We start from the raw sequence: 57,671 nt of genomic DNA on the forward strand, positions 1-57,671 counted from the left end.
ATGTCTATTTAATATCTATTGTTTATACTTTCATTGGTTTAGTGTATGTTTTGTGTGCGGGTAAATAGTTTTATCTATGTGAAATAGATGTGAATTACCTATCTGTTGATGCTAGGGAATTAAAAAAGATAACGATAAATTGAGGTTCAGATGGTAGAGATAAGAAAAGAGGCGCCGTTTAAATTAGGCCTGTGTGAGGTCAACCCTAGCGACAATAGCCTTAACTTTTCTGATGCAACGTCCAATACCGAACCTGCTAACAAAGTCTCCATTCAACCTAAATTTATTGAAGTATTAAGTTACCTTGCGCGGCAATACCCAAAGGTTGTGACTCGAGAGGAGTTAATCGACACTATTTGGGAGGGTAATCGCTATGTGGGAAGTAAGGCGTTAACGAACGCTATCTGGCACCTGCGTAAGCACCTTAATCAAGGCTCGGATGGAGAGCAAGTTATCGAAACCGTGCGTAAGATGGGTTACCGTTTACTGCTTGAGCCTGAGTTTAATGACGCAGATCTGGTCGATGAGCCAGATCTATTTCAGCAAGCACAGCAAAAAATCAAACAGCTAACTCGACTTAATCGGACGCTCATCTTAGCTGGTGGATTATTTACCTGTGTGAGTACTGCAGCTTTAGGCTATCACCTCTACCAAGACAGTATTCGTTATGTTCCCACCACCAAACAGAACTTGACCACCGCCGCGGGTTCAGAGCTTTACCCTGCGGTGTCTCCCGATGGTCGCTGGTTAGTTTATGGCAGTCGTGGCAGTAACAGGTATGCCAGCCTTTATCTTAAAGATCTGCAAAACCCCGCAGAAACCCCTAAGCGACTCACCTCGACAAAGACTGCTGAGATCAGAGCCGTATGGAGCCCAGACGGTAGCGCACTGTATTACGGCTCCGAACATAGGAGTGAGAATAAGTGTTACCTGACTAAACTCAATTTAGACAGTAATGAAGCACTTAAATTGGGTGAGTGTTACACCTATAGCTCGGCTATCGATATCGCTCCCGATGCAAGTCGTTTAGTTTATATTTGGGATGCTAGCGAAGGTTTCGGCTCAGGGTTGTATGAGCTGTCTCTGGGCAACGAAGGGGAAGGGCCTAAACGCTTATCTTGTACTGAAAACTGTAGCTATCGTGACCGTGATATAGCCTTCAGTCCCGATGGAAACTGGCTCGCGGTTGCTCGGCGTTTCGGTAACATCTCTGAAGATATCTTTATATTGCATACTCAAACAGGTCAGGAGCAACGTTTAACCTTTGGTTTAGAGGATATTCGCGGACTTAGCTGGCATCAAGACAGTGAAAGGCTGATCTTTAGTACCGAAAATTCAGGGGTTAGAAACGGCTATATTGTGGGTATTGACGACAAGCAGATCTTGCCGTTAGAGGTGGAAGGCATGAGTTACCCTCGTTCAATCCCTAACAGCGATGAGCTGGTGTATTCCAACTATATGCGTGACTATCAGGTGGCATCGTTTGCGCTGGAGCAGTCAATCCCCACTGCGACTTTTCCACTGTTACAGGTTGAGTACAGTTATCGAAATCCCGATTACTCTTCGGTTACCCAGCGTATCGTCTATGTGTCCAATGAAACGGGGTTCAATGAGATCTGGTCCAGTGATGCCGATGGTAATCAAAGACGCCAACATACAGATCTTAAGCGTCGAGTAGCATACCCGAGCTGGTCCCATGATGGTACTAAGGTCGCTTTCTTAGCGCCGGATGATAAAAATGAGGGTAATAAGATCCATGTGCTGGATATGAGAACCTCTAATATCAGCATTCTTGCTACCCCCTATCTCGATCACAACCGCCCAAGTTGGGGCTGGAATGATGAGATGGTGCTGGCCAGCAGTAAAGACGGTATCACAGAGTTCTATCTCGATAATCGCTTACCTAAGGTCATTAGCCCTATCGATATGCGCTTGGGTAAGATGATAGCCGAAGATAAGTTAGTCTTTACTCAGCTCGGCAAGCGAGGGTTGTGGATGTTGTCGCTATCGAATCCAGCCCAGCCCAGTGAGCTGATTAGTGCTAACCATTTTGGTGAAGGCTACAACTGGGTTGCGGCCGATAAAGGGATCTACTTTAGAACGAGTCGTAGTGGATTTCAGTTGATTAACTTTTGGCGTTTTAACACCGGGCTTATCACGCCTATCTTAAAGTTACCATCGGGAAGTATTCCTCGCTCAGGAGCCATGAGCTATGTAGCGAGTCGCAATAGTCTGCTGATGACTCTTTCGCAGAACTACAAACGTGATGTGATTAAGCTGCAGCATAAGCTATTGTATTAGCTTATGCTGCTTAGAAGCCCTTACTCGTAGGGTTAAGCCGCTGGGAAGAAGGCGCCAAGCACAGCTTCTCTAGAAGCACCTGTGACAGCGGGCAAGTTACCCGGCAGGCCTTGATGGTATCGCATCGCTAACCAAGCAAAGGCGATACCCTCGACCCATTGGGGATCTATGCCAAGCTCTGAAGTGGTGACTACCTTATAGTTTGGCAGGAGTTTACGTAATCGGTGCATCAATTCGCAGTTATAGGCGCCGCCACCACAGACATAAAGCTCGCCATTTTCAGATAAGTTAAGCGCATCGTTGGCGATGCTGTAGCAGGTTAAGTCCAGTAAAGTCGATTGAATATCAGCTTCACTTAAATGGCTGAATTCAGATAGCTGCTGCTCAGCCCAAGCTTGGTTAAATAGCTCGCGGCCGGTGCTCTTCGGGGCGGCAAGAGCAAAGTAGGGGTGAGACAGTAGGTGTTGCAACATCTTTTGATCTGTGGTGCCCGACTTAGCCCAGGCACCATCTTTATCAAACGGCTGCCCAAGTTGATGCTGGATCCATGCATCGCTCAATCCATTACCCGGTCCGGTATCAAAGCCGGTGACATCTTGGGTGTTTCCCGGCAGGTAAGTGACATTGGCGATACCACCAATATTGAGAATGATGCGCTTGTGGTTTGGGCTGGCAAATACATGCTGATGGAAGGCGGGTACCAGTGGTGCCCCTTGCCCACCTAGAGCGACATCTTTGCGTCTAAAATCGGCAACGACATCGATACCCGTTTCGATGGCGATGGTATTGGGATCGCCAATTTGCAGGGTAAAGCCCATCTCAAGGTTGGGCATATGGCGCACGGTTTGACCGTGGCTGCCGATGGCGATGACTTGTGATTTATCGATCCGAGCTTTTTCCAGCAGGGCATTGACTGCTTTAGCGAAAAGCTTACCCATGGCGCGGTCTAAGTGACCGAGACGGTTTATCTCATCGTTTCCTGGCAGACAAAGCTTTTGTAGACTGCTCAAAAGCGCCTTTGGCAGCGCCTCGGTATGAGAGGCTATAAGGCTTGGCTTATCGCCTTCAAAATTAACCAATACCGCATCGATACCGTCCATGCTAGTGCCGGACATCAAGCCTACGTAATAACTGTTATTCATGGCATTAAACCTATCAATCGCACCGAGTAAAGTCAGAAGCTTTTGCAGCATTACTGCGCTGCAAGTTGCACCTGTTTGTTATGTTCAAGCTCTGCCATCATGGTTTTACTAAGCGTAGCAAACTGGGCCTTTTCTTTTTTCGCGATAGGCTCAGACTTTGGCAGCTTGATGGTGCGAGGGTTGCGGTGTACGCCGTTAACGATGAACTCATAGTGTAGGTGTGGTCCCGTTACTCGGCCTGTTGAACCTAAGGTACCGATGATCTGCCCTTGCTTAACCGATTGTCCGGTCTTTACCTTACGCTTAGTCAGATGAAGATACTTGGTGGTATAGGTGTCGTTGTGTTTAATAAACACATAGTTACCATTGTATTTATTGTAACTCGACTTGATGACTCGGCCATTACCTGCAGCCTTGATCGGCGTGCCTACCGCCGCAACATAGTCTACGCCGCGATGGGCCTTAACTTGGCCGGTAACAGGGTGAAGTCTGCGTGGGTTAAAGCTTGAGCTAACATATTTAAAGTCGACTGGAGAGCGCAGGAAGGCTTTACGCATGCTGCGTCCCTCTTCAGAATAGTAGTTACCATCCTTGTATCTTACCGCCGTGTAGCGGTCACCTTGGTTGGTAAACTCAGCGGCGAGAATGTTACCATTCTTTAGGAACTCACCATCGGCATACTCCTCTTCAAATATCATCGCAAATTGATCGCCTTTACGTAGATCTAAGGCAAAGTCGATATCCCAGCCAAAAATAGTGGCAAGTTGCATAATTTGGTTTGGTGTCAGTCCTGCATTGACACCGGCGTTCCAGAAGTTGTTTTGAATCGTGGCGCTAGCAAACTTGGTACGCGCCTCTACTTTCTTAGTGACGATCTGCTCGTGATAACCGCTGTCTGTATGAGTAACGATTAAGGTGGTGATCTTGTCGAGGTGATAGGTAAGCTTAGCCAGGTTGCCATCTTCAGTCTTAGCGATGACTAAATCATCGCCAGGCATGATTTTCAGTAGGTTCTTCTTGGCCTTAGGCAGCTGAGTCACATCGTAAACATCTTTAGCCGTTAACCCTGCGCGCTCAAATAACGCGGCTAAGGTGTCACCACTTTTTACTTGGAAGTGTTTCTCTTTTAATTTTGGCGCTGCCGCTTCTTGTATTTCAGGCTTGTCAGTCGCCTGAGTCAGGGCTTGTTGTTTGCTTGGCTCGCGGCTTTGGCTCAGGGGCTCACGGTGAGTTCGTTGCGATGGGCTTGACTCGCTTAATGATGCTGCAGGTGGAGTAGGGCTTCTAAATGCGAGTGGAACCTCATAACGGGTATTAACGTCATATTCACCGCTGGCTGATGGCGTTTGTTTGGATGCCTGCGCATCATCTGACGGCATTAAGATAATAATTAACGTGACAAAAACTAAACCGCACAAGAGCATTTGATGTAATTTTGGCAGTAATTTAAATAAAGTTATAACCTTTCCCATTGACCTTGATACCAAATTAGCCCTTTCTTAGTGATCCCTTTAGTGTACACACTTTCATTTGTGCTTGCTAACAAGTAACATGAGTGCCCATATTTTTTTGATTAGGCTCCCAGGAGTAACCGCCGATATGGCTGATTTAGAGCAAGCATTAGCAGAAATAAGACGTGGCACCGACGAGATATTACTCGAAGCGGATCTGCTGGAGAAGTTGAAAGAAGGTCGCCCATTAAAAATTAAATTAGGCGCTGACCCAACCGCGCCTGATATTCATCTTGGCCACACGGTTATTTTAAACAAGATGCGTACCTTCCAAGAGTTAGGTCATGAAGTGATCTTCTTGATTGGTGACTTCACTGGTATGGTCGGTGACCCAAGTGGTAAGAACAGCACTCGCCCGCCATTGACCCGTGAGCAGGTACTTGCCAATGCTGAAACTTATAAGCAGCAAGTTTATAAGATCTTAGATCCAGCTAAGACACGTATCGAGTTTAATTCTACCTGGTTGGAGCCATTAGGCGCAGCGGGCATGATCCGTCTTGCTTCACAGCAAACAGTGGCGCGTATGATGGAGCGAGACGACTTTAAGAAGCGTTACGCTTCGGGTCAGTCAATTGCTATTCATGAATTCATGTATCCATTGCTACAAGGTTACGACTCGGTTGCACTGGAGTCTGACGTTGAGCTAGGTGGTACCGATCAGAAGTTCAACCTGCTTATGGGTCGTGAACTGCAAAAATCTGCAGGTCAGAAGCCACAGACAGTAATCATGATGCCACTGCTTGAAGGCCTAGACGGTGTTAAGAAGATGTCTAAGTCTGCTCATAACTACATTGGTGTGAGTGAGCCTGCTGGTGAGATGTTCGGTAAGATCATGTCAATTTCAGATGATTTGATGTGGCGTTACTTCGAACTACTCTCTTTCCGTCCTCTGACAGAGATTGAGCAGTTTAAGGCCGATGTAGAAGCGGGGGCGAATCCACGTGATGTGAAGATTGCGCTTGCGAAAGAGATCATCGCACGTTTCCACGATGAAGCGGCGGCAGAGGCAGCACACCAAGAGTTTATCAATCGTTTCCAAAAAGGCGCGATCCCTAGCGATATTGAAGAGATAGAGATTGCTGCAGGTGAAGGTATTGCGATTGCTAACCTACTAAAAGAAGCGGGTCTGGTAAACTCTACCTCTGATGCGATGCGTATGATTAAGCAGGGCGCGGCTAAGATTGATGGCGATAAGATTGAAGATACTCGCCTACAGTTGACTGCTGGTACCTCTGCGGTATTCCAAGTGGGCAAGCGCAAGTTTGCTAAGATCACGCTAGTCTAAGCCGATTAAATCTTGGCTTAACTCGTCGAATTTAAGCGCTAATCACTAGAGCGAAAATTGGCTAGTGATTATTCGAACAACGGTCTGTACCAAAGTGCAGGCCGTTTTTACATTGCCAAGTTAATCGTGCCGCATCTAACTTCCAGCGATTTTTCTGCTTCTCCATTGAAAGAATCAATAGCATCTTAGGGTGTTCAGCACTCGCGCCACTGACATTATAGGTCACCACTTTTCCTTGGTACTGTTTAACTTTAGCCAGTTGAAAATTGCTGCCTGCATAGTGGGCTGAGATAGATTCTGGCTGTTTGCTCCAACTGCGCTTTTGTTGCTGGGCGAGTTCGAGTTTTTGATTGAACTTAAGGATGGGTTGATCGGCAAAAGAGACCACGATCGGTTGCTCAATGGCCGTAGCGGCACCACAAATGAGCATTGATAAGATAATCAGTGAGCGAATCGCGTTTGTAAAACCCATAACAACCTACCACAGATAAGGTACTTAATAGTTTGACACGCAAGCGGCAAAAAGTTTCCTGTAGTCGCAGGATTTTGTGATCTGAGTCGGTGGGAAAAGTGAATGCTTATTAGGACTACTGGTTGCAGGGAAACGTAGTAGTCCACCAAATTGAATGGTTATAGAGTAGGATTTACTGCACGGCGAGTTGGTCGGCCATGGTTTGGTAATCCATCAGATCTTGATGCTCTTTAACCCTCTGATGGGTCATGTCTAAGCGTAGTGTCGTCACACCAGGAATCGCGATGTCAATGATGCGCCCTGGTTTACCAAATAACTCGCCAGGTCCTTTATAACGGTAGTTACCGATAAGCACGACTAAGGAGCCAGAGTTAAACATATGCTCGATATTAAAGTTGTACTCGAGTACGCCGCGATGAGCACGCTTTAAAAATTGTAAAATATGCCGTCTGCCAGTGTATTTTCGTCCTGCTGTTCTGTCGTTAAACACGCTGTCACGATTATAAAAAGCACTTAGGCTAGTGTAGTCTTGATGAGTTAGCGCTTGAATATATTTAATCGCCAGCTGCTGCTCTTTGGGCATATCACCGATATTGGCGAACGCCGGAAAGCTAAAGAATACAAATACAAAACTAAATAAAGCTAATCTCATTATTGTGGTGTCTTTAAATCAAAAGCAGGTAATGACAGGTGCCAACGAATAGCGGCTAATCTAATCACGAGTGCGGTACCCATTGCAAATAATAAGGCAAACATCTCGGCCGCTCCCCAATGTAGGCTTATGGTGTAACTGATCCCACCCACTATCGATGCCGTCGCGTAGATCTCAGTGCGCAGCACCATAGGTACCTGCTGACAGAGTAAGTCTCGAATAATACCACCGCCCACACCAGTGATTAAGCCCATTACAACGGCGGTCATGCCACTGAGTTCTAAATTTAACGCTTTTTCTACCCCAATAACAGTAAAGAGTGCTAAACCTAAGGCATCGGCAACAGGCAAGATGTAGCGTGGTACTCGCTTAGGTTTACGGACAAAAATAAAGGTCAGTATAACGGTAACTAAAATTACCGTGATGTAATTGGGGTCTTGAATCCAAAATACCGGCGTCGTGCCGAGTAATGCATCTCGAATACTGCCGCCACCAATGGCGGTTACCGAAGCCAGCACCAATACCCCAAACGGATCCATCCTATGTCTGCCCGCCGCTAACGCGCCTGAAAGTGCAAAGACTGCAGTGCCGCACAGATCGAAGAAATAGATCCAATCGATCATCTATCCATCTCTTTAAGGTGAATGTTGAGGGCATCCACCGAAATACGAATTTCGATAACAGAAAGCAGTAGTGAATAAAGCAGTAAGAATAGGCTGCAGCCAAAGATAAAAGCGCCCACCTTATTAAAGCCGATGTAGATAAAAATCATGCATAACACGCACAAAGCAAAGCTTAAAGCGCCTGACTCCTGCATACGTCTAATGATGGTTATTCTTCGGCGGAGGTTTTTCAATTGACTATTGTTGATTGGCTTTCCAGCATTACTCAAATTACGAATAAGTGCCGCTAAGGCAAAGAAGCGATTGGTATAAGCCAACAACAGCAAAGAGATTGCAGGAAAGAGTAGTGCAGGCGTTGTTAGTGAGACATGAATATTTTCGAACAATGGAATCAGCCCTAAACGAGTCAATATACGAATTTAGGAATCATACCAATGCCAATAATTTATACAAGATGATTACAATCTACTGGGTAAATAAGTAGCGCATAAAGGAGGTTATCAAACAAAACTCAAGGTATTAGCAGCACTTGGCTGCGCTAACCTTGCATTACTCGCAGCAGCCCCCAAATACTCGGCAAGATAACGATAGCAAGCGCCCATAAGCTGAAGGCTACAGAGTTAAGTTTAACCGCTCTCAATAAATCGTTCTCATCGGGGAGTTGGCCATAAGAGACCTTAGGCATATCGACTCTTTCCTCTTTGAACTTCACCGGGCCACCAAGCTCGATCGCTAACGCACAGGCGACAACCTCGCAGGTTTGATACTCATTCAGTGGTGTTGCGTTAACCTTAGGCACAAACAGTCTTATAAGGCTCTTTGGCCCCCCTTGAATGGCGAGACTAAAACTCCAGAGTTTTGCTGGAATATAGTGCATTAAGGTAGAGAGTAAATACACTGGCATACCAAAATAGCGGTAATGCGGATTATATACTGGCCAGCAAGATTCAAGTTGTTTGCTCATCCTAGCGATGATTAGTAAGGGGACGCCGCCAATAATAAAAAAAACAATGGCAGACACGGTGCCGTAAATTGAGGTAGTCGATAGTCTTTCAATGGCGGCCTTACACAAGCCCACGTTTGAAAGCGATACCGTACTGCGAGTTAACCAAGACGCCAACAAACTGCGAGCCCTGAGTTTATTATCCCGTTTGATGGCGATGACGACTTCATTGGCGATAGACCTGAAATGATCGTCTTGCAAGCAAAGGTAGATAACGATGGTTTCGAAGAACCAAGGGAATTCGGCCAGTTCAATCAAGAGGCTTATCACCGCCCCAAAGGGGATGATTAGCAGTAACATGGCAAGGGTACCAGCGATTAGCTGCTGTGAGGGCGCACGGTTAGCACGATTCACTTTTGCACTTAGGTTTTTAGCCACTTGAGATAACCACTCAAGCGGCTGTAGGCTACGCGGCAGTGGGGCGATCCGTGCCAATAGAATGGACACCAATAACACTAAGGCTCCAGTGTAAAGCTGACTATCTTGGGAAAAGATTTTAGTAAACTCTGGAACCATATTGCCGCGCTATCCTTGTGTTGCTTTAATTAAAAGCAGCTTAACTTAACACTCTTTCGCTTAAAGCTGCTTAAGCAGAGCGATAACCATCAATGCAGAGTGGTGGCCTGCTTTTACAATGTACTCGTCAAAGTCTACCGGTGAGTCGTTGTTAGCATTGTCAGACAATGAACGGATAACCACAAACGGTACACCAAATTGGTGACAAACCTGAGCGATTGCCGCGCCTTCCATCTCACAAGCAGCCATGGTTGGGAAGTTTTCTAGCATGGTTTTGGTACGAACTGGATCGCAAATAAAGCTATCGCCAGTACAGATTAGGCCTTCAATCGCTTTCACTTCGCCTAGGCTTGCAACCGCTTTTTGCGCAGCGTTCACAAGCTTGGCATCTGGGATAAATGCCGCTGGTTGCTGCGCCATCTGACCAATCTCATAACCGAAAGCTGTCACGTCTACATCGTGGTGACGTACTTCAGATGAAATTACGATATCGCCAATGGCTAGCTCATCGGCAAAACCGCCAGCAGAGCCTGTGTTGATAATCGCATCAGGCGCATACTTTTCGATAAGTAGCGTAGTTGCAATACTAGCAGTCACTTTACCAATACCAGAGCGAGTGACAATAACCTCTTTACCCGCAAGTTGACCTGCAACAAACTCGATACCGGCGATGGTTGTAGAGCTTGGGTTTTCCATCGACTCAACTAAATGCGCAACTTCTGGCTCCATAGCGCCAATAATACCGATTTTCATTTAATGACCTTTTTAACTACCTGAATGAATATGGGCGCTAATATACCACGGTGCTTAGCGTTAGTGAAAAAGCCATAGAGTTAAGATGAGAGATAGCGTCTAGATTGTTTCACTTTGATCACAGTGGTAGGTTAATAAGGTTCATCGTAGTTAATCATTTCCATCTTGCTTGGAAAAAGGAATTTAGCGAAATATGTCAGCATTTCCCCAATTAGAGACCGAAAGGCTAGTGTTAAACCAGCAAGTGCTAGCTGATTCAAAACTGCTTTTCGAGATGTTTTCAGACCCCGAAGTGATCCAGTTTTATGATTTAGATTTTAGTCATGAAGCACAAGCGATCGAGTTAATCAATAATGATGCTAAGCGCTATGAGCAATGTGAGGGGATTCGATGGGCGATTCGCGATAAAATCACCCATAAGCTTCTGGGGGGATGTGGAATTAATCGCTTTGAATGCAGTAACCACGTTGCCGTTATTGGATATGAGTTCTTTAAAGCGTATTGGGGCAAGGGCTATGCAACCGAGGCGATCGCTAAACTTATCGAATTTTCATTTTCTGAGCAGTGCCCTAAACATGTCAATAAGATCGAAGCTTATACCATGATGGGTAACCATGGTTCGGAAACTGTATTGAAAAAGCTAGGTTTTAAGTGTGACGGTATTTTAAGAGAGCATGGTTATTGGAAAGGTGCTTACCACGACTTAAAAGTATTCTCTTTGCTAAGATCTGATGTTGTTAACACCTGAATCATCTTTTTGAGTAAAAAAAATCAAAAGACTAAAATGATTTTTCAATTCGATTACAAGGAGGTTGCGTGAATCTAAATCAAGTGACTTTGCCCGTATGCGATATGCCCCAAGCGGTACAGTTCTATTTAACCTTAGGCTTTATACTGATAGTCGATACGCCGCACTATGCGCGCTTCGAATGCCCCGTTGGAGATGCCACTTTTTCGCTCTCTCTAGAGGATGAGGCTGGCAAGACTGTTGGAAAAGGTTGCGGCGCCATCATCTATTTTGAACATGAGAAGCTCGATGAGTGGGTGAGTTCGCTGAAACAAGCGGGCATTGAGTTTGACCAAGAACCGACGGATCATGCCTACCTTTGGCGTGAGGCGATACTGCACGACCCATCGGGCAACAAGATTAAGCTCTATTGGGCGGGCGAGAACCGATTGAATCCTCCATGGCGAGTATGAAAGTTAGATTGAGATCGAGAGAAAAATGCAAATCAAACTAGGCTTAATCCGTGACGACAAGGTGCTGGCGCTATTAAAAGAACACCATGAAGATATGTGCAGCCATTCGCCGCTAGAGAGTGTGCATGCGCTCGATGTGTCTGGGCTGGAGGCTGACCATGTTACCTTCTGGAGCCTATGGAGCGAAGATGAACTTGCTGGCTGCGGTGCGCTAAAGCAGTTAGATAGTACCCACGGTGAAATTAAGTCGATGCGCACATCCACTGACTTTTTACGTCAAGGCGTTGCCCAACAACTATTAGCCCACATCATTGCTGAGGCAAGATCACGGGGTTATCAGAGGCTTAGCCTTGAGACTGGCTCTATGAAAGCCTTTATTCCAGCCCGTAAACTCTATGAGCAGTTTGGCTTTAAAGAGAGTGAACCATTTGCTGATTACCAGCAGGATCCCTACAGCAGCTTTATGAGTAAGCAACTTTAAAGATACAACACTTAATCGGCTTGAATTTGTCCTACCAAGAGTACTGGCGCGGCATCGAGCTCTTCGGCGTCCATCATGGCAGCGATGCGCTCAACTGACGATAACAGTTGGCTCTGCTCCCACTGTTCAAGATTTTGATAGCGGGTGATAAAGTGTTCTTGCAGTGGCTTAGGAGAATCACTGAGCAGGGCTTGGCCATTTTCACTCAATGATAGGTGTACCTTACGCTTATCGGTTTCGCTGCGGGTTCTTATGACTAACTCGCGACTCTCTAGCCTGTCGATAATGGTAGTAACAGTGGCGGGGCTTAAGGCAACTTCTTTGGCGACCTCTTTTGCCAGCGGTGACTCAAGTTGCTCGATACTGTGCATTACCATCAACTGCGGTCCAGTAAGGCCTGACTGCTTGTTGAGCTGGCGAGAATGGATGTCGATAGCTCGGATCACTCGGCGCAGTGAAATCAATAGCTGTTCATATTTTTCCATCTGTTGTCCTTAGCCAAAAGGCTTTTGCCGATGCTCTTGAGCTGTGAGCTAATATCTGTGTGGTGATGGCCTGCGCTTACAAAAGTGCGGTACAACGCTTGAGCGTTATACCGCACAATTTATATAAGGCGCAAGCTTGCACTTGCGACTTGGCGGCGCTAGGTACTAGAGGTATAAGAAGTACTTTAGAAGTTAAAGGTTCTTGCTACCGATAGTACAGCGCGAGTGTCAGCGGTATCTATGTCCATGCTGGTATCTTCAACGGCTAGGTTAAAGTCAAAGCCTTTCCAGCTTGTCATGTATTCTGCGCGATAATGGTTATAGGCTTTGTCGCCATCCCAAGACCATTTGTTCTCATCGGTAGAAGTCGAACGGTCAAAGCTGATACGGATTTCATGCCCCTCGGTGATGGTAAATGTGTGCGCTGCCATTAAGATGTAATGACCCGCATCTACACCGAAGTAATCCCAGGTGTACCAGAAGTTGAGCTCTGTTTGGCCAACAGGTGAACCGTAACCAAATTTAGTGTACACCTCTGGGTACTGATATTCGTCTGAGAACGAATCACCATGATAAGTGTAGTAAGCGATACCGGCATCTACTGACACGCTTTCGCTTAGCTGGTAGAAGATACCGCCGTAAAAATCCAGCTCTAACCAAGTGTCATCACCTGAGCCGTAATCCACGTTTGATGCCCAAGTACCCACATACCAACCAGCATCGGCGGCGTAATCTAGGCTTGCCTGCAGCGCAGGACCGTTATCTGTTTGGCTCACACCGTTAAAGGTATAATCAGAGGTTGCAGTCACGGTTGAGCTCACGTTAGCCATTGTCGTTGTTGGCAATGCGATTAGACTCAGTAGCGCAAGATTTTTAATTGTTGTTTTCATCATTTCCCTTTTTCTTTTTAGTTAGCTAATTCAATTTTGCTAAAGTCGATTTTGTTTTCTGTTGGTGAGCGCTCAATCGCCGCCACCTTCTTGTATTTCGTCGCTAAAATGTAGCCAAAGCAGCCTAAGATTAGGCCAATAGCCAGTGCGCCAACCCACTGGATCTCCAAGAAGTTAAGTTGGAATAACAGGGTGAGGCCGCTCATCAAGGCGAGATTGCCTATGATGTATTTAGTCTTACCGAAGCGCTCAACAGTCAGGTTTAGATTGTCGGTGTACAGGCGAATTAACGAGTCGAGCGAGTTGACTACGAAGGTGATCCCCACAAACACCATGGCAAGATTGTAGAAGCCAGTCGTGGCGATCTCATTGGCGCTGTAGTAGTAAAGCACGGTGAACCAGACGGCGATTGGCAGTGATGGGAACACCATCATGGCAATCAGTACTTGATAGGTTTTCATGCCGCCGACAAAACGAGAGGTGAACTGACCAATCATGATGCTCCAAGCAAACCACCAGAAGAGGTAGAATTCGTGGTAATCGTTCATTGGTAGGACGAAGTGGTGAATATTGCCAAAGTAGTCGCCAATCAAGGCGAAGGTGTTAACAAACTCGCCCACAGCCGACTCTTTTGACATAAATGCACCAGCCCACATCAACACGATAAGACCTAAGAATAACCAAGTGCTGGCTAAGCTAAGAATACGCACATAACGTATGCTAGTACTGGAGTAGACTGCAGCCGCGATAATCACGAATACCATCAGATAGAAGCTGCTTACTACTGACTCGCCATCACCCATCTCTGGCAGGTACCAAGGTAAGTTGGTCAATAGCAGGTAAGCGGTAAAGGCACAGGTACCGATAATCACTAAGTTATTAATAAACTTGATCACTGGGATCTCGAAGAACTTCACTCTTGGCTCGATGACACAAAAATAGAAGCAAGTTAAGAAGTAAAATGCCCAGATTAAAAATGCCCAGAAGCCAAACTCAATTGCCAACGGATTGGTAAAGCCATACTCAGGGCTTGCGCTTAAGTCTGCGTAGCCTCCGAACTCCGTTAGCGGGAACATGATTAAGCCAACATCCAGACCCGAGGTAAACAGGATGGCGATAAAGGTAAAGGTGCGCACCGGCGTGACACCGATACACTTGACGTTACCCCAGCGATAGATCACGAAGGCAATGGCGGCGAAAGTAAATAATATCCCTATAGTTAGCCAGGTAGTCATTATTGAACTCCTGACTTATCATTATTAAACATGGTTTAGTCCTTGTTTTTATTATCGTTATGCCCGCTTTTAGCCAAATTTTGGCCGCAAAAATCCCTCAAGCCTTAATTGCCGTTTTCACATCAGCTAAGGTTTGATAAATTAAACGTGGCGATTAATGCCATTTAGCCGTAATGGCTTAGGCTGGCAGAGCCTATACGTAAACAGTTTGAAGAGGCGGCAGAAGGATTGCCGAACATCTTCATCTCGTTTGTGGTGGGCTAGGCTTAGTCCATGCTCTTAGTTTCAGTCTCAGTGTCAGCGCTGCGCGAGAACATGAGCTAAGCCGAAGCGATTATCTTGCTGGTGGTCGTTGCCTTTGTTGCTGTTGCCAATCCTGACTCACAACCACTTCGGCTGCACTTGGCGCGAGTGGCGTATGGCCTAAAATTAAGTCGGCTGCACGCTCGGCCAACATGATGGTTGGCGAGTTAAGGTTACCGTTTGGAATGGTCGGGAAAATAGAGGAGTCGACCACCCTAAGTCCCTGTATCCCATGTACTCGCGTTTCTGAGTCCACTACGGCCATCCCATCTTCTCCCATCTTGCAGGTGCAAGAGGGGTGGTAAGCACTCTCAACCGCGCTTCTTACGAAACTATCAATCTGGTCATCGGTCTGTACTGCTATGCCGGGCTGGATCTCTTCGCCGCGGAATTCATCTAGCGCGGGCTGATTGATTATCTCTCGTGTTAAGCGAACACAGGCACGGAAACCTTCGATATCGTCCTGATGAGACAGGTAGTTAAATAGAATGCTAGGTGCCTGCTTAGGATCATTAGAGACCACTTTGACACTGCCGCGACTCTTAGGCTTGTTATGGCCGATATGTACCTGGAAACCATGGCCTGCAAAGGCCTCTTTGCCGTCATAACGCATTGCTGCTGGTAAGAAGTGGTATTGCAGATCAGGCCATTCTAGCCCAGCCTTTGAGCGAATAAAGCCGCAAGATTCGAAGTGATTGGTCGCGCCTAGGCCTGATTTGTTTAAGATCCAGCGAGTACCTATGAATAGTTTATTCAGCGGGTCTAGTTTGCCGTTAAGAGAAATAGGCTTGAGACACTTAAACTGGAAGTAAAACTCGAGGTGATCTTGTAGGTTCTCCCCCACGCCAGGCAGTTCATGTATTTGCTCGATGCCAGCCTTGGCCAGGGTATCCGCTGCGCCAACACCGGAGAGCTGCAGAATATGCGGCGAGCCAATCGAGCCTGCCGATAACACCACCTCTTTGTTGGCATTAACCTCTAATATCTTACCTTTACGCTCAAAGTGCACACCTACGGCTTTGTTAGCTTCACCTTGCTTGGTTGAAAACAACACCTTGTGCACTTGAGCGTGAGTGATAACGGTTAAGTTGTCACGTTTCATGGCTGGTCTTAGGTAGGCGTTAGCCGTAGACCAGCGCACGCCATTCTTAACCGTCATGTGCATCGGGCCAAACCCCTCTTGCTGGGCACCGTTATAGTCGTCAGTGGCTAAGTAGCCAGCATCGACGCCAGCGGCAACAAATGCCTTATACAGCGGGTTTTTCATCTGGTTGCCGTTGTTGACGCCAAGCGGGCCGTCAACTGAGCGATAATCATCTTCGCCAAATGCCCAGTCTTCGGCTTTCTTGAAGTAGGGCAGACAGTGGGCGTAATCCCAGTTCTTTGCTCCGTGCTCTTGCCACTCATCGAAATCACGAGCATGGCCACGTACATACACCATGCCGTTAATCGATGATGAGCCGCCTAACACCTTGCCTCGTGGGCAGTGCATACGGCGGTTATCGAGGTAAGGCTCGGCTTCGGTTTCAAATTGCCAAGCGTACTTCTTAGTATTCATGGGGATCGAGAGTGCAGTGGGCATCTGAATAAAGATGCTTCTGTCGCTGCCACCTGTTTCAAGCAGTAACACCCGATTATTCGAGTCGGCCGATAAACGGTTAGCTAGCACGCAGCCTGCGCTACCAGCACCAACGATAATATAGTCGTATTGAGGATGAGTTGTGGTCATGTCAGCTCCTTAAAATGGACTTTCAAGCGGCTGCATACCTACGTATACGGCTTTGATTTGGGTATAAGCTTTTAGGGTCTCAGAGCCGTTTTCTCGGCCAATGCCAGACATCTTGTAGCCACCAACCGGCATTTCTGCAGGTGAGGCGCCATAGGCGTTGATCCAGCAAATACCGGCCTGCATCTGATGAATAACTCGGTGCGCGCGGCTGATGTCTTGGGTAAATACGCCAGCTGCTAGACCTAAGCGAGTATCGTTGGCGCGGCGAATGACTTCCTCTTCATCACTAAAGGGCAATACCGACATCACAGGGCCAAAGATCTCCTCTTTGCTCAGTGTCATCTCGTCAACGCAGTTGCCAAAGACGGTTGGCGCGACGAAGTAACCATTTGGGCTATTTTCGGGCTTTAGGGCATGACCACCAATGAGTAGTTCGGCGCCTTCTTTCTTACCTATCTCGATATAGCTCAGCACCTTGTCTTGGTGAGCCTTAGAGATCAGCGCGCCAAAATTTGTTTCAGGATCCATAGGGTCGCCGCAGACGATATTGTTTTGAGTGCGGCTCACTAGTTTTTCGATAAATTGCGGATAGATAGCTTGTTGCACAAATACCCGAGTACCGTTAGTGCAGATCTCACCCTGGGTGTAGAAGTTGCCCAACATAGCCGCCGAGATCGCGTTATCGATATCGGCGTCATCGAAGATGATTAACGGAGATTTGCCGCCTAGCTCCATGGTGACCTCTTTGAGCGAACCTGCCGCCGCGGCCATCACTTTCTTGCCTGTACCGACTTCGCCGGTGAACGAGACTTTAGCAATCTCATCATTATTGGTTAGCCAAGCGCCGACTCGACCATCTCCTTGAACGACGTTAAACACACCGTCTGGCAGACCCGCTTCGGTAAAGATCTCAGCCAGCTTTACTGCGCCTAAGGGCGTCTCTTCCGATGGCTTGAAGATCATCACATTACCGCAAGCCAGAGCCGGAGCTGATTTCCAGCAAGCGATCTGTAACGGATAGTTCCAGGCGCCAATGCCGGCGCAGATCCCCAAAGGTTCACGGCGGGTATAGTAAAAGTCATCGCCCACGGTTTGTTGGTTGCCTTCGATACTTGGCGCAAGGCCTGCGAAAAACTCGATTGAGTCTGCGCCTGTGACAACATCGACCACTGAGGCTTCCTGCCAAGGCTTACCCGTGTCTTGTACTTCGATGGCTGCCAGCTCATCGTTGCGCTCACGCAGCAGAGCCACGGCTTTAAGTAGAATGCGGCTTCGCTCCATCGCGGTCATCTTCGACCAAGTTGCAAAACCGGCTTTAGCACTCTCGATGGCGGCTTGTTGAATTTTTTCATCGGCGACTTCGACTAAATAGCTCACTTCTCCATTGGCTGGATTGATAACTTCGAAGGTTTCACCTGTGGTATTTCTGAGGGCTTTGCCGTGGATATAATTGGGGTAAACGACTAGTGACATCGGGTTTCTCCGTACTGCATGATCACTGCCTCGATAAAGGCTTTAGATAGAATTTGAGCCTGCTGGAACTCTTTCTCTGGTGCAGGGCTTAAGGCACTGCGCAGCCAGAAACCATCGATCATCGCTGCGGTCTGCTTGGCTGCGATAATGGCTTGAGAATGCGGAAGTAGTTTTTTGAAAGAGAACAGAAGGTTGCTATATAAACGTTGGCTATTGATGTGCTGGAGTCTGGCAAGGCCTTGCTCATGCATGGCTTGTGACCAAAAGCTTAACCAGGTTTTTGTTGCGGGCCTCGAGCGTTGTAGCTCAGTAAAGTTGGCTTCTACAATGGCATGTAGCCTTTCTAACGGAAGCATCGTCTTACCTGAGGTGCGGCTGAGTAATGCTTGTTTAAGTTGTTCTAATAGGTATTTTTGCGTTGCTTCAATGAGGCCTTGTTTGCCACCGAAGTAATGACTGATGAGCCCTGATGATAAACCGGCTAAACCGCTAATGGTATTGATGGTGGTGTTGTGTAAACCGTGGCGCTCAACAGAAACAAGAGTGGCTTCGATGAGTTGTTGCTGTCGAACGGTTTTCATTGGCGGGCGCGGCATAAAGAGCAAATTCCTGAGTACAGAGATTGAATGTTATTTTTGGTGTTATTTTTATTATTATTTTGTTTTATTTATTGTTGATTGAGCGTTCAATTAATAACAACTCTAATGGTTAGAGCTATAACGATCAACCTTTATCTAAAAGTGTGATGCGTGTCGTGGTTTTGATTTTGCAAATCGTGGCAGGTGTGGGCTGCTTGCAAGTTGTTGTTTATTTAAGGGTAAAAGCTCTGCTTTAATTTTGTTCAGGGCGGTTAAGTGAGCCGTAAAAAAATTTGGGGTGAAAATTAGTTTTAGCTGTAATCTTTATCAAAATGACTTAGTTTAAGTTCCTGAGAGTGCAGGACGGCGGTTAACGATATTAGCTGCTATTCGCCTTTTAAAGGGCTGATATTAAGCTTTGGTTGTGGCGGGGAGTCGGTGGTTGGGGAGTGGAATTGGTATAAAAGGAGAAGAACCAACAATATCACTGCCAAAAAAAGCGCTCCATTGGGAGCGCACAATCACAAGCAAACTTTCTATAAATCTCTTTTAAAAACGTCTTTAAAAACAGCTGTTAAAGCGTTCTTAAAATATTAGTCTTCGAAGTAATTCAAAATGCCCATGGCCGCAACACGGCCTTCTGCAATGGCAGTAACCACAAGGTCTGAACCGCGCACCATATCGCCGCCAGCAAACACCTTAGGGTTACTGGTTTGAAAGGGATTGTCGGCCAGCTTTGGCGCTTTCACTAAGCCCCATTCATTGAGCTCTATATTGTGATCTGCTAACCAATTTGCAGGACTGGGTTGGAAACCAAAGGCGATGATAAGCGCATCGGTGTCAAGTACTTGTTCGCTACCCGCTATCGGCTCAGGGCGACGGCGGCCGCTTTCGTCGGCTTCACCTAATTGAGTCTCGATACACTCGATGCCCACTACCTTACCACCGATAGTTTTGATTGCCGTTGGTTGGCGGTTAAACAGAAACTCGACTCCCTCTTCACGGGCATTTTGCACCTCTCGGCGTGAGCCCGGCATATTCTCCTCATCGCGGCGATAGGCGCAGGTCACTTGAGTCGCGCCTTGACGCACCGCGGTACGCACGCAGTCCATGGCGGTATCCCCCCCGCCGAGGACCACAACACGCTTTCCTTTAAGGCTGAGGTAAGGGTTATCAAGGCACTCGGTGCCCATTACGTTATGGGTGTTACCTATAAGGTAGGGCAGTGCCTGATGAACTCCCTGCGCATCTTCGCCGGGAAGGTTAGCCTTCATCGCGGTATAGGTGCCCATGCCGAGGAATACGGCATCATACTGCTCGATTAACTCTTTAAAATCGATATCCTTGCCAACGGTAACCCCAAGCTTAAACTCAATCCCCATGCCTTCTAGCACGGTACGGCGAACTTGCATCACCTCTTTATCGAGTTTAAATGAGGGAATACCGTAGGTGAGCAGGCCACCTATCTGTGGGTTTTTGTCATAGACTACGGCTTTGACGCCGTTGCGGGCTAAGATATCGGCGCAGCCGAGCCCCGCAGGCCCTGCGCCAACAATAGCGACGCGCTCTTTACGGGAAGTTACTTTAGACATATCTGGACGCCAGCCCTGTGAGATGGCGGTATCGGTAATGTATTTTTCGACATTACCTATGGTTACCGCACCAAACTCATCGTTGAGGGTACAGGCACCTTCACACAATCTGTCTTGTGGGCAAACGCGACCACAGATCTCTGGCAGGGTATTGGTTTCATGCACTAAATCTGCCGCTTCCATTATACGGCCCTGTTTGGCCAGTTTAAGCCAATTAGGGATGTAGTTATGCAGTGGACACTTCCATTCACAATAGGGATTACCACAGTCCAAACAGCGATCGGCCTGCTCACTCACCTGAGGTTGTGCAAAAGGCTGATAGATCTCAATAAACTGCGTCGCTCGTTGCTTGGCGGCGTGTTTAGTCGGGTCTTTACGGCCAACTTCAAGAAACTGAAAATCATTGCTCATTTTGTGTTACCCCGCTTTAACTGCTATTGCAGGTTCTGATTGCTCTAACTTCAACAGATCGCTTAGCTCAACATTTTTAGGTTTTACTAAGATGAAGCAATCTAGCCAGTTCTCGAAATCGCTTAAGATCATCTTGGCATGTTCACTGTTAGTCTCTTTGACATGTTGTTCAATCAAATCGCGAAGATGTCGTTGCTGAATGGGCGATTGGACTTTATGGGTGTCGACCATCTCAGTATTGACACGGCGATTGAAGCGGCCAAATTGGTCAAATACATAGGCGAAGCCGCCAGTCATACCTGCACCGAAGTTAACTCCAGTCTTACCGAGTACTACAACGATACCGCCTGTCATATATTCACAGCCGTTATCACCTAAGCCCTCAACAACGGCGATGGCACCTGAGTTACGCACGGCGAAGCGCTCACCGGCTTTCCCCGATGCGAATAGCTTACCGCCGGATGCACCGTATAAACAGGTGTTACCTAAAATAGACGAGCGCTCGCTCCTAAAGGGGCTTCCAAGCGGTGGGTAGACACAGATCTTACCGCCAGACATACCTTTACCCACATAGTCATTGGCATCACCGCAGAGCATCAGCTCGAGGCCGGGAGCATTCCATACGCCAAAGCTTTGGCCAGCGCTGCCGTTAAACTTCAAGGTGATAGGCGCCTTGGCACCATCGCGGCCAACGTGGGTGGCAATATAACCGGAAAGGCTAGCACCCACAGAGCGGTCGGTATTGTTGATATTAAACATCTCGCAAATCGACTCACCCGCTTTAATTGCTTCTTTGCAGTCCTCAACGAGACGCTGGTTTAACAGCCCCTTATCTGATGGCTGGTTAATTTCACGCCAGGTGACTGCAGAGCTTTCTGGTACTTCTGGGCGATATAGGATTGGCGCTAAGTCGAGGCTTTGCTGCTTAGCCGTTTCACCTTCAATGCTTGTTAACCAGTCGCTACGACCTATTAGCTGTTCAAACTCCGTGACGCCAAGGGCTGCCATCTGCTCTCGGATCTCTCGAGCGACAAACTCAAAGTAGGTCATCACCCGCTCTGGTAGGCCGTGATAATGTTCATTACGTAGGGTTTGGTTTTGGGTGGCGACCCCAGTGGCACAGTTATTTAGATGGCAAATACGTAGGTACTTACAACCTAGTGCAATCATAGGCACGGTTCCGAAACCAAAGCTCTCGGCGCCCAGTAGCGCCGCTTTGATAACGTCTTTACCGGTTTTTAGGCCGCCATCGACTTGTAACCTGATCTTATGGCGCAGACCATTAGCAACTAAAGCTTGATGTACCTCGGCAAGTCCAAGTTCCCAAGGGCTACCAGCATATTTTACTGAAGTGATTGGGCTTGCTCCCGTGCCCCCGTCATAGCCGGATATGGTGATCATATCGGCGTAAGCTTTGGCAACACCTGTGGCGATAGTACCGACTCCTGGTTCAGAGACCAGTTTGACAGACACAAGTGCCTTGGGGTTGATCTGCTTTAAGTCAAAAATTAGCTGAGCTAAATCTTCGATGGAGTAGATATCATGATGGGGTGGTGGTGAAATTAGAGTGACCCCCGGCCTTGCATTACGCAGTGCGGCAATTTCTACACTGACCTTATCGCCGGGAAGCTGACCGCCTTCACCGGGTTTTGCGCCTTGAGCGACCTTAATCTGTAGTACTTCAGCGTTAACTAGATAGTGTGCGGTGACGCCGAAACGCCCCGATGCGATCTGCTTGATAGCTGAGTTACCTTCGGTACCAAAACGGCGTGGGTCTTCACCACCTTCACCTGAGTTGGAGCGGCCGCCAAGGCGGTTCATGGCAACGGCGAGCGCCTCGTGAGCCTCGGGGCTCAGGGCGCCGATACTCATTGCCGCACTATCGAAACGAGGGTAGAGGGTTTTCGCCGCCTCGACCCGTTCGAGTTCAACTGGGGCTAGCTCGCCTTTGACTTGGATTAAATCACGTAAAGTAGCAATCGGACGGTCATCCACAAGCTCGGCGAAACGCTTGTATGTCTCGTAGTTTTGCTCCTTGAGGCTTGATTGTAAGGTGTTGACCACATCGGGATTAAAGCAGTGATATTCACCGCCCTCTACGTATTTGAGTAGGCCGCCTTGGGGCAGTTGCTGATGAGCTCTAAAGGCACTCTTGTGTAACAGTTGCTGGTCTTTCTCAATCAATTCAAAGCTCGCACCTTGAATACGGCTAATCACACCGTTAAAGCAAAGCTTAACCACTTCATCTGCAAGGCCTACGACTTCAAACTGCTGGCTACAGCGATAAGATGCGACAGTACTAATGCCCATCTTAGACATGATCTTACGTAGCCCTTTGTCGATACCGTAGCGGAAGTTCAACATCAGATCGCGGGTATTTTCGACACCATTTCGCTGGGCGAGATCTGAGATGCACTCATAGACAAGGTATGGGTAGATTGCGGTGGCGCCGAACCCGAGCAGCACGGCGAAATGATGCGGGTCTCTTGCCGATGCGGTTTCTACTATGATGTTGGTATCACAGCGCAGGCTATTATCAACTAATACCTGCTGCACTGCGCCCACGGCCATTGCCGCTGGGATCACTTGCTTTGACTTCGCCGTTGCGCGATCTGATAGCACCAGCAGTGTAGTACCAGAGCGAGCCAATCGCTCGGCTTCATCGCAAATGCGTTTTATGGCGGCCTCTAAGCCTTCACTGAGATCATAATTCAAATCGACCGTGTTGGCGCGATAGTAGGTGCTATCGAGTGCCATCAGCTGATTGAAATCACTAAATAGCAACACAGGTGAGTTAAACATTACGCGATAAGCATGACCCGTGGTTTCGTTAAATAGATTCTGCTCGCGGCCCGCACAGGTGGTTAGTGACATTACGTGTTTTTCACGGAGCGGATCGATAGGTGGATTGGTGACCTGAGCAAACTTTTGACGGAAGTAGTCATAGATGGTGCGAGACTTTTTCGACAATACAGCCATAGGGGTGTCATCACCCATGGAGCCAGTGGCCTCTTCACCCTTTTGAGCTAGAACCCAGATAACCTGCTCAAGCTCTTCTCGTGAGTAGCCAAAATGCTTTTGGTATTGCAGTAGTTGTGCTTCATCAAACTCGCGTTTGCCTTGTTCATTTGGACCAAACTCTTCAGCAGGCTTAAGCACCTTACTGTTTTTAGCCATCCACTCCTTGTATGGGTGACGACGCTTAAGGTCATTATCAATTTCAAACGAGGAGTAAAGTTGACCATTTAAGGTGTCTAGAACCAATAATTCACCAGGGCCGACACGGCCTTTTTCAATGACCTCATCGGGGCCATAGTCCCAAATACCCACCTCTGAACCTAAGGTTAATATCCGGTCTTTGGTGATCACGTAGCGTGAAGGACGTAGACCATTACGGTCAACGGCGCAGGCGGCATGGCGACCATTGGTCATCACGATACCTGCTGGGCCATCCCACGGTTCCATGTGCATGGAGTTAAAGTCATAGAAAGCTTTTAACTCTTCATCCATCTCTGGATTACTCTGCCATGCTGGTGGAATAAGTAGACGCATGGCTCGGTAAAGATCCATTCCGCCAGCGAGTAACATATCCAGCATATTATCGAGGGATGAAGAGTCTGAACCCGTCTCATTTACGAAAGGAGCGGCTTGCTGTAAGTCTGCTAATAATGGCGCGGTGAACTTGTAGGCACGAGCTCTTGCCCACTGACGGTTACAGGTGATGGTGTTGATCTCACCATTATGGGCCAGATATCTCAATGGCTGGGCTAGTGGCCACTTAGGTGACGTATTGGTTGAGAAGCGCTGGTGGAATAAGCAGATTGAACTCTGTAAGCGGATGTCTGCTAAATCGCTATAGAAAGCGGGGAGATCCGCAGGCATCATCAGCCCTTTATAAACGATGACTTGCCCTGAAAGACTGGCAACGTAGAAGTCTTTATCGTGAGTGAGTTGCTGTTCGACCCGTCGTCTTGCCATATATAGGCGGCGCTCTAAGTCTTTTTCTCGCCAGCCTATAGGCGCATTAATCAATACTTGTACTATCTGTGGTTGGCTGGCCTTACCTATAGGTCCGAGTACATCTGCGTTTACTGGCACATCTCGCCAGCCCGCAACACTTAAGGTCTCTTTTTGCAGTTCTTGTTCTATTAGCAGCTTGGCTTGCGACGCTAAAATGGCATCTTGACTGAGGAACAGCATACCCACAGCGAAGCGGCGGCTAAGGTGCCAGTCATTTTCTTCGGCAATCGCTTTAAAGAAGTTTATTGGCAATTGCATTAATAGACCACAGCCATCGCCAGTTCGGCCATCTGCAGCAATACCACCACGATGCTTCATTCGGTCTAGGCCGTGGATCGCGGTACGTACAATTCGGTGACTCGGTTCACCGTCCATCTGGGCGATTAATCCAAACCCACAATTGTCCCGCTCAAAACTTGGATGATATAAGCTCATTACTACACTCCCTAACCTCGACTGATACTACTCGGGAAATAAAGCAAAAAATCTATAGATATGCACCCGAATCAATCAAATTAACCCCAAGAGTATTAAAGGTCAAACCAAATTATTGCATAAAAAGTAACTGGCTTGTGTTGTTTTATACGCAGGTGTTAACAGCTTTACCTTAACGTAAACTGTAAAACTGCTTGTATAACCTTATGAATAAAAAGTATTTTAAATTTCGCGATTTTGTTTGTTCACTTTGTTGTAACAAGTCGGTGGATTATAACTGTTTTCAGTAAAGTGATTTTTATTGCAGATACAGTGAAATGATAATCACTTTTGCTTGTGGGTATTTATGCACTAGTAACCGTAAGAGTTGGCTGCTCAATCTCGACTTATCTATCTGTGCGGTATTACGGTTATTTGAGCTAGCGCTAATTAATGTTTTTTAGAACTGGTTAAAATAGCGCAAATTTTTTGGCTTGGATGATAGTGCAGTTGGGACTGGATAGTTACGTTAATACCTTTGGTGGTGTGTGCAAACAAAAATATGGTGAGCGGATCCGTAAGCTGACAATTGATGCAAAGTTTACTTGTCCGAATCGTGATGGCACGCTGGGCAAGGGGGGGTGTACCTATTGTAACGTGGCATCATTTAGCCATGAGCATAAGACCGAGTTGTCTATCCAAGAGCAGCTAGCTCAAGGCCGAGAGCGCCTGTCATCAAAGTCTTCGAAGTACATCGCTTATTTTCAGGCTTATACCAGTACTTATGATGAGTACTTGGTCCTTAAGCAAAAATATGATGAGGCGATCCAAGATAGCGATATTGTTGGCCTATGTGTAGGTACTCGCCCTGATTGTGTTCCCGATGAGGTGCTTGAGCTGCTAGTGGGTTATCAAAATGACAGGGTAGATGTCTGGTTGGAATTAGGTTTGCAGTCGGCAAATGATGCAACGCTAAAGAAGATCAATCGCGGTCATGATTTCGCAGCTTATGAAGATACGGTTATCCGTGCCCGCAAGTTAGGCATAAAAGTCTGTACTCACTTAATCTTGGGGCTACCAGGTGAATCCCATGAGGATTACCTGCAAACGCTCGACAAGGTATTGAGCGTCGGCGTTGATGGCTTGAAGCTGCATCCGCTACATATCGTTGAAGGCAGCACCATGGCCAGAGCATGGCGCAATAATAAGATGAGTCTACTTGAGCTTGAAACTTATGCCTTTAGTGTAGGGGAGTTGATCCGCCGTACGCCTAAAGAGGTGATATTCCACCGAGTGACGGCTTACGCGAAAAAACCTATGTTGTTAGCGCCTGATTGGTGCGCATATCGCTGGAATGGATTAGTCGCGATTGTTGACGATCTTAAAGCAAAAGGCGGGCAGGGAGCTTACCTTTAAGCGTAAAATGCAACAGTGGAACCAATAGTTGAGTAAAAAACATTCACGACTAGCTAGTGAATCGTGAGGCTTATAGTGAGTTTGTGTAACTCACTGTTATTAAAAAGTTAAATTAACGGTAATTTTACTATCATCTATTACTAGCTATTGCGCCCGTGATTATAGCGGGTATTATGTGGTAAAATTGATTTTTTGTATAAACGACAATATTTTGAGAGGTGCCTAAATGGCAGCAGCTGAGCTAGATTCAATCCTAGATCTTAATACACTGGAGCAATACTGCAGTGCAATTGGTGCAGGTACGCTACTTAAAAGCGTCGTTTTGTTTGAACAACTTATGCCTGAATACGTAGGCAATTTAGTCAGTGCGCAGCAAGCGAGTGATAAAGATACACTTTGCAGTGAAGCGCATAAATTTAAGGGCGCAGCGGGTTCTGTGGGCCTTAAACGTATTCAACAGTTTGCTCAGTTATTGCAGCACGGCGAAGAAGCGAGCTGGGAACAAGAGCATCAAACATGGCTAAATGAGATTGTTGAATATGCATCGAAAGATCTGCAGCAATTAAAAGAATATTTGGAGTCTAAGGTTTAATTAAACCGACTCCTGTATTCAATAGCGCAGCTTGGGCCTCCCACTGCGCTATTTTTTTATCTTGAATAGCGCTTCGGCAGCAGATTATCTTGTACATTTTTGATTCAGTTCACAAACCAACCAAGTTACTTCAAGGCTCACCTAGTTATTTATGGTAGAGTTAGATTGAGCTATTAGATAAATAATGTCACTGGTAATCTATTTTATGAAACATCTCCCCAGTTTAAAGAATCTGTTCTATTTAGTGAACTTGCACCAAGAGCAGAACTTCAATAGAGCCGCCAAAATCTGCCATGTTAGTCAGTCGACCTTGTCTAGCGGTATTCAAAATCTTGAAGAGCAGTTGGGGCATCAGTTAATTGAGCGTGATCACAAATCATTTATCTTCACTGCTATAGGTGAGGAGGTGGTAATGCGTTCACGCAAGTTATTGACCGATGTCGATGATCTTGTTGAGCTGGTAAAGCATCAGGGAGAGCCGATGACAGGGGAGATCCGTTTAGGTTGTATTCCAACGATAGCGCCATTCCTACTGAGTAATGTCGTTCAGCACTGTAAGCAGGTTTATCCAGAACTGACGCTATTTTTAAAGGAAGATACTACTGATAGGTTGATCGATGCACTGGGTAAAGGTGAGCTTGATCTACTGTTACTTGCACTGCCTGTGGATACCAGTGGCTTCCACAGCATGAAGGTGGGTATAGACCCATTTAAAATGGTGGTGCATAAAGACTTGACCGATGAGATCCATGAACCAATCGATTATCAAGATCTGCCTGATGAAAGTATTTTCCTACTACAAGCCGAGCACTGTATTACCGGTCATGCGATTACGGCATGTCAGTTAGGCGAAAGCGTTAAGATTAATCCGTTTGCTGCAACCAGCTTACATACCTTAGTACAGATGGTGAACTGTAAGCTAGGTACCACCTTCTTGCCTCAGATGGCGATTGATGCGGGCATTTTGAATAATACAGAGCTAACCACTATGGCTCCGCCGGGGGAAACCCCTTATCGCGATATAGGCTTAGTTTGGCGTCAAACGTCCAGTAGAATTCTCACCTTTAGGACACTGGGATTAGAGATCCAAACCTTATTAGATCAAGCTGACGATCTTTAGCGTTACAAGATAAAAAAAGCCGATATGATTATCGGCTTTTTTTTTTATCTGTACTTGGTCTTTAACTATTAACCATTTTTTGGGGTAACACCAAAAACTTCGATAGAGTGCTGTTTCCCCTTAAGCTTAATAGGACCTAAGCTGTTGAGGTTATACTGGGAGTCACTGTAGTCGAGCCTTGACTGTAAAGAGCCAGAGATCAGCATTCGCTGACCCAGTGGGTTACACTGATCTTGTAATCTCGCTAGTGTATTCAATACGTCGCTGAAGAAGCTAATCTCTTGCTTTTGCACGCCAACCACTGCCGCAACGACTTGTCCGCAATGGGCCGCAGCTTTGAATTTAGGGACAAAACCGTATTGCTCTTCGAAGTACTGTCTTTGCCAGCTAAGTTGTTGGCTAAACTCATGATAGATATTGAAGCAGCGATCTTCCTTAATACCATCTTTAAGTGGCCAATAGATTAAAACAGCATCGCCCATATAACGATAAATCTCAGCTTCGTTATTGGTGACAGTGTCAGAGAGTAGGCTAAAGCTGTCTTGAATAAGACGACTAAAACGATAATCACCAAGAGATTCGGCATGCGTGGTAGATGCTACCATATCGAGGTAAAGGAATAAGCGTTGCTCATACCTTGGTTTATGGTACTTACCTAACCCGATATTAAATAGCACTCTTGGGCCAACGAGTAGCGCCATCTGCTCGATAAAAGCAAGGCCAACACGCACCACAACCAAATAGACAATCAAAGCTTGGAATGATGGGCTATAGAGAATGTGCGCAGTTAGCATTTGGCGCAAGGTCGTCATGTGGTTCTCAATGGCCCACATGTTGAGGTATTGGGTGATATAAGCCAGAGTTGTGGCACCGAGCAATAAAAACAGCCCTTTGAATATCACTGAAAAAACATAAGGTAAGCGGTTAATTGCACTAAAGTCTGCAATTAGGTTCGACATCCAATGAAGGCTGCCAAAAATAAGACCCATGTAAATAGAAAGCGTGGCTAAATCAGCGGAACCAATGGCCCACTGTGGCAATTCAGGCGTTTGTGCGTATCTAAAAAATACGAAAGCCGCCATGGCTGCAGTCCATGCGAATATAGCAAAGGTTAATTTCTTCGCTTGTATACGTGCTTTCACTATTTAAGGGGATCCAAATGCTACATAAATTTAGGAGGCGCTAGTTTATAGAATAACCCCCTACTTTTACCAGCAGTATTTGTGATCTAAGTCAAATGAGTGTGAGTTTTGGCCAAAAAACGACTCAAAGTAACTGTGAAAGTATTCTCTGAGTAAATTGCGTCTTCAAATAGAAGCCTCTGGGATTGGTTTGGGTGAGTTCACCGTCTCGACCTATGCTATCGGTGAGCACCTGACTATTTGCCGCTTTGGGGCGAAGTTGCAACACTTCACCGTGACGAGCGGTCACTTTATCGACCTGTCCCATAGAGATAAACTCCATAATCTCTTCCCAGTCTTGCTTAAGTAACGCACTTTCTTCTGGTGATGGTTGCCATAAGATGGGCGAACCGATTTGACGTTGAGCTAACGGTATATTTCTGTCGCCTTGCACAGGGATCCACAGGACTTGTTGAAGTTTATGGCAAACAACACTTTCTTCCCAAGTCAGTCCTTGAATATTCGTTAGCGGAGCCGCCGTGACGTAGGTAGTTTCTAATACCTTGCCGAGACCACTTACCGGTATGGTTTTAAGCTCTATACCTAGGTGAGCAAAATCTTGCTCAGGTTTTGAGCCTGCTAATGCACCGAGTTCGAGTTCAATGAGCTGCCCAACCCAACCTTTATGTCGTTTTAGATCGTTAGGGATTTGGATTTCGTGGTAATTAGCGAGCTGTCCTAAGGTCAAACCCGCCATCGATTCAGCACGTAGCATTAACTCTTCGATGCTATTTGGAGAGTGGAGTGATTTCTTCATGGCGTAATTCTACCTAATTAAGGGCTTTTATCAAACTGGGACAAAAAATGAACAGCTATTCATTTTGTTGAGGATAACTTTAATTATCCTATCTAAGTTAATGAATTTATGAGCGATCTTTTATCGGCGTGCTAACTATTATCGATTCACTATACAGTTACACCAGTTCTTTCCCTCTTTTTCCAACATAGTTATCCACAGATTTGTTGGATAACTCCAACTTGGTCTTGGACTACTGCAATAAATGTGATCTGTCAACGCAATTTTTTCGCGGTTTTTGGCTTTTTTCTAACGAAAAACTATTGCACTTGTGAATAACACCTTTCGTTCATTTATCCTTTTTATGGTTTTAATTTTGCTGTTCAAATAGTGAACACTATCGTTGTTGTTCGGTCGGTATATTTTGATGTTGTGGTACAAGTATATGTTTTTTAGCTGTTTAATTGTTTTTTTGCAATGAGTTCTAAATTGGTTAATTTAGCTTAAAGCGACAAGTTATTAGGCTTTAACCGAGTTTCTAACAGAGATATCCACAGTTTCTGTGGATATCATGCCTTACCTGCCAGTAGTTCTGTTGATAAGGTTGTTGTTAATGGTAATTTATCCAAAGGATTGTACGTAACAGATATTTGCCGCCGGACACGCTTTGTGAAACAATCAAAAGATTAATAGTTAATAGTTCGGAGTCCATGTGATTGATAGTGACGGCTTTCGCGCGAATGTGGGCATCATTATCTGTAATCGCTTTGGGCAGGTTATGTGGGCAAGACGATTTGGCCAACATTCCTGGCAATTTCCTCAGGGTGGCGTTGACGACGGAGAGTCGGCAGAAGAAGCCATGTATCGTGAGTTATATGAAGAAGTAGGATTAAAGCCAGAACATGTGCAAATTCTAACATCGACGCGATCATGGTTACGCTATAGGCTACCTAAGCGGTTAATCAGACAAGATAGTAAACCCGTGTGTATAGGGCAAAAACAGAAGTGGTTTTTGCTACAATTGAAAAGTGCCGAAAATGCCATAGATCTCAACGCAAGTGGTCATCCAGAGTTTGATGATTGGCGTTGGGTGAGTTATTGGTATCCAGTAAGACAAGTCGTTTCTTTTAAAAGAGATGTTTACCGAAAAGTCATGAAAGAGTTCGCTTCGACTACGCTACCTTTACAGGTCAAAGAGTCGAATAACAGAAGACGAGGTATGCGTAGAGGCTAAATAGGGAGGTTTGCGTTAGTGCTCAAAACACTTAGAGATATCACACAAGCAGTTGCTTCAGCACGCGACCTTCAATACGCGTTGGAGTTGCTGGTTAAGCGAACCAAACAAGCCATGATGACTGAGTGTTGCTCTATCTATATTATAGAGGAGCAACAGCTTATTCTATCTGCGACAGATGGCTTAGACCCTTCAGCTGTTAATCGTGTCAAACTCCCCGTCACCCAAGGCCTGGTCGGGCTGGTAGCCCAAAGAGAAGAGGCTATTAACTTAGCCGATGCGGCTTCACATCCTAGATTTAAATTACTTCCCGAAGTCGCAGAAGAAGCCTATAGCGCTTTTCTTGCTGTGCCCATCGTCTACCAAAAATCTGTGATTGGCGTGATTGTGGTACAGCAGGTTCAAGCACGACAATTTAGTGAAGGCGAAGAAGCTTTTCTTATGACGCTTGCGGCGCAACTCGCCGTAGCGATTAAGGGGCTTACCCATAAGGTTAAGAGTGGGGATAGCCTGCAGCAGCGTTATTATACCGGCACCCAAGCATCAAAAGGGATTGCGATAGCAAAGGCGTTAGTGCTGGGCGGGCAGATTTCATTTGATTTAGTCGAGCAACAAACTCAATCCGCGGCAGGTGAAGAACTGCGTCTGCAAGAGGCTATGAGTCGCTGTAAAGATCTATTGGTTGGGTTGTCACAGCGTTTCGACAGAGAGAAAGATGAAGAAGCGGCGTCTATTTTTAACGCCTTGTTGCTACTGCTTGAGAAAGAAAGCTTAGGCGGCGAATACATAAAAGAAGTTAGAGCCGGTTGGTGCGCTGAAACAGCAGTTTGCCGCGTATCAAAACGCTATATCGAACATTTTGAGTCGATGAGCGATCTTTATCTGAAAGAGCGCGCTAGTGATATCAGAGATTTAGGGCAAAGAGTACTGAGGCAGTTAATCGAGCCCAACAAAATCTTTTTAGAACCTGAAACGCCGGTGATCCTGATTGCTCGAGAGGCGAGTACGACATTGCTGGCAGAGTTTCCTAGACAGAAGCTTGCTGGCATAGTGACCGAGTTTGGCGGCGCGAACTCTCATGCGTCTATTCTTGCTCGAGCCATGGGGGTGCCTGCGATAATTGGCGTTGATGGGATCTTAAGTGCCAATCTCGAGCAGTCCCTGCTTATCATTAACGCCAATCGTGGCCAAGTGATTATTGAGCCGTCCGCCATTGTGCTGTCAGAATACCAAAGCTTAATTGCCGCACAGGAAGAGCAGCAAAGGCAGTATGCTCAAGAGTTATCATTTAAAACGGTTACTCAAGATGGTAAGCGTATTTACCTCTACATAAACAGTGGTTTGCTTTCTAGCGTAGATTCTGAAACCGGCTCAGACTCAGACGGCATCGGGCTTTATCGCACAGAGATCCTGTTTATGATTAAACAGTGTTTCCCCGGTGAGATCGAGCAACTTGAAATTTATCGCAAGGTTTTAAAGGCGGCAGGCAATAAGCCTGTCGTGATGCGAACCTTAGATGTTGGCGGCGATAAGCCACTCGATTACTTTCCTATCATAGAAGATAACCCCTTCTTAGGATGGCGTGGTATTCGTTTATCACTGGATCATCCTGAACTGTTTTTGATCCAGTTGAGAGCGATGCTGCAAGCGGCGATTGGCTCGGAGCAGTTACATATACTCCTACCTATGGTCAGTAATCTCGAAGAGGTCGATTTAGCGCTTATCTATCTGGAGCAAGCTTGTCAGGAGTTAACCGCAGAACTTGGCAAAAAAATTACTATGCCTAAAGTGGGCATAATGCTTGAAGTCCCTGTGCTCCTATATCAGCTCGACGAAGTCGCGAAACGAGTGGATTTTGTCTCAGTTGGCTCCAACGATTTAACGCAATATCTGTTAGCGGTCGATCGTAACAACCCGAGTGTGAGTCCCTTATTTGATAGTTATCACCCTGGAGTGCTTAGAGCGCTTAAGTTTGCAGTAGAGCGATGTAACGAATATCAGTTACCGATTAGCGTCTGCGGCGAGCTTGCGGGGGAACCTATTGGTGCAATTTTGCTCATCGCTATGGGTTACGATCAGCTAAGTATGAACCAAGCCAGCTTGGCTCGAATCAATTACCTCTTACGACGTGTTTCCCAAACAGAGCTGAACCTGTTACTGGCGCAGGCGTTAAAGCTGAATAGTGGCGAAGAAGTGAGGTTGCTCGTGGGTCAATACTGTGAGCAAAAGGGACTCGCGTCAGTATTAAGTTAAAAGAGCTTATGCTCTATGAACTGCATCTTGATTGCTTTAAGCTTGATAAATAATAACAACTAAAGGTAGCGTTTGTGGAAAGCTGGCTATATATATTATGCATCTGTCTTATTCTAGGTGCGGGGATCGGTTTTATGGCTGGGCTCTTGGGCATCGGCGGCGGCCTGATAGCGGTTCCTGCGTTGCTACATATTCTTCCCCAAGCCGGTATTGCGTCAGATAGTTTACCCCATGTGGCAATTGCCACTTCTTTAGCTGCCATCATCCTTACCTCTCTTTCATCAGCTCGTGCTCATCATAAGCGAGAGAATATTCCTTGGCCGCTATTTAAGTCTATGTTGCCCGGTTTTGTGTTAGGTGCACTTTGCTCAGGGTTTATATCAGAGATGATAGCCGCTAAATCACTGCAGCAGATTTTTGCGCTATTCGTCATCTTAATGGCAGCGCAAATGGCTTTTCCATTTAAAGCCGAATCAAATAGATCTATGCCTGGGCCAATGAGTTTATTTTTTGCCGCGACATGCATTGCGGTTATCGCGGCGTTGATGGGGATCGGTGGTGGAGTGCTCTTGGTTCCGTTTTTAACTTGGTGCGGCCTACAGATGCGTTTTGCTGTGGGTTTTTCTGCGGCCACAGGGTTACTCATCGCTCTGTTTGGTAGTATTGGTTACACCTTGGCTGGTTGGAACGCCCCAAGCTTACCCGATTGGACTCTAGGCTACATCTATCTGCCAGCACTTATTGGCATCGTATCGACATCGATGTTGATGGCACCTGTGGGGGCTAGGGCAGCTACAACATTGCCCACTGCAAAGTTAAAGAAGCTATTTGCGGTATTCCTTGCCCTTGTTGGTTTGAAACTTGTTTTAGCATAATGTTCTACCGAGCAATTATTGGTAGTATTTCCGCGTTTAGCGCTGAGAGTAAGCTCAGCAACTCTTTTTTAAAGGTAGATAATCATGAAACAGTATTTAGATCTTTGTCAGCGCATTATTGATGAAGGAACATGGGTTGAGAATAGCCGCACCGGTAAACGTTGTCTTACCGTGATTAATGCTGATCTAGTCTATCATGTCGATAAAAATGAGTTTCCCCTTATCACCACCCGTAAGAGTTTTTATAAAGCGGCTATCGCTGAATTATTAGGTTATATCCGAGGTTATGATAACGCTGCCGATTTTAGAAAGATTGGCTGCAATACATGGAATGCCAACGCTAATGATAACCAAGCCTGGTTAAACAACCCTCACCGTAAGGGGGTTGATGATATGGGCCGTGTATACGGTGTTCAAGGCCGTGGCTGGAGTAAGCCTGATGGTGGTAGCATCGATCAGTTGCGTAAAATTGTAGATGACTTATCTAAAGGGGTTGACGACAGAGGCGAGATCTTGAGCTTCTATAACCCAGGTGAGTTTCATATGGGGTGCTTAAGGCCGTGTATGCATACCCATAACTTCTCTTTAGTAGGTGATACCTTGCACTTAACCAGCTTCCAGCGCTCGTGTGATGTCCCACTAGGGCTGAACTTCAATCAGGTTCAGGTATTTACGCTTTTGGCTTTAATGGCACAAATTACAGGGCACAAAGCGGGAACTGCATTCCACAAAATTGTTAACGCCCATATCTATGAAGATCAATTGGAGTTGATGCGAGATGTGCAGCTCAAGCGTGAACCATTTGCTTCGCCAAAGTTAGTGATTAACCCAGATATCAAGTCATTAGAAGATCTTGAGACTTGGGTGACAATGGAAGATTTTGAAGTGACTGGTTATGAGTATCACGATGCCATCAGTTATCCATTTTCTGTGTAATATCCCTTCATGATATAAAAGAAACCTTTAATGCTAAAACTCGCCTCTTAGGCGTGTTTTAGCAGCCGTGCTATTTTCATCACTTAGTTACAAACCTTGCTCTTATCTTCTAATTGAACTCTCACTCGGTTACAAAATGAACAACTACTCGTTATTTTCGAGTCGGGTAAATTATTAATTTTTGATGGTTAAATGCTTGTGCTGAGTTGTTATCTAATATAGATATCTTGTTTTAGTAACTTAAAAAGTGTGATCTATAACGCTTTATTGTTATTACCACCTTATAAAACGTGATTATTCTTCTCATGTTTGATATTTACTTTCCTTATGACTAGACTTAATACTTCGGATATCCCGATGTTTATGGCTGATGCAAACGATTATTCAGGTTTATCGTATTCGGCTACACTCGCGGTATTGAGATTTTATGGAGCGTAAAAAATGGAACGGGCAATTAGGAATTTTCTAAGCCAGGAATCGGCAGGCGGCATCTTATTGATGATTTCCGTCGTGCTTGCAATGTTATTAGCAAACTCACCGTTATCGGGTATGTACCAAGGCTTTCTGGAAACAGAAATGCAAGTGCGTGTTGGTAGCCTAGATATCGATAAGACACTTATTCACTGGATCAACGATGGCTTGATGGCAATTTTCTTCATGCTTATCGGCTTGGAAGTAAAAAGAGAGTTGCTCGAAGGTGCATTATCTAGCCGTGCTCAGGCATCTTTGCCTACATTTGCGGCGATCGGTGGTATGGTTTTCCCTGCCGCTGTATACCTGATTTTTAACTATTCAGATCCACTTACTCAGGTGGGCTGGGCCATTCCTGCTGCGACAGATATCGCGTTCGCTTTAGGTATCATGGCGTTACTCGGAAGCCGTGTGCCGGTCGCGTTAAAAGTGTTCTTGTTAGCATTGGCTATTATCGATGACCTTGGGGTAGTTGTTATCATTGCACTGTTCTACAGTAGCGATCTATCGACAGTTAGTTTAGTCGTAGCTGCGATTGCTATTTTGGGATTGGTAGGTTTGAACCGTAAAGGCGTAACAGCGCTTGGTCCCTATGGTGTTGTCGGCCTTATCCTCTGGATAGCTGTGCTTAAATCTGGTGTGCATGCGACATTAGCTGGCGTTATTATCGCATTCTGTATTCCGCTTAGAGCAAAAGATGGCTCGTCTCCATCTGAGAGTCTAGAACATAGTCTACACCCATGGAGTACTTTCATTATTTTGCCAATCTTCGCTTTCGCTAATGCCGGCGTTGATTTGAGTGGCATGAGCTTGAGTTCACTGCTATCGCCAGTGCCACTAGGTATTGCACTGGGCTTATTAGTGGGTAAGCCGCTTGGTATCATGTTATTCAGTTTTGTTGCCGTGAAACTTAAGTTGGCCGTTTTACCAGAAGGCATGGGCTGGAGGCACATTACACCTGTTGCCGTGATGTGTGGTATCGGCTTCACTATGTCAATGTTTATCTCTTCGCTTGCCTTTATAGGTGAGGGACAGATCTACGGTGATTATGCAAGATTAGGGATTTTGTTGGGGTCAATAGCATCAGCAACGATAGGTTACTTCTGGTTGTCGAAGGTGTTACCTGAGAAAGGAGAGAAAGCATGAGATTAGGATTGTTTGCATTAGTTATTGGTCTTGGCTTTAGTTCAGTAGCAACAGCTACACAGGTTGAGAGCTGCAACCAAAATATCGATAGTGTCGTATGCAAGAACTATCTAGAAGGTGTTGTTGACGGAGCCTTAATGTACAAAGGGGCTGCAGTAGGTCAACGATTAGAGACTGATGGTTATGAGTCTCGCGCACTTAAATACCGTGGGGGTAAACGTTTTCAAGAAGCTAACCGAGCATTTTGTCAGGATCGAATCCCAGATCGCGATTCGCTCGTTTCAGGATTAGCAGAGTCGTTCTCAGCCGGAGAGATTAAAACTACTGATGATTTAACTGCAGTAATGTTTGATTTAATGGACTGTCAGCGTCTTAAGTAAACTTAAAAAGCTAACGAGGCAACTGAATAAGTTGCCTCGTTTTTATTTACTACAACGGTGATCCACCTATGGCAAATCTAAACTATAACCATCTTTACTATTTTTGGATGATCCAGAAGAAGGGGAGCGTAGCAAAAGCCGCCGAGGCGTTATGCTTAACCCCACAAACTGTCACCGGTCAAATTCGCGTACTCGAAGCCAGCCTTAAGGGCAGCTTATTTAAACGAGTAGGACGCTCGCTAGAGCCTACCGAGCTTGGAGAGTTAGTTTTTCGCTATGCCGACAAGATGTTCAGCCTTAGCTATGAAATGCTCGACTTACTCAACTATCAAAAAGATGAAAATATCTTGTTTGAAGTGGGGATTGCCGCTGCGCTATCTAAGGCGCTGAGCAGCCGAGTATTGCTCTCTGTACTACCAAGCGATGGCTCGATGCATTTAGCCTGCTATGAAGCGACACATGAAGAGTTAATGACGCGACTACGTGAGCATAAACTGGATATGATCCTCTCAGATTGTGCCGGTGAGAGTCTTAAATACCCCGAAATTCTTTCTAAGCAACTTGGTGAGTCTGGTGTGGCTTTTTTCTCTGCCGAGACTTACTCCAAACCTTTTCCACAATGTTTAGAGCAGGGCAAGCTGCTTATTCCTGGAAGACGAACCTCACTGGGGCAGCAATTAGTGCGCTGGTTCGATGAAAAAGCTCTGAATGTGAGCATTCTGGGGGAGTTTGACGATGCAGCGATGATGAAGTCTTTTGGTTTTTTCAAGCAGGGGATCTTTGTTGCTCCTTCGATTTACAAGCAAGATATTTTAGCCCATGGCATGACCTTACTAGGTGAAACCTCAGAAATTAAAGAGGTATATCATGTGATGTTTGCCGAGCGAATGATCCAGCACCCGGCGGTTAAGAGCCTATTAGAAACTGATTTTACTGAGTTGTTCGCAGGCAACGACTTAAAAGTGCAGCAGTTGTGACACCTTCTTGATGAGGCAATCGTTGCAACCTACTCGAGTTTGTTATCGATAATAGCGTGTAGCAATTATCGACACTAAGGCTTGGCAGCTGGTACACTTAGCCGCAATATAATGATAACAGTTTGGAGTTTGTACCTTGTCTGAATCAACCCAAGAACCGATGAAAATATCGAGAGTTAAATGGGCTTGTCGTAGAGGCATGCTTGAGCTTGATGTGCTATTTCAACCTTTTGTTGAGGCGCATTATGAGGCGATGTCGGTAGAAGATAAGAGCGTATTTGTTAAGCTTCTCGAATGTGAAGACCCTGAACTATTTGCTTGGTTTATGGGACATGAAGTCTGCCCAAACCCTGCTTTTGCCGAAATGATTATCAAGGTTCGTGGACGTCCAGCAGCATAGTTTTGATGTTCGCTCTTCAAACGGTCAGCGACTCTCTCTGGCCGTTATTGCTGTTACTTGCTTAAGTTCCTTTCTTATTTGGCCCTACGCTGAAAATACTTTTTATATCTGGATAAAGTACCTCGTTTTTGCGGCTTGCTGTGGCTTTTTTATCTGGCAGTTCTATCGCTTAAGGTATTGGCGTTGCCAGTTTGTGCTTAAAGCTGACGGTGGAGGTAAGCTCGAGCACGGTATGGACTTTGTGCTAAGCGGAAAGCCAGTCATTACACCTTTTGCGGTGATGTTTGATATCGCCGTGATGGGGAAGAAAACGCGTCTGGTCCTGTGGGCGGATATGTTAGACGACACAAATTATCGGCATTTGTGTCGTCTACTTCAGTTAGCTTATCTGCGCTAGCTGCATATCTAGTCGGGCTGCAAAATAGTTGGCTTTGGCGATTCATCCTTATTGGGGTGATCGATATTATAGTGTAGGCCTCGACTCTCCTTGCGCTCCATGGCACAGCGAATAATCAGCTCGGCAACTTGCACTAAATTGCGCAGTTCAAGCAGATTATTACTGACCTTAAAGTTGCTGTAATACTCTTGAATTTCCTGCTGCAACATTACGCAGCGACGCAGCGCACGTTCAAGGCGTTTATCCGAGCGGACTATGCCTACGTAATCCCACATGAAGAGGCGAAGCTCATGCCAGTTATGGGCGATGACAACCTCTTCGTCAGAGTTAGACACTTGGCTCTCGTCCCAAGCGGGGAGTGAGCTTGGCATAGGGATTTTACCCAGTTGGCTTTCAATGTCTTCCGCCGCCGCACGAGCAAATACTAGGCATTCAAGCAATGAGTTACTGGCTAATCGATTGGCTCCGTGCAGGCCTGTATAAGCCACTTCACCAATGGCGTATAAACCGTTGAGATCGGTTTGGCCATGCAGATCCGTCATGACACCACCGCAGGTATAATGCGCCGCAGGTACCACAGGGATTGGTTCCTTGGTGATATCGATACCAAGTTCTAGGCAGCGCTTATAGATAGTCGGAAAATGTTTGATGATAAAGTCTGCCGGCTTATGGGTGATATCCAAATACACACAGTCAGAGCCTAAACGCTTCATCTCATAGTCAATGGCGCGAGCAACGATATCGCGCGGTGCAAGTTCGGCACGCTCATCAAAATCTGGCATAAAGCGTGAGCCATCGGGGCGACGTAAATAAGCCCCTTCACCACGAAGCGCTTCGGTCAGCAGGAAATTTCTGGCATCGACATGATACAAGCAAGTTGGATGGAACTGATTAAATTCCATATTGGCGACACGGCATCCAGAGCGCCACGCCATAGCAATGCCGTCACCAGATGCGATATCAGGATTAGAGGTATATTGATAAACCTTAGAGCTGCCGCCAGTTGCTAGCGCGACGAAACGCGCCTTAACCGTTTCAACTTGTTCTTCGTCTCTGTTCCAAACATAGGCTCCCTGAACACGGTTGCCCGGACGACTTAATTTACGAGTCGTAATGAGGTCGATAGCGTTGTAGCGCTCTAAGACTAGAATATTGGGGTGATTGCGAGCCTGATCCTGCAGGGTGACTTGCACCTCTTTGCCTGTTGCATCTGCGGCATGTAGAATGCGTCTGTGACTATGGCCGCCTTCACGAGTTAAGTGATAAGGCGCTTCCTTTTTACTGCCAGCGGGGACTTCTTCTTTATCGAAGGCTACGCCACAATTAATTAACCATTGCATAGCTGCTTTGGCATTTTCGGCAGTAAATTTGACCACGGGTTCGTCACAAAGCCCAGCTCCGGCAACTAATGTGTCGGCAACATGGGACTCGATCGTGTCCTCTTCATCGAAGACTGAGGCGATACCGCCCTGGGCATAATAGGTTGAGCCTTCGCTGAGTGGCCCTTTGGATAGCAAAATAACTTTTGATTTTTCAGCAAGATGCAAAGCTAAAGTGAGACCGGCAGCACCACTGCCGATAACCAAAACGTCAGATTGGTGTTCAACTACTTGTTTCATCAGGTATCATAGAGTTATTAGGGAGTCCGACTATGTTAAACCATGGCGTCGAATATGGATACTTTCATCGGTCGCATATAAAAAAATCAAAGCTTCCATAAAAGAAAATCACATCTTTGCAAATTTTTTTAGAACTTTTTTGAAACGCGCTAGTCTACATAAGTGAATATGATTCGAGCGGCTGAGAAATCAGTATTAGATTTAGGAGTAGTCGGCTCGGATGAGTGGACAAATAAGTGATCAACAATTAGTTGAGCGCGTACAGCGTGGAGACAAAAACGCTTTTAACCTTTTGGTACAGAAATATCAAAACAAGGTCGCGAATCTGGTATCTCGTTACGTACGAAATCAGGCCGACGTTGCTGATGTATCGCAGGAAGCTTTTATTAAAGCTTACCGCGCATTACCAAACTTTCGTGGTGAAAGTGCGTTTTATACTTGGTTGTACCGCATTGCAGTGAATACTGCGAAGAATCATCTGGTCGCTCAGGGGCGTCGCGCCCCAGCGAATGATGTCGATGCTGAAGAAGCTGAATATTATGATGGCAGTGATGCGCTAAAGGAGTTTGCCTCCCCTGAGCGTCTGGTTTTGTCAGATGAAATTCAAAAGGTAGTTTTTGATACCTTAGACACGTTGCCAGAAGAATTAAAGATGGCTATTTCTTTACGAGAGCTCGATGGTATGAGTTATGAAGAGATTGCCAATGTCATGGATTGCCCAGTGGGTACTGTAAGATCGCGGATCTTCAGAGCTCGAGAGGCAATCGATAAAAAGCTTAAGCCGTTGCTAGAACGTTAGCATCTTAGATAAAGATAGGTGAATAATGGATAAGTTAGGTCAGGAATGGGTATCTGCTGCTGTCGATGGTGAAATTGACGAGCACACGTTAGCTGAGTTAGTCGCTGACGCAGATTCACATGAACAGTGGCGTGATTATCATATGATTGGTGATGCGATGCGTGGTGAGTTACCAAAGACAATGTCTTTGGATCTTAGCGCAAGCATTATGGCAGCCATTGACGAAGAGCCTGCGATTGTGGCGCCTAAGCCTACCACCGTGGCTAAAGAGTCAAATAGTGCTGCAGCAGGTAAAGTTATTCCACTGTTCAAGCAATTTGGCCAATACGCCATTGCTGCGACTGTCGCTATGGTGGCTGTAGTCGGTGTACAGAACTATAACCAAGATAGCTTAGTGGATAACTCTCCACTGCCAGTACTCAATACGCGCCCATTAGTTGGTAGCGCTTCACCTGTGAGCTTGCAAACGGGGGCGGTACAACAAAATCAAAGTTATACCAATGATCAGATGGCTGACCAGCGTCGCCGTATCAATGCCTATATTCAAGATCATATGTTGCAACAAAGATTGAATAATGGAGTGAATATCGACGACAATAACGAGGTCGATACTACACCTGTTGCTCAATAATGAGGAGTTAGCTTGCGTCTAATCCTATTGGCTATTATAGCCATGAGTTTTCCCGCGATGGCGCGGGAAGACATGCCCGCCAAAGCTTGGCTAGAAAATATGAGCCAAGCCCTGCGAGAACAAGAATTTAAAATATCCCTTATCCAACTTCAGGCAGATCATATCCGGCCTCTGGTTTATATACACGGTAAAGTTAATGACGAAGAAGTGGCCTTTTTAGAGCATCTAAATGGACCGCCAAAAAACGCTGTGCGTGTGGGGAATACCGTTACTTTTATTGAGCATGATCAGCCTGCTTATAGCGTGCATTCTAATCGTATTCAGGGGGTTATTCCCGGTGCCTTTGCCGATGATATCTCTAAGTTAGAAGCGGGCTATCAGTTTGTTCTGGGAGGCCGCAGTCGAATTGCAGGTCGCCCTGGTCAACTTGTGCGCATTATTCCAACCGATGATAACCGCTATGGATATCAGGTTTGGATGGACATGGATACCTATCTGCCACTGCGTTTTGACATGATAAGTGGTGATAAACAGCTATTAGAGCAGCTGCTAGTGGTCGAATTGTTGGTGCTGGATGATGTTCCCGCAATTCTGAAAGAAGCCTATAAGCAGGAGTGGCCGCCAGTCTTGTCTCAATCTGATAGAGAGGGCGGTGAAGATTGGCAGTTTAGCTGGTTACCAGCGGGCTTCAAGGTATTGATTAAAGATCAACACAGGCTGATTGGCAGCAAAGAAGCGGTGGAATACATTGCCATAAGCGATGGTTTAGCCAATATTTCGGTTTACGTTGCTAAAGCGGGTGAAGCCCCGCTCCCAGAAGAGTTAGTCACTCGCAACGGCTTATCCCTTGCGACAGAGCGAGTTGGCAATGCCGAAGTTGTTGCTGTGGGTAAGGTTCCTGCTGAGACCTTGAGCCGTATCGCCAAGAGTATCATGTTACAGTAATGAAGGTTTTGTCATGATGGAAGAGGTCGCCAGAGTTGTTGCCAATAGCAACTCTGGTTGGGTCGTGGTAGAGGTCGAAATGAAGAGTGCCTGTAATCATTGCGAAAGTGGTGATACGTGTGGCACATCAGCCGTTTCTAAAGCTTTCTCATCTAAGGTTCAGCGTTTCTCTATTCAGAGTGATAGCCAGTTTGTTAAAGGCGAGCGACTAAAGTTAGGTTTGCCTGAGAGCGTGATTCTCAAAGCGGCCGCTTTAGTCTATATTTTGCCGCTTATCGGTTTATTTATCGGCGCCTTTTGCGGTAATCAAATTGCTGGCTTAGCCGATATCCACTCAGATCTGCTATCGATTCTTGGTGCGTTATCTGGGGCCTTAGCCTTTTGGGCTATGGGTAAGCGAGCGGCAAAGAGATTAGAAGAACAGGCACAGCCCGTCATAATCAAGTCTCTTGGCAAGCCTATAGAGATCGTTAATTAGCGATATCGAGACCCCAACTGTTAATTTTCCACTCTAATCGCACTATAAAAATTGGTATTAAAGCTGCAATCGGGTACAATTCTGCACTTTAAAATTTTTATCAACTTCGAGTTAAGTCATCCCAGCATAATGAAGCATATTAGAAACTTTTCGATTATTGCCCATATTGACCACGGCAAATCAACACTATCAGATCGCCTTATTCAAGAATGCGGTGGCTTAACCGATCGTGAAATGGCTGCGCAAGTTCTCGACTCAATGGATATTGAGCGTGAGCGTGGTATTACCATTAAAGCGCAAAGCGTAACCTTGGACTATTTAGCAAGTGATGGTGAAACTTACCAGCTAAACTTCATTGATACTCCAGGTCATGTTGACTTCTCCTATGAAGTATCGCGTTCACTAGCGGCATGTGAAGGGGCATTGTTGGTGGTTGATGCTGGTCAAGGTGTTGAAGCACAAACCTTAGCAAACTGTTACACGGCGCTAGAGATGGATATGGACGTTGTTCCTGTCTTGAACAAAATCGATCTACCACAGGCAGATCCAGATCGCGTAGCCGAAGAAATTGAAGATATCGTGGGTATCGAAGCGACTGATGCGGTTCGTTGTTCTGCTAAAACCGGTATTGGTATTAGAGACGTACTGGAAGTTATTGTAGACCAAATCCCGCCTCCAGAAGGTGATCCAGAGGCGCCGCTTCAGGCGCTAATCATCGACTCTTGGTTCGATAGCTACTTAGGCGTTGTGTCTTTAGTCCGTATTAAAAATGGCGTACTGAAGAAGGGCGACAAGTTTAAGGTGATGTCGACTGGCCAGACTCATAACGCAGACCGCGTAGGTATCTTTACTCCTAAGCAGACTGATACTGCCGAACTGAAAACTGGTGAAGTAGGCTTTGTTATCGCGGGTATTAAAGAGATTCATGGTGCACCAGTCGGTGATACCTTGACTCATGCTAAGCATGGTGCTGAAGCGCCATTGCCAGGTTTTAAGCGCGTTAAGCCGCAGGTTTATGCGGGTGTATTCCCAATCTCTACAGATGACTACGAAAACTTCCGTGACGCACTGAACAAGCTTAGCTTGAACGATGCATCACTATTTTTCGAACCAGAAACATCATCGGCACTGGGCTTTGGTTTCCGTATTGGCTTCTTGGGTCTGCTCCACATGGAGATTATTCAAGAGCGTTTAGAGCGTGAATATAACCTAGAGCTTATTACTACAGCTCCGACGGTAGTGTACGAAATCGTTAAGACCAATGGCGAGACCATTTATGTTGATAACCCGTCAGATTTGCCTGCGGTTAATAATATTGCTGAGATGCGCGAGCCGATAGTTGAGACCAATATTCTGGTACCAAAAGAGTATTTAGGTAACGTTATTACACTATGTGTTGAAAAGCGTGGCGTTCAGACCAACTTGGTTTACCACGGAAACCAAGTGGCGCTGACTTACGAGTTGCCAATGGCCGAAGTGGTAATGGACTTCTTCGATCGTTTGAAGTCAACCAGTCGCGGTTATGCGTCTCTTGAGTATAACTTTGTTCGCTTCGAACCAGCGGATATGGTGCGTTTAGACATCTTGATTAACGGCGACAGAGTTGACGCGTTAGCAATGATTATTCATAAAGGCTTGATCCGTACTAAGGGCCTAGCGCTTGTGAATAAGATGAAAGAGCTTATTCCAAGACAGATGTTCGATATTGCTGTTCAAGCTGCTGTTGGTAGCCAGATTATTGCTCGTTCGTCGATTAAAGCGATGCGTAAAGACGTAACCGCTAAGTGTTACGGTGGCGACGTTTCTCGTAAGAAGAAGCTGCTACAGAAGCAAAAAGAAGGTAAGAAACGCATGAAGCAAGTGGGTAACGTAGAGGTGCCGCAAGAGGCATTCTTAGCGGTACTTAAGCTTAATGATTAAGCGAGATCGTTAAGATTTGTTAATATATCGCTAGACTGTGCGCCGCAATTTGCGGCGCTTTCATTACTGGCGTATAACCATTACTGACCTTGGCGCTATCGCCATAAACCGATCATGTTTGGCAGGAGTTAATTTTATAATGGCAGCCTATTTTTCCCTAATTTTGGTGTTGGTTACCTTAGGCAGTGGCCTAATCTGGATGGCCGATGCTGTGTTTTTTGCGCCTAAGCGCCGTGAAAAGTTGGCAATGGCTCAAGCAGCACAAGCAGATTTAAGTGAAGAAAACGTTGATAAGATCATGCGTGAGTCGGCAATTGTCGAAACATCCAAGTCTATCTTCCCAGTTATCGCTTTTGTGTTGATCCTGCGTTCTTTTATTTACGAACCGTTTCAGATCCCATCAGGCTCTATGATGCCAACATTGCTTGTGGGGGACTTTATCCTTGTAGAGAAGTTTAGCTACGGCATTAAAGATCCTGTTTGGCGCACTACACTTAAAGAAACTGGCAAGCCTGAACGTGGCGACGTGGCAGTATTTAAATATCCGGTTAATCCGCAGATTGATTACATTAAACGCATTGTTGGCTTACCTGGCGACCGAATTATTTATCGCAATAAAGAGCTTTATATCCAACCAGCCTGTAAAGAGGGTCAAAGCCCTTGTCCAGAACTGAAGATGGTAGATAGAGCGCTAGTTAACCGCGGTGAGTTTTCTCAAAATGGTACGCCTTTGATCCGTTACAAAGAGCAACTAGGCGATGTGAGTCACGACATCTTAATCAATCCGACACGTCCAGATATGATTAGTCATTATTTCCGTCAGGATAATGTACCGCTTACTGAGTTCATTGTTCCTGAAGGCCAGTACTTCGCTATGGGTGATAACCGTGATAACAGTCAAGATAGCCGTTACTGGGGTTTTGTACCTGAAGAAGACCTAGTGGGTAAGGCTGTGGCAATTTGGATTAGCTTCGAATTTGACAGAACGCCTGCAGACTTTTTACCGACTTGGATCCCAACTGGGGTTCGCTTTAACCGTGTAGGCGGAATTAAGTAATATGGAACCGATTAAAAATATTCCACGTTTGTGCCGTACACTAGGGTATGAATTCAGTGAAAAATCATTTTTAGATCAAGCGCTAACTCACCGCAGCGCATCTAACAAGCACAACGAGAGACTGGAGTTCTTAGGAGATTCAATCTTATCGATAGTGATTTCCGATGCGTTATACCACCAGTTTCCAGCGGCGACTGAAGGTGACTTGAGCCGTATGCGGGCAACACTCGTTTGCGGCAAGATGCTGGCTGAAATTGCTATCGAATTTAAACTCGGCGATTACTTAAAGCTTGGTCCTGGTGAATTAAAGAGCGGCGGATTTAGACGCGAGTCGATTCTTGCCGATGCGGTAGAGGCCATTATCGGTGCGATCTATCTCGATTCTGATATCGAGAACTGCCGTAAGCTAGTGCTTAATTGGTATGAGTCGCGTCTAAAGGTGATTGAGCCTGTAAACCAAAAAGATCCGAAAACACTGCTGCAGGAGTACTTGCAGAAGTTTAGAAAACCACTACCAATTTACAGAGTGGTCCATACTGAAGGTGATGCTCACGAGCAAACTTTCACCGTTGAATGTATTGTTGAAGACTTGAGCAAAGCCGTTATCGGAGTAGCGAGTTCACGTAGAAAAGCGGAACAGAGTGCTGCTGCTCAAGTGTTGGAGTTAATTAAGAAATGAGTGACAACAAAGATTTACCTGAAAGCCACGAGCCAAGTTTAGACGAACTACTGGCGAATATGAACAATCCGTCGTCTGCGGTTAAGTACGCAGTGACCTATTGTGGCATGGTGGCGATCGTTGGTCGTCCAAATGTGGGTAAGTCAACGCTGCTGAATAAGCTACTTGGTCAGAAGATCAGTATTACCTCTAAGAAGCCGCAAACAACGCGTCACCGTATCATGGGCATTCACACCGATGGTCCGCGTCAGGTGGTGTTTATCGATACGCCTGGTCTTCATATTGAAGAGAAGCGCGCGATTAACCGCTTGATGAACCGCGCCGCAGCGAGTTCGTTAGCGGAAGTCAGCTTAGTGGTATTTGTCGTCGATGGTATGAACTGGACACCAGACGATGAGATGGTTCTGCGTAAACTGCAGAGTCGTGATGATGGCCGTAAGACGATTCTTGCGATCAACAAAGTCGATAACATTAAAGATAAAGAAGCACTCTTCCCACATCTTGAAGAGTTATCGAAGAAGTTTCCTTTCGATGAAATTTTGCCGATTTCTGCAACTCAAGGTACCAACGTACAACGTATCTTAGATATGGCCGTCGAGTCGGTGCCAGAATCGCCACATTACTTCCCTGAAGATTATGTGACAGACCGTTCGCAGAAGTTTATGGCGTCAGAGATCGTTCGTGAAAAGCTAATGCGTTTCTTGGGTGACGAACTGCCCTATGATTGTACGGTAGAAATCGAACAGTTTAAGATGATGGAAAACGGTGTTTATCAGATCAACGCGTTAGTATTAGTAGAGCGCGAAACGCAAAAGCGTATGGTGATCGGTAATAAAGGCGAACGCATTAAGAAGATTAGCTCTGCAGCTCGCGTCGATATGGAAGTCTTGTTCGATAATAAGGTGTTCCTAGAGATGTGGGTCAAGGTTAAGTCTGGCTGGGCCGATGATGAGCGTGCACTACGCAGCCTTGGCTACGGTGACGAATAATACTAAGCCTTAAGCTCTAAGTTTTATCGAAAATGGTGCCTCTTTTTAGTGATAAGAAGAGGCATTTTTATAACCAGTATATTAACGAGTTCCCCGTTTTTTTCAGTTTACAAACGGCTTGTTGGTTTTATGATACTGATTGGCATTAACGCTATTTTGCAAACGGAATAAGATAATCATGGAGCGTGGATACGTTCTTCACAGCAGGCACTTTCGTGACTCGAGTGTCATCGTTAACTTACTCGTCGATGGTGTGGGGAGAGTGGATGCTGTGGCGCGTTTAGGTAGCGCTAAAAACTCTATACGCAGTATCTTACAGCCGTTCCAGCCACTAATTTTTCAGTTGCATGGCAAAACCGATCTTAAAAACCTAAAGCAAGTTGAAGCTGCCAGTCCTGCGGTGCCACTTTGCGGCGATTGTCTATACTCAGGGCTCTATCTTAATGAGTTATTGATCCGCAGCTTAACGGTGCAGCACAGCGCGGAGAGCCTATTTTATGAGTATCATCGTACGCTCATTGCTATGGCGACTGAATTTGAGCAAAGCCAGCTTAGATACTTTGAGCATGCGCTGTTAAAAGAGTTAGGCACCATGCCATCTTTGGATTTTGACCCCAGTGACGCGCCGATAACACCTAGTGGTTTCTATCGTTTAGATCAAGACCATGGTTTTACTCCAGTGATCACAACCGAGTTTAATCGACATAAGTTCTTCACAGGAGAGATGTTGGTGGCGTTAAATCAACGAGCACTTAGCGTTGAGCACTTTCATGAGGCTAAGAAATTGATGCGACTGTTGTTAGCACCGGTGCTTGGGGATAAACCACTTCATTCACGAAGCTTGTTCGTCAAGCGAACCAAGGGTTAGCTTAACCCTCTTCAAAAGCGCTAAATGATTTTAATTTGACTCGCTGGATAAACACTATAGCTACCAGTACAATAGTTTTTTTATCTGTGTTGAATTTTTAAGGAATAATCATGAGCCGGATCTTATTGGGCGTTAACATCGATCATATTGCGACTCTACGACAGGCACGCGGGACCAATTATCCAGATCCAGTTCAAGCAGCAGCGGTTGCCGAGCACGCAGGTGCCGAAGGCATTACTATTCATCTGCGTGAAGACCGTCGCCATATTACAGATAGAGACGTTTATATTTTAGCTAAGACGCTAAAGACTCGAATGAACTTCGAAATGGCTGTCACTGAGGAGATGCTGGATATTGCCTGCGATATTAAGCCAGCTTATGTGTGTTTAGTACCGGAAAAGCGTGAAGAGCTGACGACCGAAGGTGGTCTAGACGTTGCGGGTCAGCAAGATAAGATTGCCGCAGCAGTTGAGCGTCTGACTAAGCTTGGTATTAAGGTCTCTCTGTTTATCGATGCCGACAAGACTCAGATCGATGCCGCCGTTGCCGTTGGCGCACCAGTCATTGAAATTCATACGGGCTGTTACGCCGATGCCGAAACTGATAGCGAACAAGCTGCTGAACTACAACGTATTACCGAGATGGCAACTTACGCCCATGGTAAAGGCTTAGTGGTTAATGCCGGTCATGGCTTGCATTATCACAATGTAAAAGCGATTGCGGCTATCCCAGAGCTGTATGAGCTTAATATCGGTCATGCGATTATTGCTCGTGCTGCTATCGATGGTTTAGCGACCGCCGTACGTGATATGAAACAGTTGATGTTAGAAGGCCGTAGAGGCGAATAAGCTTTTAGATCATCATTACCTATAAGCCGAGACATGAGTTCTCGGCTTTTATTTATGCCTATAAATTAGGTATTAGAAATAGAGAGTAACGTCGCTTAGGCCATTTAGCTAGCCTGAGTTAGTTTAGGGTTAAATAGGGAAGCATTATGATTGTTGGTTTAGGCACTGACATTGTTGAAATCGCGCGAATTGAGGAGCGTATTCCTAATGCAGGCGATGATGCGCTATTAAGCTGTCGTTTAGCAAAGCGAGTGTTAACCAAAGCCGAGTTTGCCCTCTTTGTGGCATCGAGCCAACCAGGGCGATATCTTGCAAAGCGCTTCGCGGCTAAAGAGGCTGTAGGCAAAGCATTAGGAACAGGCATAGGCCGAGGCGTGTCGTTTCAACATATAGAGATCAGCAATAATGCCAATGGTGCTCCCTTAGTGACCCTTAGTGACGGCGCCGCCCAGCGCTTAGCTCAGCTTGGTGGAAGCCGAGCACACCTCTCGATCGCAGATGAGAGGCACTATGCAACGGCTACGGTGATCTTAGAAAGCTAATGTATGCCTAATCGCCGAATTGCTCTAGAAAGGCTGTAGATGGCATAAAGAACAGGCAGCCAGTCTTAGCCTCTACAAAGTCGAGTAGACGGTCGTAGTGACCCTGTTCGTCCGCATTGATCATCTGGCTTAGTGAGGTTTCAATGATCGATGGTGTGGCGGCAAAACCAACAAACATGGTGCCATGTTCCAAGGCGTTACCGTAGGGGCGATTTTGTCTGAGCATTTTAATCTCTTCACCATCGATCTCCACTTTGCTTTTCGCGTTGTGAGCCCAAGCGGGTTTAACGTCATCACTTAGCTCTACATTATCCATCTTGGTGCGGCCAACCACCTGCTCCTGATATTCAGTACTCTGTTTATCCCATTGATCCTGACGGTCGACATAGCGCTGAACATGTAGGTAGCTACCACCTTGATGCAGTGCCACATCGTCAGCAACCAACACCGCCTCGGTGCGTTCCTTGCCGACAGGGTTTTCCGTGCCATCGACAAAATCAATCATATCGCGATTATCTAGGTATTTATAACCTTGGATATCTTCAATTAAGTTAGCAATATCGTTAAAGCTATTGCGAATATATTTAGCTGCCTGAAAATTAAGATCGATACGCTCGGACTTTATCATGACGAAGATATCACCAGGCGTCGATGGGAAGTGGCGTTCGCCATTACTCATCTCAGGAAAGGCATGCAGCTCGCTTGGTATTGGCAGATCTGGGAACAGCTTCGGCCAGGCATTAGCTGAAAAACCGATGGAAATATTCAGCCCAGCAGTGAGATCTTTTTGGTTGATAGATTTTTCTATGCCAGAAAGACTGGCAATGCAGTCGCCGATAGCATCTGCACACTCTACTTGGGGGAGCAGTGAAAAGGTGAGGTATTCTACATGTGAGCTAGGGTTGGACAGAACGCCGGGTTGGGCAAGTGAATATAGCTGTGTCATTAACTGTGTCTCCATAGGATCAAATTAGGAGTGATGATTGCTTTACAAAGTGTAGTGGAATTCATCGAGCTTAAAAACTATACGCCTTTGGTTAGTAATGTGAAATGAACTCTAGTTAATCTGGATTTTAGTGATGCTGGTTATGAATCTGCCGATAAAACCAAGACTTCAGTTTATGTTGTTTGTGAACGGCTCTCCCTCTGTGTATCCTGCAGTAGTTTTATCTAAGCTTATGTTTTACAAGATGCTAATTAACCTAGATTGTTGTCTATTTAAATTTAATTACAAGAGCAAGTCAGATGCCGTTTATCACTAGAACAAAGCGTTATACCTATCTTATAGGGCTGATGATAAGTGTTGGAGCGTTAACGGGGTGCGGCGGTGACATACAGCTTCCTATTAGTGAGGACGACCTAGAGCTAACCTCCTGTGACGCGAAATATCAAAGTGATTGCCCTGAGACTTATCGTGGCGAACTGTTTACAGGCATTGCGACCAGTTATGCTTATGGCAAGGCATTTTATAGAGCGGCTCAGTATCAAGATGGAGTCGAGTATGGCTATAGTTTCTCGACACTTGACAATCAACTAACTGAAACTGCTTGGTATAAGGCGGGTAAGTTAGACGGTAAACAAATCAGTTACCATTTTTCAACCACAGGAAAACCACAATGGGTGAGACTGTATCAAGCTGGTGTGAAAACTGAGCAGTGGCTTTATGATGAGCTGGGCGTAATTACCAGCTATAAGCGTTTTGAAGGCGACAAAGAGGTTGAGAGCATCAGTTATGAAAAGGGCCGTGAATGGCGTTTGTATTATTTTGTTGATGGTGAAAAGCGGCAGCGCCACAAGGACTATTATGCTAGTGGGCAACTTGAGAGTGATAGTGAATTCATTTATGCCGATTATAAGAAACTTAATGAGAAAACCTACTATCCTAGTGGTCGTTTAAGAAGTCAATTTAACTACGACAGAGCAAGCAAAAGTGGGGTGTTAGAAACCTACAGCTCAGATGGCTGGCGCCGGTCAGAGCAGCATTATGGCTATAACCCACTAAAAACTCGCCATGGCGTGCAGTTAACCTTTTGTGGTGAAAATGGTCGAGTTGAGTCTCGCGAACATTACAACATGGGCGTGGCTGATGGCGAGTTTGCTCATTATCACTGTAATGGTCAGTTAATATCCAAGCGAACCTATGTCAACGGCGTGGTGACAGATAAACAGATTAAAATCTATGATGAGAATGGTCTGGCGGTGGTTATTAAAAAGCTTGATGGCAAAGGTAAGGTCACACAGGAAAGCTATTATGATGATGAAGCTGCTAAATGGGTAACTTATTCGACGACTGAGTAGCCGCAATAAAGGTTCCGCTGCTTTGGAAGGCATAGTGATTCAGCATAAGCTGCTTTATGACCGAAGTTTACAGTCTAAAACGCTATTTTGAACTTTTACTCTATTAAAATGTGACAAGATCCATTAGGTTAATATTTAGTTAAATAAGATGGGCTTTTTAAACAGGCTAGCGCGCTTTTAGTTGTTGGTTAAGGCTGAGAGCTCGTCAAATCACGGACTAACGTTTAACAAAGTGACTTGAAAAAGTGCTTATAGAGGGCGCTTATAATGGAGAAGAGCAGATGAAATCCGCCGAAGAACAGCTATCTACCTACAAGAGTGTGCATTTAAATCCAAAAAATATTAAGACCCATTTTGTTGGGATCCCGCTGATTATCTGGTCGCTTTTTTTATTGCTGAACTTAATCCCTGTTAATTTTGCCATATCAGAGGATCCGGTTATTACCTTTAACGTTGCCACAATTTTTACTGTTGGGGTGCTTATTTACTATGTGTTTTTACATGCGAGGTTAGCGGTAGGCTTAGCACTGTTTATTATTCCTGTGCTTTATACTTCAAGTTTAGTGGCGCAAACATCGAATGCATTGTGGATAGCGCTAGCGGTATTTTTTGTCGGCTGGGTGATCCAGTTTATCGGTCATCACTATGAAAAAGCCAAACCTGCCTTTGTTGATGATTTAAATCAGCTGTTGATTGGCCCGTTTTTCTTGATGGCAGAAGTGTATTTTATGTTAGGCATGGAAAAGAAACTCTTAGCCGATATAACGCCAATGGCGAGAGATAAACGCAGAGCCATAGAGGCAGCCAAGAAGTCGACATAGTCGTATGAGTACTCCCCCCAGCAAAAGAAACTGTAAAAAAGGCGCCGATTGGCGCCTTTTTTACATCGTTCTTATTCAGCTATTAGCTGGCTTTTTTGGTGCGAGATAATGCATGGGCATGACACGAACGGTTTTAATCATGTTATCTGCCACATCAATCACTTCTAGTGGATAGCCATATAGACGCATAGAGGTGTTTGGCTCGGGGATATCTTCTAGGTATTCCAGCACTAAACCATTAATGGTCTTAGGCCCATCGATAGGGAAGTGCCAGTCCATCTCCTTATTGAGTTCGCGAATATTGATACTAGCCTCAATCAGATAACTACCATCTTGCTGTGGGGTGATATCTTCGCTCGGTGGCGCGACCATCGAGGTAGTAAAGTCACCGACAATCTCTTCCAAAATATCTTCTAATGTCACTAAGCCCTGAATATCGCCATACTCATCAACAACTAAGCCGATGCGTTCTTTATTATGCTGAAAGTTCGACAGCTGTACATTGAGTGGGGTTGCTTCCGGAATAAAGTACAGCTCTTTTACCGCGCGCAAGAGTGATGATTTACTAAATTGTCCTTTAGATTGAAGGCGCAGCGCATCTCTTAGGTGGACAAAGCCTACTGCGTCATCGATTGTGTCGCGATAGAGTAATACTCGGGTGTGTGGGCTTTGAATGACCTGCTTATTGATGCTCTTGAAGTCATCATTGATGTTGATGGCATATAAGTCTGAGCGTGGGATCATGATGTCATCTACGGTGACGTTCTCCAGATCCATGATTGAAAGCAGCATCTCTTGGTGGCGCTGTGGTATAAGCGCGCCTGCTTCATTCACAACGGTTCGAAGCTCCTCTTGGCTTAGGGCATCATCGGCTTTTACTGAGTGGATCCCCAATAGACGCAAGAAAGTTGAGGTAATAAAGTTAACGACTTTGACTAACGGGGAGAGGACGACTAACAGGCCCCGCAGGATAATGCTAGAAGGAAAAGCGATGCGTTCTGGATGCAGCGCCGCAACGGTTTTTGGAGTGACCTCGGCAAAGACCAGAACCACCAAGGTTAATACACCGGTCGAGATGGCGACCCCCACATCACCAAATAAACGTATGCCAATAATGGTCGCAATAGCCGACGCGAGAATATTAACTAGGTTATTGCCGATAAGAATAAGCCCAATCAGTCTGTCGGGCCTTTCAAGCATCATAGTGGCGCGTTTAGCCCCTTTATGACCACTATTAGCTAAGTGACGAAGGCGGTAGCGGTTGAGCGACATCATGGCGGTTTCTGAGCCAGAGAAGTAGGCTGAGAGTAAGATTAAGACGAACAAAATAGTTAAAAGTACGCCAGTGGATATATCGTCCAAAAGTTGGAACTCCGCTGTGGTTTAAAGAAAGGGCGAATAAAAAGGCACTAAAAATTAGTAATTACAGAAGTTTCGAGAGGGTGTCAAGTTTGACCCGCCAGAGTTAGACGGGTCAATAGACGAAAGTTGAGTCTTAGCTGAGGATCAACTCTTTAACTACACGGGCGCCGAAGTAGGCTAAAGAGAGTAGGATACCACCGGTTAAGGTGTAGGCGACAGCCGCTCTAATACGACAACCGACCCAATACTGCTGGGCTAACATCGCGATATAGACACACCAAGCCATGATGGATAGTACCGCTTTATGGCCTTTGCCCTCTTCAAACATATCATCGAGGAAGATGAAGCCTGTTGCGAGTGATAAGCTTAATAAAATCACACCCACAATCACTAGATGATAAAGCTGCTTTTCAACAGTCATCAGTGGCGGCATGGCCGAGGTCATCACCAGTTTTTTGCTCTTAAGGCGGTTTTGAATAATCGCTAATTGAATGGCGTAGAGCGCGGCGATCATCAGGGCACTATAAGCCATTAATGACAACACAACGTGAACTAACACGTCTGGATGGATTTCAAAATGAATAATGTATTCTGGTGGCACTAGCCAAAGCAGTGCAACCGATATCACCGAACAGGCATAGACAACAGGCAGTACGACGATAACTTTGAGCCTGAATAGCAAGATGGTAAAGCTGAAGGTGATGATCCAGTTAACCATAGATATCACATTGGTTAAGCTAAAGTTTTGCCCATCACCTGTCACAATGGCTTGATATAGCGCCGCAGCGTGTAATACAACACCAACGGCAGCCACGCCAGCGACTAACTTTCTGTTTGGACCGTCAACATGAAAAAGTCGGCTTGCGACGAGAACCAAAGCAATACTGTAAAACAACATGGCTGAAGCTGAGAAAATAACCATTGAGTATTAACCTATTTGTTTTATAAACCTGATGCGTTAACACATGCTTTTAATGTTTGTGTAAAGCAGACTAACTGACTTGCATACTAGCGTGATTCATACCTGAGTTAAATCACTGAGTGAACTAAAATATCGTGTCTCGTCAGCCCGCGAAAGTCATTTCGACTTTAATCACTAAGTTAGCACGTAACATTATGGTGTAGAATAGCATGAGCTAATGGGATTTGGGCAGTGACCTCGGTTGCAAAAATAGGTCGATTTTTTGCCTTATAAGTGATTTTTGGCCATTTTTTATCTTTAACAGTCGTTAGTTGTCAAAGTAACTTGATTCATTCTGTAGCATAATTACTGGGCATCGCTATAATACAGCCCTATCAATAGCAATTTTAAACGGTAAAGAACTGGATAATGTTTGAGAACTTAACTGACAGATTGTCACGGACTCTGAAAAATATCAGTGGCCGTGGTCGCTTAACGGAAGATAACGTTAAGGAAACCTTACGCGAAGTCCGCATGGCTCTTCTTGAGGCTGATGTTGCCTTGCCTGTGGTGCGTGAATTCGTAAATAGCGTTAAAGAACGCGCTGTTGGACAAGAGGTTTCAAAGAGTCTAAGTCCAGGCCAAGCCTTTATTAAGATCGTTCAAAGCGAACTTGAAAACGCCATGGGCGAGTCGAATGAAGCTTTGGATCTATCGGCTCAACCGCCAGCAGTCATCATGATGGCGGGTTTACAAGGTGCCGGTAAAACGACCAGTGTTGCCAAACTGTCTAAGTTCTTACGCGAGCGCTCAAAAAAGTCGGTGCTTGTTGTTTCGGCTGACGTATACCGCCCTGCGGCGATCAAGCAGCTAGAAACCTTGGCTGGCGAAGTGGAAGTGGAGTTCTTTCCATCAGATGTTAGCCAAAAGCCAGTCGATATTGCTAACGCTGCGATTGCACATGCTAAATTAAAGTTTATCGATGTCGTTATCCTCGATACTGCAGGTCGCCTGCACGTAGACGAAGCGATGATGGATGAGATTAAAGAGCTTCATGCTGCAGTTAAGCCTGTTGAGACGCTGTTTGTCGTCGATGCGATGACGGGTCAAGATGCAGCCAATACTGCTAAAGCGTTTAACGAAGCCTTACCGCTAACTGGTGTGGTACTGACAAAAGTCGATGGTGATGCACGTGGTGGTGCGGCGCTTTCTATTCGTCATATCACGGGTAAGCCAATTAAGTTCTTGGGTGTCGGTGAAAAGACCGATGCACTCGAGGCGTTTCATCCTGAGCGTGTAGCGTCACGTATTCTAGGTATGGGCGATGTGCTATCTCTTATCGAAGAGGTTGAGCGTGGCGTAGACCAAGAAAAGGCGATGAAGCTTGCGGCTAAAGTCAAGAAGGGCGGCAGCTTTGATTTAGAAGACTTCCGCGAGCAGCTGCAGCAAATGAAGAATATGGGCGGCATGATGAACATGATTGAGAAGCTACCAGGTGTGGGGCAATTACCACCTGAAGCGCTTGCTCAAGTTCAAGATGGCAAAATGACTGGGCAGATGGAAGCGATTATCAATTCTATGACTCCTGGTGAGCGTCAGCGTCCTGATATCATCAAAGGCTCGCGCAAACGCAGAATCGCGATGGGTTCAGGCACACAAATTCAAGATGTGAACCGTTTACTTAAGCAGTTCACCCAAATGCAGAAAATGATGAAAAAAATGTCATCGAAA

At 45.8% G+C, this 57,671-nt stretch carries 53 protein-coding genes (1 of these 53 running past the window's edge); 31 read left to right on the forward strand and 22 right to left on the reverse strand.

From position 1 onward, the window contains the following. Positions 1-150: 150 nt before the first annotated feature. Entirely contained in the window at positions 151-2,301 is a 2,151-nt protein-coding gene (locus tag L1D44_RS08590) for a winged helix-turn-helix domain-containing protein (RefSeq protein WP_239889747.1), read from the forward strand. A 32-nt stretch (positions 2,302-2,333) separates the two neighbouring features. Here L1D44_RS08590 and L1D44_RS08595 read toward each other — a convergent pair whose 3' ends face one another. Further along, on the reverse strand, positions 2,334-3,443 hold the full coding sequence (locus L1D44_RS08595) for an anhydro-N-acetylmuramic acid kinase (RefSeq protein WP_239889748.1): 1,110 nt from the start codon (positions 3,441-3,443) through the stop codon (positions 2,334-2,336). A 50-nt stretch (positions 3,444-3,493) separates the two neighbouring features. Beyond that, positions 3,494-4,915, reverse strand: a complete 1,422-nt coding sequence (locus L1D44_RS08600) for a peptidoglycan DD-metalloendopeptidase family protein (protein WP_239889749.1) — start codon at positions 4,913-4,915, stop codon at positions 3,494-3,496. Positions 4,916-5,042: 127 nt separating this feature from the next. Between L1D44_RS08600 and tyrS the strand changes: the two genes are divergently transcribed. Further along, a complete protein-coding gene (tyrS, locus tag L1D44_RS08605) occupies positions 5,043-6,239 on the forward strand; it encodes a tyrosine--tRNA ligase (protein WP_239889750.1) in 1,197 nt (398 codons plus the stop codon). A gap of 61 nt (positions 6,240-6,300) precedes the next feature. Here tyrS and L1D44_RS08610 read toward each other — a convergent pair whose 3' ends face one another. The 6 genes from L1D44_RS08610 to mtnN all read right to left on the reverse strand — a co-directional run bounded on the left by L1D44_RS08610 (position 6,301) and on the right by mtnN (position 10,258). Next, positions 6,301-6,711, reverse strand: a complete 411-nt coding sequence (locus L1D44_RS08610) for a hypothetical protein (protein ID WP_239889751.1) — start codon at positions 6,709-6,711, stop codon at positions 6,301-6,303. Positions 6,712-6,883: 172 nt separating this feature from the next. Next, positions 6,884-7,363: a nuclear transport factor 2 family protein gene (locus L1D44_RS08615; protein WP_239889752.1), complete on the reverse strand. Its 480-nt coding sequence runs from the start codon at positions 7,361-7,363 to the stop codon at positions 6,884-6,886. Next, on the reverse strand, positions 7,363-7,986 hold the full coding sequence (locus tag L1D44_RS08620) for a trimeric intracellular cation channel family protein (protein WP_239889753.1): 624 nt from the start codon (positions 7,984-7,986) through the stop codon (positions 7,363-7,365). Before L1D44_RS08620 ends, L1D44_RS08615 begins: the two co-directional genes overlap by 1 nt. Continuing rightward, a complete protein-coding gene (locus tag L1D44_RS08625) occupies positions 7,983-8,360 on the reverse strand; it encodes a DUF2721 domain-containing protein (RefSeq protein WP_220768170.1) in 378 nt (125 codons plus the stop codon). Before L1D44_RS08625 ends, L1D44_RS08620 begins: the two co-directional genes overlap by 4 nt. Before the next feature lie 164 nt (positions 8,361-8,524). After that, the gene (locus L1D44_RS08630; RefSeq protein ID WP_239889754.1) at positions 8,525-9,505 is read right to left on the reverse strand and encodes a cobalamin biosynthesis protein; all 981 of its coding nucleotides are present in this window, start codon (positions 9,503-9,505) and stop codon (positions 8,525-8,527) included. A gap of 60 nt (positions 9,506-9,565) precedes the next feature. Beyond that, positions 9,566-10,258: a 5'-methylthioadenosine/S-adenosylhomocysteine nucleosidase gene (gene mtnN, locus L1D44_RS08635; protein ID WP_239889755.1), complete on the reverse strand. Its 693-nt coding sequence runs from the start codon at positions 10,256-10,258 to the stop codon at positions 9,566-9,568. Between the two features lie 193 nt (positions 10,259-10,451). Here mtnN and L1D44_RS08640 point away from each other — a divergent pair, with 193 nt between their 5' ends. From L1D44_RS08640 to L1D44_RS08650, 3 genes are all read left to right on the forward strand, one after another. Beyond that, on the forward strand, positions 10,452-11,006 hold the full coding sequence (locus tag L1D44_RS08640; RefSeq protein WP_239889756.1) for a GNAT family protein: 555 nt from the start codon (positions 10,452-10,454) through the stop codon (positions 11,004-11,006). 68 nt (positions 11,007-11,074) lie between these two features. Next, positions 11,075-11,458, forward strand: a complete 384-nt coding sequence (locus L1D44_RS08645; RefSeq protein WP_239889757.1) for a VOC family protein — start codon at positions 11,075-11,077, stop codon at positions 11,456-11,458. Positions 11,459-11,483: 25 nt separating this feature from the next. Further along, positions 11,484-11,939, forward strand: coding sequence for a GNAT family N-acetyltransferase (locus L1D44_RS08650; protein WP_239889758.1), 456 nt, complete (start codon positions 11,484-11,486; stop codon positions 11,937-11,939). A gap of 11 nt (positions 11,940-11,950) precedes the next feature. On the opposite strand, the gene L1D44_RS08655 is transcribed toward L1D44_RS08650, so the two are convergent. The 8 genes from L1D44_RS08655 to gltB form a co-directional block, all read right to left on the reverse strand. Continuing rightward, positions 11,951-12,424 (reverse strand): MarR family transcriptional regulator, encoded by a 474-nt coding sequence (locus L1D44_RS08655; protein ID WP_220768117.1) that lies wholly within the window; start codon positions 12,422-12,424, stop codon positions 11,951-11,953. 185 nt (positions 12,425-12,609) lie between these two features. Beyond that, the gene (locus L1D44_RS08660) at positions 12,610-13,314 is read right to left on the reverse strand and encodes a TorF family putative porin (protein ID WP_239890071.1); all 705 of its coding nucleotides are present in this window, start codon (positions 13,312-13,314) and stop codon (positions 12,610-12,612) included. Positions 13,315-13,331: 17 nt separating this feature from the next. Beyond that, entirely contained in the window at positions 13,332-14,549 is a 1,218-nt protein-coding gene (locus L1D44_RS08665; protein WP_239889759.1) for a BCCT family transporter, read from the reverse strand. Between the two features lie 334 nt (positions 14,550-14,883). After that, entirely contained in the window at positions 14,884-16,581 is a 1,698-nt protein-coding gene (gene betA, locus L1D44_RS08670) for a choline dehydrogenase (RefSeq protein WP_239889760.1), read from the reverse strand. A gap of 9 nt (positions 16,582-16,590) precedes the next feature. Beyond that, entirely contained in the window at positions 16,591-18,054 is a 1,464-nt protein-coding gene (betB, locus tag L1D44_RS08675; RefSeq protein WP_239889761.1) for a betaine-aldehyde dehydrogenase, read from the reverse strand. Continuing rightward, complete coding sequence (betI, locus tag L1D44_RS08680; RefSeq protein ID WP_239889762.1) at positions 18,045-18,650, reverse strand: transcriptional regulator BetI; 606 nt, start codon at positions 18,648-18,650, stop codon at positions 18,045-18,047. Before betI ends, betB begins: the two co-directional genes overlap by 10 nt. A 575-nt stretch (positions 18,651-19,225) precedes the next feature. Continuing rightward, the gene (locus L1D44_RS08685) at positions 19,226-20,635 is read right to left on the reverse strand and encodes an FAD-dependent oxidoreductase (protein ID WP_239889763.1); all 1,410 of its coding nucleotides are present in this window, start codon (positions 20,633-20,635) and stop codon (positions 19,226-19,228) included. A 6-nt stretch (positions 20,636-20,641) separates the two neighbouring features. After that, positions 20,642-25,090, reverse strand: coding sequence for a glutamate synthase large subunit (gene gltB / locus L1D44_RS08690; protein WP_239889764.1), 4,449 nt, complete (start codon positions 25,088-25,090; stop codon positions 20,642-20,644). A 489-nt stretch (positions 25,091-25,579) separates the two neighbouring features. Here gltB and L1D44_RS08695 point away from each other — a divergent pair, with 489 nt between their 5' ends. The 3 genes from L1D44_RS08695 to oxyR all read left to right on the forward strand — a co-directional run bounded on the left by L1D44_RS08695 (position 25,580) and on the right by oxyR (position 28,197). Continuing rightward, the gene (locus tag L1D44_RS08695; RefSeq protein WP_239890073.1) at positions 25,580-26,485 is read left to right on the forward strand and encodes a TIGR01212 family radical SAM protein; all 906 of its coding nucleotides are present in this window, start codon (positions 25,580-25,582) and stop codon (positions 26,483-26,485) included. A gap of 226 nt (positions 26,486-26,711) precedes the next feature. Then, on the forward strand, positions 26,712-27,077 hold the full coding sequence (locus L1D44_RS08700) for an Hpt domain-containing protein (RefSeq protein ID WP_239889765.1): 366 nt from the start codon (positions 26,712-26,714) through the stop codon (positions 27,075-27,077). A 205-nt stretch (positions 27,078-27,282) separates the two neighbouring features. Then, complete coding sequence (oxyR, locus tag L1D44_RS08705) at positions 27,283-28,197, forward strand: hydrogen peroxide-inducible genes transcriptional activator OxyR (RefSeq protein WP_239889766.1); 915 nt, start codon at positions 27,283-27,285, stop codon at positions 28,195-28,197. Between the two features lie 68 nt (positions 28,198-28,265). Here oxyR and L1D44_RS08710 read toward each other — a convergent pair whose 3' ends face one another. Together L1D44_RS08710 and mutH are read right to left on the reverse strand one after the other, a co-directional pair. After that, on the reverse strand, positions 28,266-29,339 hold the full coding sequence (locus tag L1D44_RS08710) for an adenylate/guanylate cyclase domain-containing protein (RefSeq protein ID WP_239889767.1): 1,074 nt from the start codon (positions 29,337-29,339) through the stop codon (positions 28,266-28,268). Between the two features lie 124 nt (positions 29,340-29,463). Next, positions 29,464-30,135 (reverse strand): DNA mismatch repair endonuclease MutH, encoded by a 672-nt coding sequence (mutH, locus tag L1D44_RS08715; protein WP_239889768.1) that lies wholly within the window; start codon positions 30,133-30,135, stop codon positions 29,464-29,466. A gap of 691 nt (positions 30,136-30,826) precedes the next feature. On the opposite strand from mutH, the gene rppH reads away from it, so the two are divergent. The 9 genes from rppH to L1D44_RS08760 all read left to right on the forward strand — a co-directional run bounded on the left by rppH (position 30,827) and on the right by L1D44_RS08760 (position 39,183). Then, complete coding sequence (gene rppH / locus L1D44_RS08720; protein ID WP_220768106.1) at positions 30,827-31,348, forward strand: RNA pyrophosphohydrolase; 522 nt, start codon at positions 30,827-30,829, stop codon at positions 31,346-31,348. Between the two features lie 18 nt (positions 31,349-31,366). Continuing rightward, complete coding sequence (gene ptsP, locus L1D44_RS08725) at positions 31,367-33,601, forward strand: phosphoenolpyruvate--protein phosphotransferase (protein WP_239889769.1); 2,235 nt, start codon at positions 31,367-31,369, stop codon at positions 33,599-33,601. A 74-nt stretch (positions 33,602-33,675) separates the two neighbouring features. Continuing rightward, a complete protein-coding gene (locus L1D44_RS08730) occupies positions 33,676-34,476 on the forward strand; it encodes a sulfite exporter TauE/SafE family protein (protein WP_239889770.1) in 801 nt (266 codons plus the stop codon). 84 nt (positions 34,477-34,560) lie between these two features. Continuing rightward, on the forward strand, positions 34,561-35,412 hold the full coding sequence (locus tag L1D44_RS08735) for a thymidylate synthase (RefSeq protein WP_239889771.1): 852 nt from the start codon (positions 34,561-34,563) through the stop codon (positions 35,410-35,412). Positions 35,413-35,853: 441 nt separating this feature from the next. Next, positions 35,854-37,029, forward strand: coding sequence for a Na+/H+ antiporter NhaA (gene nhaA, locus L1D44_RS08740; RefSeq protein ID WP_239889772.1), 1,176 nt, complete (start codon positions 35,854-35,856; stop codon positions 37,027-37,029). After that, positions 37,026-37,409 (forward strand): hypothetical protein, encoded by a 384-nt coding sequence (locus L1D44_RS08745; protein WP_239889773.1) that lies wholly within the window; start codon positions 37,026-37,028, stop codon positions 37,407-37,409. Before nhaA ends, L1D44_RS08745 begins: the two co-directional genes overlap by 4 nt. 68 nt (positions 37,410-37,477) lie before the next feature. Further along, the gene (gene nhaR, locus L1D44_RS08750; protein WP_239889774.1) at positions 37,478-38,386 is read left to right on the forward strand and encodes a transcriptional activator NhaR; all 909 of its coding nucleotides are present in this window, start codon (positions 37,478-37,480) and stop codon (positions 38,384-38,386) included. Positions 38,387-38,546: 160 nt separating this feature from the next. After that, positions 38,547-38,786 (forward strand): succinate dehydrogenase assembly factor 2, encoded by a 240-nt coding sequence (locus L1D44_RS08755; protein WP_220768167.1) that lies wholly within the window; start codon positions 38,547-38,549, stop codon positions 38,784-38,786. Further along, positions 38,767-39,183, forward strand: coding sequence for a protein YgfX (locus L1D44_RS08760; RefSeq protein WP_239889775.1), 417 nt, complete (start codon positions 38,767-38,769; stop codon positions 39,181-39,183). Before L1D44_RS08755 ends, L1D44_RS08760 begins: the two co-directional genes overlap by 20 nt. An 8-nt stretch (positions 39,184-39,191) precedes the next feature. Here L1D44_RS08760 and nadB read toward each other — a convergent pair whose 3' ends face one another. After that, positions 39,192-40,802: an L-aspartate oxidase gene (gene nadB, locus L1D44_RS08765; protein ID WP_220768098.1), complete on the reverse strand. Its 1,611-nt coding sequence runs from the start codon at positions 40,800-40,802 to the stop codon at positions 39,192-39,194. A 220-nt stretch (positions 40,803-41,022) separates the two neighbouring features. Between nadB and rpoE the strand changes: the two genes are divergently transcribed. The 11 genes from rpoE (at position 41,023) to acpS (ending at position 50,558) form a co-directional block, all read left to right on the forward strand. Further along, entirely contained in the window at positions 41,023-41,601 is a 579-nt protein-coding gene (gene rpoE / locus L1D44_RS08770; protein ID WP_220768097.1) for an RNA polymerase sigma factor RpoE, read from the forward strand. 25 nt (positions 41,602-41,626) lie between these two features. Next, the gene (locus tag L1D44_RS08775) at positions 41,627-42,232 is read left to right on the forward strand and encodes an anti sigma-E factor RseA C-terminal domain-containing protein (RefSeq protein ID WP_239889776.1); all 606 of its coding nucleotides are present in this window, start codon (positions 41,627-41,629) and stop codon (positions 42,230-42,232) included. A gap of 12 nt (positions 42,233-42,244) precedes the next feature. After that, positions 42,245-43,177: a MucB/RseB C-terminal domain-containing protein gene (locus L1D44_RS08780; RefSeq protein WP_239889777.1), complete on the forward strand. Its 933-nt coding sequence runs from the start codon at positions 42,245-42,247 to the stop codon at positions 43,175-43,177. A 13-nt stretch (positions 43,178-43,190) separates the two neighbouring features. Further along, positions 43,191-43,655, forward strand: a complete 465-nt coding sequence (locus tag L1D44_RS08785) for a SoxR reducing system RseC family protein (RefSeq protein ID WP_239889778.1) — start codon at positions 43,191-43,193, stop codon at positions 43,653-43,655. Between the two features lie 129 nt (positions 43,656-43,784). Further along, the gene (gene lepA, locus L1D44_RS08790; protein WP_220768093.1) at positions 43,785-45,575 is read left to right on the forward strand and encodes a translation elongation factor 4; all 1,791 of its coding nucleotides are present in this window, start codon (positions 43,785-43,787) and stop codon (positions 45,573-45,575) included. Between the two features lie 139 nt (positions 45,576-45,714). Beyond that, positions 45,715-46,632, forward strand: a complete 918-nt coding sequence (gene lepB / locus L1D44_RS08795; protein ID WP_239889779.1) for a signal peptidase I — start codon at positions 45,715-45,717, stop codon at positions 46,630-46,632. A gap of 1 nt (position 46,633) precedes the next feature. Further along, the gene (gene rnc / locus L1D44_RS08800; protein WP_239889782.1) at positions 46,634-47,311 is read left to right on the forward strand and encodes a ribonuclease III; all 678 of its coding nucleotides are present in this window, start codon (positions 46,634-46,636) and stop codon (positions 47,309-47,311) included. Beyond that, complete coding sequence (gene era, locus L1D44_RS08805; RefSeq protein WP_239889789.1) at positions 47,308-48,300, forward strand: GTPase Era; 993 nt, start codon at positions 47,308-47,310, stop codon at positions 48,298-48,300. The genes rnc and era overlap by 4 nt, the downstream gene beginning before the upstream one ends. Positions 48,301-48,478: 178 nt before the next feature. Further along, on the forward strand, positions 48,479-49,168 hold the full coding sequence (gene recO / locus L1D44_RS08810) for a DNA repair protein RecO (RefSeq protein ID WP_239889797.1): 690 nt from the start codon (positions 48,479-48,481) through the stop codon (positions 49,166-49,168). 110 nt (positions 49,169-49,278) lie between these two features. Continuing rightward, positions 49,279-50,016, forward strand: coding sequence for a pyridoxine 5'-phosphate synthase (gene pdxJ, locus L1D44_RS08815; RefSeq protein ID WP_220768088.1), 738 nt, complete (start codon positions 49,279-49,281; stop codon positions 50,014-50,016). A 146-nt stretch (positions 50,017-50,162) separates the two neighbouring features. Further along, positions 50,163-50,558 (forward strand): holo-ACP synthase, encoded by a 396-nt coding sequence (acpS, locus tag L1D44_RS08820; RefSeq protein WP_239889799.1) that lies wholly within the window; start codon positions 50,163-50,165, stop codon positions 50,556-50,558. 7 nt (positions 50,559-50,565) lie between these two features. Here acpS and L1D44_RS08825 read toward each other — a convergent pair whose 3' ends face one another. Further along, a complete protein-coding gene (locus L1D44_RS08825; RefSeq protein WP_239889801.1) occupies positions 50,566-51,504 on the reverse strand; it encodes a Dyp-type peroxidase in 939 nt (312 codons plus the stop codon). Positions 51,505-51,803: 299 nt separating this feature from the next. On the opposite strand from L1D44_RS08825, the gene L1D44_RS08830 reads away from it, so the two are divergent. Both L1D44_RS08830 and L1D44_RS08835 read left to right on the forward strand, forming a co-directional pair. Beyond that, on the forward strand, positions 51,804-52,856 hold the full coding sequence (locus L1D44_RS08830; protein WP_239889803.1) for a hypothetical protein: 1,053 nt from the start codon (positions 51,804-51,806) through the stop codon (positions 52,854-52,856). A gap of 281 nt (positions 52,857-53,137) precedes the next feature. After that, entirely contained in the window at positions 53,138-53,677 is a 540-nt protein-coding gene (locus L1D44_RS08835; protein ID WP_239889805.1) for an Mpo1-like protein, read from the forward strand. Positions 53,678-53,752: 75 nt separating this feature from the next. On the opposite strand, the gene L1D44_RS08840 is transcribed toward L1D44_RS08835, so the two are convergent. After that, positions 53,753-55,039: a CNNM domain-containing protein gene (locus L1D44_RS08840; RefSeq protein ID WP_239889813.1), complete on the reverse strand. Its 1,287-nt coding sequence runs from the start codon at positions 55,037-55,039 to the stop codon at positions 53,753-53,755. 133 nt (positions 55,040-55,172) lie between these two features. Next, positions 55,173-55,961 (reverse strand): cytochrome c biogenesis protein CcsA, encoded by a 789-nt coding sequence (gene ccsA / locus L1D44_RS08845; protein ID WP_239889824.1) that lies wholly within the window; start codon positions 55,959-55,961, stop codon positions 55,173-55,175. A 408-nt stretch (positions 55,962-56,369) separates the two neighbouring features. On the opposite strand from ccsA, the gene ffh reads away from it, so the two are divergent. Then, a protein-coding gene (ffh, locus tag L1D44_RS08850) for a signal recognition particle protein (RefSeq protein WP_220770764.1) crosses the window boundary here: on the forward strand, positions 56,370-57,671 show its 5' portion. The gene runs 72 nt beyond the window's last position; the window shows 1,302 of its 1,374 coding nt (coding positions 1-1,302); its start codon is at positions 56,370-56,372; the stop codon falls past the right edge of the window.

Source organism: Shewanella sp. Isolate13, assembly GCF_022398325.1.
GTDB lineage: Bacteria > Pseudomonadota > Gammaproteobacteria > Enterobacterales > Shewanellaceae > Shewanella.

Excerpts from the sequence above, each read along its gene's own strand:
- L1D44_RS08610 (WP_239889751.1), bottom strand. The coding sequence starts at position 6,711 with ATGGGTTTTACAAACGCGATTCGCTCACTGATTATCTTATCAATGCTC.
- rnc (WP_239889782.1), top strand. The coding sequence starts at position 46,634 with ATGGAACCGATTAAAAATATTCCACGTTTGTGCCGTACACTAGGGTAT.
- gltB (WP_239889764.1), bottom strand. The coding sequence starts at position 25,090 with ATGAGCTTATATCATCCAAGTTTTGAGCGGGACAATTGTGGGTTTGGA.
- nhaA (WP_239889772.1), top strand. The coding sequence starts at position 35,854 with ATGGAACGGGCAATTAGGAATTTTCTAAGCCAGGAATCGGCAGGCGGC.
- acpS (WP_239889799.1), top strand. The coding sequence starts at position 50,163 with ATGATTGTTGGTTTAGGCACTGACATTGTTGAAATCGCGCGAATTGAG.
- ccsA (WP_239889824.1), bottom strand. The coding sequence starts at position 55,961 with ATGGTTATTTTCTCAGCTTCAGCCATGTTGTTTTACAGTATTGCTTTG.
- L1D44_RS08825 (WP_239889801.1), bottom strand. The coding sequence starts at position 51,504 with ATGACACAGCTATATTCACTTGCCCAACCCGGCGTTCTGTCCAACCCT.
- L1D44_RS08755 (WP_220768167.1), top strand. The coding sequence starts at position 38,547 with ATGAAAATATCGAGAGTTAAATGGGCTTGTCGTAGAGGCATGCTTGAG.
- L1D44_RS08785 (WP_239889778.1), top strand. The coding sequence starts at position 43,191 with ATGATGGAAGAGGTCGCCAGAGTTGTTGCCAATAGCAACTCTGGTTGG.
- L1D44_RS08595 (WP_239889748.1), bottom strand. The coding sequence starts at position 3,443 with ATGAATAACAGTTATTACGTAGGCTTGATGTCCGGCACTAGCATGGAC.
- nadB (WP_220768098.1), bottom strand. The coding sequence starts at position 40,802 with ATGAAACAAGTAGTTGAACACCAATCTGACGTTTTGGTTATCGGCAGT.
- L1D44_RS08775 (WP_239889776.1), top strand. The coding sequence starts at position 41,627 with ATGGATAAGTTAGGTCAGGAATGGGTATCTGCTGCTGTCGATGGTGAA.
- L1D44_RS08655 (WP_220768117.1), bottom strand. The coding sequence starts at position 12,424 with ATGGAAAAATATGAACAGCTATTGATTTCACTGCGCCGAGTGATCCGA.
- L1D44_RS08745 (WP_239889773.1), top strand. The coding sequence starts at position 37,026 with ATGAGATTAGGATTGTTTGCATTAGTTATTGGTCTTGGCTTTAGTTCA.
- L1D44_RS08600 (WP_239889749.1), bottom strand. The coding sequence starts at position 4,915 with ATGGGAAAGGTTATAACTTTATTTAAATTACTGCCAAAATTACATCAA.
- era (WP_239889789.1), top strand. The coding sequence starts at position 47,308 with ATGAGTGACAACAAAGATTTACCTGAAAGCCACGAGCCAAGTTTAGAC.
- L1D44_RS08640 (WP_239889756.1), top strand. The coding sequence starts at position 10,452 with ATGTCAGCATTTCCCCAATTAGAGACCGAAAGGCTAGTGTTAAACCAG.
- L1D44_RS08630 (WP_239889754.1), bottom strand. The coding sequence starts at position 9,505 with ATGGTTCCAGAGTTTACTAAAATCTTTTCCCAAGATAGTCAGCTTTAC.
- oxyR (WP_239889766.1), top strand. The coding sequence starts at position 27,283 with ATGAAACATCTCCCCAGTTTAAAGAATCTGTTCTATTTAGTGAACTTG.
- L1D44_RS08700 (WP_239889765.1), top strand. The coding sequence starts at position 26,712 with ATGGCAGCAGCTGAGCTAGATTCAATCCTAGATCTTAATACACTGGAG.
- L1D44_RS08735 (WP_239889771.1), top strand. The coding sequence starts at position 34,561 with ATGAAACAGTATTTAGATCTTTGTCAGCGCATTATTGATGAAGGAACA.
- pdxJ (WP_220768088.1), top strand. The coding sequence starts at position 49,279 with ATGAGCCGGATCTTATTGGGCGTTAACATCGATCATATTGCGACTCTA.
- L1D44_RS08660 (WP_239890071.1), bottom strand. The coding sequence starts at position 13,314 with ATGAAAACAACAATTAAAAATCTTGCGCTACTGAGTCTAATCGCATTG.
- L1D44_RS08665 (WP_239889759.1), bottom strand. The coding sequence starts at position 14,549 with ATGACTACCTGGCTAACTATAGGGATATTATTTACTTTCGCCGCCATT.
- betB (WP_239889761.1), bottom strand. The coding sequence starts at position 18,054 with ATGTCACTAGTCGTTTACCCCAATTATATCCACGGCAAAGCCCTCAGA.
- tyrS (WP_239889750.1), top strand. The coding sequence starts at position 5,043 with ATGGCTGATTTAGAGCAAGCATTAGCAGAAATAAGACGTGGCACCGAC.
- L1D44_RS08830 (WP_239889803.1), top strand. The coding sequence starts at position 51,804 with ATGCCGTTTATCACTAGAACAAAGCGTTATACCTATCTTATAGGGCTG.
- rpoE (WP_220768097.1), top strand. The coding sequence starts at position 41,023 with ATGAGTGGACAAATAAGTGATCAACAATTAGTTGAGCGCGTACAGCGT.
- recO (WP_239889797.1), top strand. The coding sequence starts at position 48,479 with ATGGAGCGTGGATACGTTCTTCACAGCAGGCACTTTCGTGACTCGAGT.
- nhaR (WP_239889774.1), top strand. The coding sequence starts at position 37,478 with ATGGCAAATCTAAACTATAACCATCTTTACTATTTTTGGATGATCCAG.
- betI (WP_239889762.1), bottom strand. The coding sequence starts at position 18,650 with ATGCCGCGCCCGCCAATGAAAACCGTTCGACAGCAACAACTCATCGAA.
- lepB (WP_239889779.1), top strand. The coding sequence starts at position 45,715 with ATGGCAGCCTATTTTTCCCTAATTTTGGTGTTGGTTACCTTAGGCAGT.
- L1D44_RS08835 (WP_239889805.1), top strand. The coding sequence starts at position 53,138 with ATGAAATCCGCCGAAGAACAGCTATCTACCTACAAGAGTGTGCATTTA.
- betA (WP_239889760.1), bottom strand. The coding sequence starts at position 16,581 with ATGACCACAACTCATCCTCAATACGACTATATTATCGTTGGTGCTGGT.
- L1D44_RS08685 (WP_239889763.1), bottom strand. The coding sequence starts at position 20,635 with ATGAGCAATGATTTTCAGTTTCTTGAAGTTGGCCGTAAAGACCCGACT.
- L1D44_RS08650 (WP_239889758.1), top strand. The coding sequence starts at position 11,484 with ATGCAAATCAAACTAGGCTTAATCCGTGACGACAAGGTGCTGGCGCTA.
- L1D44_RS08620 (WP_239889753.1), bottom strand. The coding sequence starts at position 7,986 with ATGATCGATTGGATCTATTTCTTCGATCTGTGCGGCACTGCAGTCTTT.
- mtnN (WP_239889755.1), bottom strand. The coding sequence starts at position 10,258 with ATGAAAATCGGTATTATTGGCGCTATGGAGCCAGAAGTTGCGCATTTA.
- L1D44_RS08615 (WP_239889752.1), bottom strand. The coding sequence starts at position 7,363 with ATGAGATTAGCTTTATTTAGTTTTGTATTTGTATTCTTTAGCTTTCCG.
- lepA (WP_220768093.1), top strand. The coding sequence starts at position 43,785 with ATGAAGCATATTAGAAACTTTTCGATTATTGCCCATATTGACCACGGC.
- mutH (WP_239889768.1), bottom strand. The coding sequence starts at position 30,135 with ATGAAGAAATCACTCCACTCTCCAAATAGCATCGAAGAGTTAATGCTA.
- L1D44_RS08590 (WP_239889747.1), top strand. The coding sequence starts at position 151 with ATGGTAGAGATAAGAAAAGAGGCGCCGTTTAAATTAGGCCTGTGTGAG.